This is a genomic window from Flavobacterium pectinovorum, assembly GCF_006438875.1.
Lineage (GTDB): Bacteria > Bacteroidota > Bacteroidia > Flavobacteriales > Flavobacteriaceae > Flavobacterium > Flavobacterium pectinovorum_A.
This window is the reverse complement of record NZ_RCZH01000014.1, coordinates 115,343-171,216: the sequence shown is the minus strand read 5'-3', so window position 1 is coordinate 171,216 and position 55,874 is coordinate 115,343. Positions and strand designations below refer to the sequence as shown.

The 55,874-nt window shown below is 35.1% G+C and carries 39 protein-coding genes (1 of these 39 cut by a window edge); 12 read left to right on the top strand and 27 right to left on the bottom strand.

The annotated features are described in order from the left end of the window. On the bottom strand, positions 1 to 9,797 hold a 9,797-nt coding region (locus tag EAH81_RS19835; RefSeq protein WP_140510445.1), incomplete at its 3' end, for a hypothetical protein. 400 nt (positions 9,798 to 10,197) lie between these two features. On the opposite strand from EAH81_RS19835, the gene EAH81_RS19830 reads away from it, so the two are divergent. From EAH81_RS19830 to EAH81_RS19805, 6 genes are all read left to right on the top strand, one after another. Beyond that, positions 10,198 to 11,550 (top strand): stage 0 sporulation family protein, encoded by a 1,353-nt coding sequence (locus tag EAH81_RS19830; protein WP_140510443.1) that lies wholly within the window; start codon positions 10,198 to 10,200, stop codon positions 11,548 to 11,550. Next, positions 11,534 to 12,013: a gliding motility lipoprotein GldH gene (locus tag EAH81_RS19825; protein ID WP_140510440.1), complete on the top strand. Its 480-nt coding sequence runs from the start codon at positions 11,534 to 11,536 to the stop codon at positions 12,011 to 12,013. Before EAH81_RS19830 ends, EAH81_RS19825 begins: the two co-directional genes overlap by 17 nt. 10 nt (positions 12,014 to 12,023) lie before the next feature. Beyond that, entirely contained in the window at positions 12,024 to 14,330 is a 2,307-nt protein-coding gene (locus EAH81_RS19820) for a penicillin-binding protein 1A (protein WP_140510437.1), read from the top strand. 533 nt (positions 14,331 to 14,863) lie between these two features. After that, positions 14,864 to 15,565, top strand: coding sequence for a CoA transferase subunit A (locus EAH81_RS19815; protein ID WP_140510435.1), 702 nt, complete (start codon positions 14,864 to 14,866; stop codon positions 15,563 to 15,565). Between the two features lie 748 nt (positions 15,566 to 16,313). After that, positions 16,314 to 16,970 carry a 3-oxoacid CoA-transferase subunit B gene (locus EAH81_RS19810; RefSeq protein WP_140510433.1) on the top strand — a complete coding sequence of 219 codons (657 nt, stop codon included), beginning with the start codon at positions 16,314 to 16,316 and terminating at the stop codon, positions 16,968 to 16,970. Between the two features lie 369 nt (positions 16,971 to 17,339). Beyond that, complete coding sequence (locus EAH81_RS19805) at positions 17,340 to 20,123, top strand: M4 family metallopeptidase (RefSeq protein ID WP_140510431.1); 2,784 nt, start codon at positions 17,340 to 17,342, stop codon at positions 20,121 to 20,123. Between the two features lie 267 nt (positions 20,124 to 20,390). Here EAH81_RS19805 and EAH81_RS19800 read toward each other — a convergent pair whose 3' ends face one another. Then, positions 20,391 to 23,045 carry a TonB-dependent receptor gene (locus EAH81_RS19800; protein WP_140510428.1) on the bottom strand — a complete coding sequence of 885 codons (2,655 nt, stop codon included), beginning with the start codon at positions 23,043 to 23,045 and terminating at the stop codon, positions 20,391 to 20,393. A gap of 215 nt (positions 23,046 to 23,260) precedes the next feature. Between EAH81_RS19800 and EAH81_RS19795 the strand changes: the two genes are divergently transcribed. Continuing rightward, the gene (locus EAH81_RS19795) at positions 23,261 to 24,148 is read left to right on the top strand and encodes an S-adenosyl-l-methionine hydroxide adenosyltransferase family protein (RefSeq protein ID WP_140510425.1); all 888 of its coding nucleotides are present in this window, start codon (positions 23,261 to 23,263) and stop codon (positions 24,146 to 24,148) included. Positions 24,149 to 24,248: 100 nt separating this feature from the next. Here the strand turns inward: EAH81_RS19795 and EAH81_RS19790 are convergent, their stop codons facing one another. After that, positions 24,249 to 24,776, bottom strand: a complete 528-nt coding sequence (locus EAH81_RS19790) for a DUF6646 family protein (RefSeq protein WP_140510423.1) — start codon at positions 24,774 to 24,776, stop codon at positions 24,249 to 24,251. A 49-nt stretch (positions 24,777 to 24,825) separates the two neighbouring features. Next, positions 24,826 to 25,560 carry a metallophosphoesterase family protein gene (locus tag EAH81_RS19785; RefSeq protein ID WP_140510420.1) on the bottom strand — a complete coding sequence of 245 codons (735 nt, stop codon included), beginning with the start codon at positions 25,558 to 25,560 and terminating at the stop codon, positions 24,826 to 24,828. Positions 25,561 to 25,700: 140 nt separating this feature from the next. Between EAH81_RS19785 and dinB the strand changes: the two genes are divergently transcribed. Further along, the gene (dinB, locus tag EAH81_RS19780) at positions 25,701 to 26,783 is read left to right on the top strand and encodes a DNA polymerase IV (protein WP_140510417.1); all 1,083 of its coding nucleotides are present in this window, start codon (positions 25,701 to 25,703) and stop codon (positions 26,781 to 26,783) included. Between the two features lie 97 nt (positions 26,784 to 26,880). Continuing rightward, positions 26,881 to 27,375, top strand: coding sequence for a PAS domain-containing protein (locus tag EAH81_RS19775; protein ID WP_140510415.1), 495 nt, complete (start codon positions 26,881 to 26,883; stop codon positions 27,373 to 27,375). 136 nt (positions 27,376 to 27,511) lie between these two features. Here EAH81_RS19775 and EAH81_RS19770 read toward each other — a convergent pair whose 3' ends face one another. The 11 genes from EAH81_RS19770 to EAH81_RS19720 all read right to left on the bottom strand — a co-directional run bounded on the left by EAH81_RS19770 (position 27,512) and on the right by EAH81_RS19720 (position 39,750). Continuing rightward, positions 27,512 to 29,116 (bottom strand): fumarate hydratase, encoded by a 1,605-nt coding sequence (locus EAH81_RS19770; RefSeq protein WP_140510412.1) that lies wholly within the window; start codon positions 29,114 to 29,116, stop codon positions 27,512 to 27,514. Between the two features lie 71 nt (positions 29,117 to 29,187). After that, the gene (locus EAH81_RS19765) at positions 29,188 to 29,919 is read right to left on the bottom strand and encodes a hypothetical protein (protein WP_140510410.1); all 732 of its coding nucleotides are present in this window, start codon (positions 29,917 to 29,919) and stop codon (positions 29,188 to 29,190) included. A gap of 402 nt (positions 29,920 to 30,321) precedes the next feature. After that, positions 30,322 to 30,603 (bottom strand): IS200/IS605 family transposase, encoded by a 282-nt coding sequence (gene tnpA / locus EAH81_RS27885; protein WP_241676600.1) that lies wholly within the window; start codon positions 30,601 to 30,603, stop codon positions 30,322 to 30,324. A 270-nt stretch (positions 30,604 to 30,873) separates the two neighbouring features. After that, positions 30,874 to 32,313 carry a nucleoside recognition domain-containing protein gene (locus tag EAH81_RS19755; RefSeq protein ID WP_140510408.1) on the bottom strand — a complete coding sequence of 480 codons (1,440 nt, stop codon included), beginning with the start codon at positions 32,311 to 32,313 and terminating at the stop codon, positions 30,874 to 30,876. A 325-nt stretch (positions 32,314 to 32,638) separates the two neighbouring features. After that, entirely contained in the window at positions 32,639 to 33,712 is a 1,074-nt protein-coding gene (locus EAH81_RS19750; protein ID WP_140510405.1) for a winged helix DNA-binding domain-containing protein, read from the bottom strand. 86 nt (positions 33,713 to 33,798) lie between these two features. Beyond that, positions 33,799 to 34,512, bottom strand: a complete 714-nt coding sequence (locus tag EAH81_RS19745) for a 3'-5' exonuclease (protein WP_140510403.1) — start codon at positions 34,510 to 34,512, stop codon at positions 33,799 to 33,801. Between the two features lie 200 nt (positions 34,513 to 34,712). Next, a complete protein-coding gene (locus tag EAH81_RS19740; protein WP_140510400.1) occupies positions 34,713 to 35,189 on the bottom strand; it encodes a methylated-DNA--[protein]-cysteine S-methyltransferase in 477 nt (158 codons plus the stop codon). Between the two features lie 86 nt (positions 35,190 to 35,275). Then, entirely contained in the window at positions 35,276 to 37,165 is a 1,890-nt protein-coding gene (locus tag EAH81_RS19735) for a DUF2207 domain-containing protein (protein WP_140510398.1), read from the bottom strand. 204 nt (positions 37,166 to 37,369) lie between these two features. Then, positions 37,370 to 38,188, bottom strand: coding sequence for an NAD(P)H-binding protein (locus EAH81_RS19730; protein ID WP_140510396.1), 819 nt, complete (start codon positions 38,186 to 38,188; stop codon positions 37,370 to 37,372). Between the two features lie 225 nt (positions 38,189 to 38,413). Next, positions 38,414 to 38,863 carry a GNAT family N-acetyltransferase gene (locus tag EAH81_RS19725; protein ID WP_140510393.1) on the bottom strand — a complete coding sequence of 150 codons (450 nt, stop codon included), beginning with the start codon at positions 38,861 to 38,863 and terminating at the stop codon, positions 38,414 to 38,416. Next, complete coding sequence (locus tag EAH81_RS19720) at positions 38,848 to 39,750, bottom strand: LysR family transcriptional regulator (RefSeq protein WP_140510391.1); 903 nt, start codon at positions 39,748 to 39,750, stop codon at positions 38,848 to 38,850. The genes EAH81_RS19725 and EAH81_RS19720 overlap by 16 nt, the downstream gene beginning before the upstream one ends. A 145-nt stretch (positions 39,751 to 39,895) precedes the next feature. Between EAH81_RS19720 and EAH81_RS19715 the strand changes: the two genes are divergently transcribed. Then, the gene (locus tag EAH81_RS19715; RefSeq protein WP_140510389.1) at positions 39,896 to 40,291 is read left to right on the top strand and encodes a rhodanese-like domain-containing protein; all 396 of its coding nucleotides are present in this window, start codon (positions 39,896 to 39,898) and stop codon (positions 40,289 to 40,291) included. A 180-nt stretch (positions 40,292 to 40,471) separates the two neighbouring features. Here EAH81_RS19715 and EAH81_RS19710 read toward each other — a convergent pair whose 3' ends face one another. Genes EAH81_RS19710 through EAH81_RS19695 form a run of 4 tightly spaced genes read right to left on the bottom strand, consistent with a single transcriptional unit; the run spans position 40,472 to position 45,182 of the window. Further along, a complete protein-coding gene (locus EAH81_RS19710) occupies positions 40,472 to 40,891 on the bottom strand; it encodes an SRPBCC family protein (RefSeq protein WP_140510387.1) in 420 nt (139 codons plus the stop codon). 11 nt (positions 40,892 to 40,902) lie between these two features. Further along, positions 40,903 to 43,296: a M28 family peptidase gene (locus EAH81_RS19705; protein ID WP_140510385.1), complete on the bottom strand. Its 2,394-nt coding sequence runs from the start codon at positions 43,294 to 43,296 to the stop codon at positions 40,903 to 40,905. 12 nt (positions 43,297 to 43,308) lie between these two features. Continuing rightward, positions 43,309 to 43,656, bottom strand: a complete 348-nt coding sequence (locus EAH81_RS19700; protein ID WP_140510383.1) for a hypothetical protein — start codon at positions 43,654 to 43,656, stop codon at positions 43,309 to 43,311. Further along, the gene (locus tag EAH81_RS19695; RefSeq protein WP_140510381.1) at positions 43,653 to 45,182 is read right to left on the bottom strand and encodes a bifunctional GNAT family N-acetyltransferase/carbon-nitrogen hydrolase family protein; all 1,530 of its coding nucleotides are present in this window, start codon (positions 45,180 to 45,182) and stop codon (positions 43,653 to 43,655) included. Before EAH81_RS19695 ends, EAH81_RS19700 begins: the two co-directional genes overlap by 4 nt. 174 nt (positions 45,183 to 45,356) lie before the next feature. Here EAH81_RS19695 and EAH81_RS19690 point away from each other — a divergent pair, with 174 nt between their 5' ends. Continuing rightward, a complete protein-coding gene (locus tag EAH81_RS19690) occupies positions 45,357 to 45,689 on the top strand; it encodes a single-stranded DNA-binding protein (RefSeq protein WP_140510379.1) in 333 nt (110 codons plus the stop codon). A 64-nt stretch (positions 45,690 to 45,753) separates the two neighbouring features. On the opposite strand, the gene EAH81_RS19685 is transcribed toward EAH81_RS19690, so the two are convergent. The 3 genes from EAH81_RS19685 to EAH81_RS19670 form a co-directional block, all read right to left on the bottom strand. Next, positions 45,754 to 46,446: a DUF2461 domain-containing protein gene (locus EAH81_RS19685; RefSeq protein ID WP_140510377.1), complete on the bottom strand. Its 693-nt coding sequence runs from the start codon at positions 46,444 to 46,446 to the stop codon at positions 45,754 to 45,756. 356 nt (positions 46,447 to 46,802) lie between these two features. Further along, positions 46,803 to 47,321 carry a ferritin gene (locus tag EAH81_RS19675; protein ID WP_140510375.1) on the bottom strand — a complete coding sequence of 173 codons (519 nt, stop codon included), beginning with the start codon at positions 47,319 to 47,321 and terminating at the stop codon, positions 46,803 to 46,805. 92 nt (positions 47,322 to 47,413) lie between these two features. Then, on the bottom strand, positions 47,414 to 48,862 hold the full coding sequence (locus EAH81_RS19670) for a hypothetical protein (protein ID WP_140510374.1): 1,449 nt from the start codon (positions 48,860 to 48,862) through the stop codon (positions 47,414 to 47,416). Between the two features lie 257 nt (positions 48,863 to 49,119). On the opposite strand from EAH81_RS19670, the gene EAH81_RS19665 reads away from it, so the two are divergent. Next, entirely contained in the window at positions 49,120 to 49,950 is an 831-nt protein-coding gene (locus tag EAH81_RS19665; protein ID WP_140510372.1) for a hypothetical protein, read from the top strand. Positions 49,951 to 50,746: 796 nt separating this feature from the next. Here the strand turns inward: EAH81_RS19665 and EAH81_RS19660 are convergent. The 5 genes from EAH81_RS19660 to EAH81_RS19640 form a co-directional block, all read right to left on the bottom strand. Continuing rightward, positions 50,747 to 51,880 carry an OmpA family protein gene (locus EAH81_RS19660; RefSeq protein ID WP_140510370.1) on the bottom strand — a complete coding sequence of 378 codons (1,134 nt, stop codon included), beginning with the start codon at positions 51,878 to 51,880 and terminating at the stop codon, positions 50,747 to 50,749. A 102-nt stretch (positions 51,881 to 51,982) separates the two neighbouring features. Further along, a complete protein-coding gene (locus tag EAH81_RS19655; protein ID WP_140510368.1) occupies positions 51,983 to 52,612 on the bottom strand; it encodes a chloramphenicol acetyltransferase in 630 nt (209 codons plus the stop codon). Next, positions 52,612 to 53,319 (bottom strand): HAD family hydrolase, encoded by a 708-nt coding sequence (locus EAH81_RS19650; protein ID WP_140510366.1) that lies wholly within the window; start codon positions 53,317 to 53,319, stop codon positions 52,612 to 52,614. The genes EAH81_RS19655 and EAH81_RS19650 overlap by 1 nt, the downstream gene beginning before the upstream one ends. Positions 53,320 to 54,045: 726 nt before the next feature. After that, on the bottom strand, positions 54,046 to 54,933 hold the full coding sequence (locus tag EAH81_RS19645) for a DMT family transporter (RefSeq protein ID WP_140510364.1): 888 nt from the start codon (positions 54,931 to 54,933) through the stop codon (positions 54,046 to 54,048). Positions 54,934 to 54,939: 6 nt separating this feature from the next. Next, a protein-coding gene (locus tag EAH81_RS19640; RefSeq protein WP_140510362.1) for a hypothetical protein crosses the window boundary here: on the bottom strand, positions 54,940 to 55,874 show its 3' portion. 571 nt of this gene lie beyond the right edge of the window; only the last 935 of its 1,506 coding nucleotides appear in the window; its start codon lies beyond the right edge, outside the window; its stop codon occupies positions 54,940 to 54,942.

The window sequence follows — 55,874 nt, the reverse complement described above, 5'->3', positions numbered from 1 at the left end:
GTACATCCGTCTTTTTCAAGAGTGATTGAGGCAGATTCAGAATATTCAATTCCGTTTGCAGCCCAGGTATATTTCTCACCAAAACAGATATTTTCTATAGTTACAACCTCTTCCGGTTTAGTCCCAACAGTCAGTTTTAATACCTGATCCGGGGTACATCCGTCTTTTTCAAGATTGATTGAGGCAGACTCAGAATATTCAATTCCGTTTGCAGCCCAGGTATATTTTTCACCAAAACAGATATTTTCTATAGTTACAACCTCTTCCGGTTTAGTTCCAACAGTCAGTTTCAATACCTGATCCGGGGTACATCCGTCTTTTTCAAGAGTGATTGAGGCAGATTCAGAATATTCAATTCCGTTTGCAGCCCAGGTATATTTCTCACCAAAACAGATATTTTCTATAGTTACAACCTCTTCCGGTTTAGTCCCAACAGTCAGTTTTAATACCTGATCCGGGGTACATCCGTCTTTTTCAAGATTGATTGAGGCAGACTCAGAATATTCAATTCCGTTTGCAGCCCAGGTATATTTTTCACCAGAGCAGATATTTTCTATAGTTACAACCTCTTCCGGTTTAGTTCCAACAGTCAGTTTCAATACCTGATCCGGGGTACATCCGTCTTTTTCAAGAGTGATTGAGGCAGATTCAGAATATTCAATTCCGTTTGCAGCCCAGGTATATTTCTCACCAAAGCAGATATTTTCTATAGTTACAACCTCTTCCGGTTTAGTCCCAACAGTCAGTTTTAATACCTGATCCGGGGTACATCCGTCCTTTCCAAGATTGATTGAGGCAGACTCAGAATATTCGATCCCGTTTACCGCCCAGGTATATTTCTCACCAAAACAGATATTTTCTATAGTTACAACCTCTTGCGGTTTAGTTCCAACAGTCAGTTTCAATACCTGATCCGGGGTACATCCGTCCTTTTCAAGAGTGATTGAGGCAGACTCAGAATATTCAATTCCGTTTGCAGCCCAGGTATATTTCTCACCAAAACAGATATTTTCTATAGTTACAACCTCTTGCGGTTTAGTCCCAACAGTCAGTTTTAATACCTGATCCGGGGTACATCCGTCCTTTTCAAGAGTGATTGAGGCAGACTCAGAATATTCAATTCCGTTTGCAGCCCAGGTATATTTCTCACCAAAACAGATATTTTCTATAGTTACAACCTCTTGCGGTTTAGTCCCAACAGTCAGTTTTAATACCTGATCCGGGGTACATCCGTCTTTTTCAAGAGTGATTGAGGCAGACTCAGAATATTCAATTCCGTTTGCAGCCCAGGTATATTTCTCACCAAAGCAGATATTTTCTATAGTTACAACCTCTTCCGGTTTTGGGCTCACAGTTACAGCCACTGGTTCAATAACAAAACAATTTGGCGCAATAGTACTTTTTATATAATAAGTTCCGCTTGTTGTTACGGCAGTTGGTGTTGTTAAATTTTGGGTAGCGGCTTCATCAGTAAAATAAGTTAATGCCCCTATTCCTATACTGCCGCTTGTTATAACTGCTGTTGTTATATCAACTGTGGCGAGGGCGCAGACTGTTGGCGGATTATTAACTTGTAGTTCCTGTTTTTTAATTGTGCTAACAGATAATCCAGTTGGGCAGCCTTCCTGGCAATTAGCTAATGCCGGAGGTTGAAGATAACTGTCATCATCGCTATTAATTATTTTGTAAGTGCCTGCATCCGATACTTTAACAGGAGCAGATGATACTTTAACTTCAACTCCGTCAACATATACCATACCAATGGTCTCTATCTTGTCTACACCTGTTAAATCACAATCTGCCCTTACCCTTACAACTATCGCAGGCTGTCTCATCCAGCCTAGATTCCATATATATGGAAAATCTAAATTCCCAAGGGAACTGAATGTAAATGTATTAGGATAAACATAGATATCAGAGGATATTAGTGTTGTATGAGCTGGTAGTTTCACAGAACCCGTTACGTTTTTAAGCGTTACATGATTAGGATCTATGTTGGCCATTTCCAACATAAAAGTTAATGTTTCGCCAGATTCCACTATTCCATTCTTATTGGCGTCTACTACACTAAGCCAGGCTGTAATTTGTGGCCCGGTTACGGTAACCGCAGTGGTGGCAGTATTGGTACATGAAGATGCATTTGAGAACGCATAAGTAACAGTATAGGTGTTAAGCTTGCTTTCTGAAAGATTAATAATCCCCGTTGTTGCATTAATACTTAATCCGGCTGGTATTGCAGAATATGTTCCGCCAGCCTGACCTGTGCGTGTTATTTCAGCAGTACCAACATTAGTATAAGACGATGCCGGATATGAAATAGCTGCTGTTGGAGCCGAAGGTGCCGCATTAATAGTAACATTTTGTCCTGCAGAAATGCAGCCCGTTAAAATTTCTTTTACGGTTACAGAATGATTTCCTGTGGATATGATGGAAAATACGGGCGATGATTGATAAGTTCCCCCATCTATAGCGTATTGATAGCCTGCACCTACTGGAGCAGTTACCGTAATACTTCCTGTTACAACAACGCAGGTTGTAGGGTCAGTTTTTGTAAATGTAGGTTTTTGGGGTGCAGACGGTGCTGCATTAATCGCAACGTTTGCAGGTATTGGAATACAACCCGAAACTGTTTCTTTTGCTGTTATTGTATGATTTCCCGAAGCAACTCCTTCAAATAAAACTTCCGATTGGTAAGCCCCGTTATCAAGAGCGTAAACATAATTTGCCCCTAAAGGCGCAGTTACGGTAATGCTTCCTGTTGCAACGGCGCAGGTTGTAGGGTCAGTTTTTGTAAAAGTTACCGTTGACAATGGATTTACCGTTACAACCACTGGTTTAATAACAAAACATTTTGGCGTAATAGTACTTTTTATGTAATAAGTTCCGCTTGTTGCTACTGCTTTTGGAGTTGTTAAAGTGACAGTGCCAAGAGCATCAGTAAAATAAGTTAATGATCCTATTCCTGTACTGCTGCTTGTTATCGCTGCTGCAGTTATATCAACTGTGGCTGGCGCGCAGATTGCTGTTGGATTATTAACTTGTAGGTCCTGTGCTTTAATTGCGCTAACGGGTAACCCTGTTGGGCAGCCTCCAGGACAATTAACTAATGCCGGAGGTTGAATATATAGATTACTTCCACCAGCATTTATATATTTGGCTGTATCTGTTAGATTAATCGGGGGGGCTGATACTTTAACTTCTACGCCATTAACAAAAACAATTCCAACGGTTTCAATTCTATCAACTCCTGTTAAATCACAATCAGCTATAAAATCTATGCTCATTGCTGCTTGTCTTTGATAACTTAAATCCCATAAATATGGAAAAGAAAGATATTCAGGATTACTAAATGAATGCGTATTAGGATAAAGGAAAATGTCAGTAGCAGATACAAGGGTTGTATTATTTGGTAATTTGACAGAGCCTTTAACATTTTCAAGTGTTACATGATTAGGGTCCATGTTAGCCATTTCAAATAGAAAATTAATTCTTTCGCCAGGTTCTATTATTCCATTGCCATTGCCGTCTCTTACACTAAGCCAGGCTGTAATTTGTGGTCCGGTTACGGTAACCGCAGTGGTGGCAGTATTGGTACATGAAGATGCATTGGAGAACGCATAAGTAACAGTATAAGTGTTAAGCAGACTTTCTGAAAGATCAATAATGCCCGTTGTTGCATTAATACTTAATCCGGCTGGTGTTGCAGAATATGTTCCGCCAGTCTGACCTGTTTGTGTTATTGCAGCAGTACCAACATTAGTATAAGAAGATGCCGGGTATGAAATAGCTGCTGTTGGTGCCGAAGGTGCTGCATTGATCGTAACATTTTGTCCCGCAGAAATACAGCCCGTTGAAATTTCTTTTACGGTTACAGAATGACCTCCTTTGGATACGATGGAAAATACGGGTGACGATTGATAAGTTCCTCCATCTATAGCATATTGATAGTTGGTACCTATAGGGGCTGTTACGGTAATACTTCCCGTTAAAATTGCACAAGTTATTGGATCTGCTTTTGTACACGTTGGAGCTTCAGGGGCAGCTAATTGCGACCCGTTTTTAAATTGTGCTGAAGCTAATGAAGTACAATTGGCATCTTTTGAAGTTACATCGTATAGAGTTCCAACAGTCATGCTGTTAATAAGTCCTTGAGTATCGACACCAGGTCCTGTAGGACTAAATGTATAAGTATTGCCAGAAATATAATTGCTGATAGTGCTTGTTCCTGCTTTTGAGCAGGTAGATGCTGTTGAAACAATTACCGGAACATCAGGATTGGCATTTACGGTAATAGTTACGCTGTTACTGCTTTCGTCGCTGCAATTATTGCTCGCTTTGTATTGCAGTGTTTTGCCATTGTCAGCTGTTGTTACTACTGTTGTAGGGGTAAATATTGTACCATCTAAGTACCAGTTCTTAGTCTTTAATGGTGTACCAATAGTGATTTCTGGTGCTGTCAAGTTTAAAGTGCTTCCGGAACATACCGCTGCTGGTTTTGCAATTGTTAATTTTGGGTTTATATTTACAGGAAAACTTGATGGACAACCTGTTGGCGAAGTACAGTTTTCCAGATCTGGCGGAATACAGTAACTTTTAGTAGCGTCTCCATTTAAAGCGATCCATTCTGCTGTTGGATTTGAGGATAAAACAGGGACTGACATTTTTACCTGTACCCCATTAATATACACTCGTCCAATAACATCAATTTTACTTACATCAGTCAGGTTACAATCTGCATTTGCACTAATTGCAACATAAGGCCCTCCTTCCTTAGTGACCATGTCCCAGTAATAAGGTATTTCTGTAAAAAATGAATCAAAAAATGAAACTCTATTAGGGGTCTGGCCATTTGTACCAAAGGCCGGAGTAGTATGAACAGGTAAGTCAATTGAGCCGCTAACATTTAATAGGGGTGCATGGTTTGGGTCTATGTTAGCTACATAAAGCTTAAATTTTAGCTTTTCGCCCGGTTCAATTAATCCGTTTCTATTATCATCCTCCATCATAATCCAGGCTGATAGTGGTATAGAACTAACTGTAATAGTACCGGTTAAACTAACAGTTGTACTGCCAGTAGTAGTGACAGTAAAATCAAATATGCCTTCTGTAGTCGGGGTGCCGCTTATAGTAAATATACCAGCATTGAATACACCGGTAACTCCTGCCGGAAGACCGGTTACCGTTACTCCGGATGCATTTGTAGTATAAACGATATTTGTAATTGCATTTTTTATAAATATATTTTGCGTTGCATTAGCAGACGTTAAAGTAATTGTGTTGGCAGGTTTTACCGTTATTTTTCCTGTTGCAGCAATGTTTCCACAGCCTCCTGTTATGGGAATGCTGTAATCATAATCTCCTGCAATTGTAGGTGTACCATGAATTGTAATTGTATTAGCTGCCCAGCTTGCCGTTATTCCCGCAGGTAATCCGGTTGCTGCTCCAATATCAATACCGGTAGCTTTCGTAGTTGTATGGGTAATTGCTGGCAGGACCGTATTGACATATTCACTAGGGGCAGACGAAGCTGCTCCGGCAGTATTGTTTTCAAGAATTGTAAAGATTGCAGGAACTCTTGTGGTACAACCTGTTGCATCTCCTGCATAAAAAGTCGTAGCACCAGGTTGGTTTACAATACCAGAATTTGGTGTTTCAACAGGATTCAAATAAGGTCCCCAACCAATAGGGTCACCACCGGTAGCCGATGTGTACCATAAATTTAAAGGCGTTAAATAAAACCCTCCTCCTTCAGGAGGTGTAAGTGTCCAGGTATAACCTGTAGAATAATTGGGGTCATTGTATGCATTAATAATTGACACCAACGTGTATAGTGTTCCTACTTCCAGATGAGCTGTTAAAGTAGGGTTCTTTGCACCTATAAAACCGAAGTCATCATCACCCGTTATCCATGTTCCGTCTCCGGGACATGTACCCAGGACATAATTGCCTTTGTAAAGATAACCGGCTCTAAAATACATATTTGCACCAGTCATTTGTAAACTGTAGGTGCCAGTTACATTTACAGAAAATGTAATTGTTTTATAACTGCCATAAGTATCTGGATAAAACTTACATGTTGGTAGATTGTTCTCTATCGGAGTAGGCATTAATGATTTAAGATCTGTAGCGACATTCCATCGATCTGCAAATACGGTTACGGGTGCCGGAATTATTCCAGAGCCGGTAACAGCACTTAATAAACCAGTTTCTCCCATACAAATAGTTGCATTTGTTGTCGTTCTGGTTTCAGATTGAGAAGTTACCGTTATTTTTCCTGTTGCAGCAGCACTTCCACAACCACCGGTTAGTGGGATGCTGTAATTATAAATTCCTGCTGCTGTTGGCGTACCGCTAATGGTAATTGTATTAGAGTTCCAGCTAGCTGTAACACCGGGAGGTAATTTTGTTGCTCCCGTAGTATTAATACCGGTTGCTCCCGCAGTAGTATGGGTAATATTTTGTATAGGCATGCCTGCGCAAACCACAGGCTCTGTAGATGCTGTAAATGCTTTGCTGGCAGCAGTTACGTTTAAAGGGACGTCTTCATTAATTGTCACATTTGAACACGACGCATTATAAATATCTTTTATACTTATAATAATAAGTTTAGTATCATTGGTAACAACCTCAGATATACTATTAAAACCTTCATCATCTAGTTCTATTGTTTGGTTAATACCATCTATACTATAGGTTATTTTACCGTATGAAGGTCCTTGAAAATTGAAGGTAGCTACAGATCCGGAACAAATTGCCACCGGATTTAAAGAAACTTTGACCGCAGGCTGTTTATTAATTTGTATGGTTGCAAATTTTCCGTTTTCCAGCTGTTCATTAGCAACATCCTTTACTCTTTTAAGCGTATAGATAAAGGTTCCTACATTCATAGGAACATCAATATTAATACTATTTTCTGTTATTCCGGTAGTTGCAGTTAAATCCGGACCACCATTTATTGAATAGGTGAAGGTATAAGGTGTTTGACCGTTATTTGCAGTAAAAGTAACTTTTGGTGTTGTCTGATTCATACAAACTGATATCGTCCCGGTGATGTTGGCTGTCAATATTGTATTGACAGTTATTGTTCCTGTTGCGGTTGTATTTCCACAAACTCCTGTTAATGGAATCGTGTAATTATAAACACCTGCTGCTGTAGGAGTACCGCTAATCGTAATATTGTTCGATGATAAAGCAACAGCAACCCCGGGAGGCAGATTTATGGGAGTGCCAATACTTGCCACACCTGTTGTAGTGTGGGTAATATTTGGTATTTTTTCATTAACATTTACTGTAGGTCTTGATGATGCTTGACCTACAGTATTATTAGCAACAATTTCAAATACTAGAGGAGTTCTAACAGAACCGGGTTTTTCATTGCTTACATAATAGGTAGCGGATTGTGCACTCTTATTATCTCTTATTACTGAGCCTGTCACTCCTACAGGGTTAAAAGTATCACCCCAGCCTATAGGATTACCACCGGTTGGTGATGTGTACCAATAATTTAAAGTATTTAAAAGGAATTGCCCTCCAGTTGGCGGTGTAATGGTCCAGGTATAATCCCCAACATAAGTTCCTGAGTTAGTTGCCCATAAGGTTGATATTAAGGTGTAAGTAACTCCTGCATTAAAATAAGCTGTCAATCTTGGTTCTGCGAACCTTCCATCGGTATCATCGTCCCCTATTATCCAAGTACCTCCTCCGGAACAGTTGCCAGGAGTAAAGCCTCCTGTATATATATAAGCAGCACCATCATAAGCGTCTGTATCCTTCATTTTAAGGACATAAGTTCCAGATACACTTACGGTAAAGGTACTAGCAGTATAATTTCTTATACTAGTTGCGCTAAATTTACATGCGGTTGAATTTTTCATAGATTGTTCTACCGTATATGCTTTTGGATCTGTATCAGAATTCCAATGCCCCGTAAATGTTGTTGTCGCAATTGAAGGATTTGGCTCTGTTGTTAAAAAACCAGTGCCTCCTACACATATAGTGGTTCCCGTATTGGCATTTGCAGTGAGACGGGAGAAGCTGGTAAAGCCTTTGTCAGCCAATTTTGTTGTTTGGTTTGTATCGTTTGTACTGGAAGTCACTTTTGCGAACAGAGTCCCTTCAGCAGGTATAACAGTAACCTTTACCGAAGGAGCTGGAGCTACTTCTACTAATATTTCTGAATTACCGGAACATTTAAGACCATTGTTATTGGCAATATCAATACCAGTAGCGGCATAGCGAACCCTATACTTAGTATCTGTTGTTAAGATCGGCGTAACATATTTTTTGTTGGTTTCATTAGGTATGTCCTTCCAGTCTGTTCCGTTATAGCTTTGCCATTGAAAGTGATAATCAGGCAAATCAGCTATAGTAAGAGTGGTTGACGTGCTTTTGCATATTTTTTTAGAATTTTCTCCCGTATCAATTTTCAACTCCGGTACACAAATACTAAATACCACATCATCAAATCCAATATCATTACCAGCATTTTGAGGCTGTATATTAGATACTCGCATGATGACGCTGCTTAACCCTGCTGGTACCGTAAATGACATGGACAATTCGTTCCAAAGAAGTTTTTTTGTTGCACTAGGGGCTAATTCTTGTGAATTAAAGGATTGTAAAACGGCTTTTGTTGTTGGATGTAATAATTCAATTTTTACTTTAGGTCTAATCCAGGCAGGATTTGTGGCTAAATTGGCAGCTTGTATAGAAAAATTACATTCAATGCCGGAACATAAATTACTGTATGCTCTTTCATAGTAAATTCCTGGAGTAGCAGAAGCATCAAAAATTAACATATAACCGCCATTTCCGGTATGGTCAGTGTCATCTGCCCATCCTGCAACACCTGCAAAAAATGGGTTTTTAACGCGGCCGTATTTTCCCGGACCCATAGTCGATGTCGAGTAAGTGTAGTTTGTTGTTGCCGTAATACCATCTAAGGGATCTCCCCAGTTAGCGGTTCCGGTACCCATATCGTCTTTTTCAATTATACTTAGGGTTCCTGCACATGGTTTGGGGGCTTCTGTAAACGATATGTCGTCAAGCGCAAAATCATTACCGTTATCACCTGCCTGAAGATTTGTAATCGTAATTATTGCATCGCCTGTTGTTGATCCGCTGTTCCATTCTGCATAAAACTGAGTCCAGGCAGCTACTCCATTGGGACTTATATTATCACCTTGTTTTTGATTGTTTATAGTAAAACTTAAAATAGCAGGAGCGCTTGATGTACAGGATGCTAAATAGGCCGAAAACAAATATTTGGTATTTGGCTTAATGCCACTAACTTTTTGAGACCAAACAACTACGTTGGCTGCTGTCGAGCCATTTACAACCATCATTTTTCCTGTGCCGGTTGTATGGTCAACCATACTTGCAAAAGCATTATGAACTAATTTAGGATCAGTTGCAATACCATAGCTGCCGGTTGCATATATTAAAGTAGCACCTGTTCCGCTTTTGTAATTGTGATTACTGGTAAAACCAACATTTCCCTGTTCAAAATCCCCATTAGTGATTAAGTTATCATAAAGCGACACAGATGTTGATGCAGATTTGTCAGAACTTTTAGAAACAGGAATTAAATCCGGTACTGAGGTTGTTGTATCATTTGATGAGGAAGAAGCTGATAAAGAGGAAGTCCCTGCTATATCTAAAAAATGATGAATTTTTGTAGTTAATGCGTCGTTGTGAAACGTAGTAAAGGTTATTTCAGGACATAATCGTGCAAATACAATTGTTGAACTATACGTTAAAAATAAACAGAATAGGAGTTTAGTAATTTTTTTTTTCATAGAGAAATGCGCTTTAGATGATATGCCTGCTTTTATAAATTATATTTTGAAAAGTTGTTGCCAGTACTGAGCAAGAGAAATTTCTTTTTTATTTATGAATGAATCCAAATACAATGGTGTTATTTTGGAGGTTTTTCAAAACATGATTTTTAGTCCTGATTTTTGGGTACAAAAATCTCTAGTTTTGAACAAACGTTTTACTTGTATCTGTCAAAAGAGTAACATAATAAGGCAACTTAATACAGATAAACAAAGCGCTTTTAGATTAAAAATGAACGGTTTAGCCATTTAACACCCCTTTAGCTTTAATCGTTAAAAAGCAAACTAAAAAAAATACTATCTTTACCGATCAAACGTTTATGAACTTAAGTTGCTTTTTTGCAACACTACATATATAATTATGGCATGTACAAGTTGTTCAACCTCAGATGGTGGCGCACCAAAAGGTTGTAAAAATAATGGGACTTGCGGCACCGATAGCTGCAATAAGTTGACGGTTTTTGACTGGCTTTCGAACATGAGTCCGTCTAATGGAGAGGCAATTTTTGATTGCGTTGAGGTACGTTTTAAAAACGGACGTAAGGAATTTTTTAGAAATTCAGAAAAATTAACGTTAAGTATTGGTGATATTGTAGCAACTGTTGCATCACCGGGACACGATATTGGGATTGTAACTTTGACAGGAGAATTGGTAAAAATTCAAATGAAGAAAAAAGGGGTCAATCACGAAAGTAACGAAGTGCCAAAAATCTACCGTAAAGCATCTCAAAAAGATATTGATATTTGGTCTGTAGCGCGTGATCGTGAAGAACCAATGAAAGTTCGTGCGCGTGAATTGGCAATTTCTCATAAATTAGAAATGAAAATCTCAGATATTGAATTTCAGGGAGACGGATCAAAAGCTACTTTTTACTACACCGCAAATGACAGGGTAGATTTTAGACTTTTGATTAAAGATTTTGCAAAAGAATTCAGCACAAGAGTAGAGATGAAACAAGTTGGTTTCCGTCAGGAAGCAGCTCGTTTAGGCGGAATTGGTTCTTGCGGACGTGAACTTTGCTGTTCAACCTGGCTTACAGATTTTAGAAGTGTAAATACATCGGCGGCACGTTATCAACAACTTTCGCTGAATCCACAAAAATTAGCAGGACAATGCGGAAAATTAAAGTGTTGCTTGAACTACGAGCTTGACACTTACATGGATGCCTTGAAAGATTTTCCAGATTACGATACTAAATTAGTAACCGAAAAAGGGGATGCAATCTGCCAAAAACAAGATATTTTTAAAGGATTGATGTGGTTTGCTTACACAAATAATTTTGCAAACTGGCATGTTTTGAAAATTGATCAGGTAAAAGAAATTATTGCCGAAAACAAGTTGAAAAATAAGGTTTCGTCATTAGAAGATTTTGCTATTGAGATTGTTTCGGAGCCTGAAAAAGATTTTAATAATGCAATGGGTCAGGAAAGTTTAACGCGTTTTGATCAGCCAAAAAGAAAGAAGAAACCAAATCGTAAGCGCAAACCAGATGGTGAAAATGCGATTGTGGCCACTCCGGCTAAACCTCAACAGGCAAATAACAATAAGCCACCAGTTGTAGGAAGTCCGAATCAAAATAAACCCAAACAGAATAAACCCAATAACAACAAACAAAACAATCCGAATAAAGAAAAAGGAAATAATCCGAATGACAATAAGCCAGCGGAGCCAAGAAAACCTATAATTATTACTAAAAATGAGAATAAAAAATAGCGGAATTCTTCTTTTGGCAGCAATACTTTTTTTTTCTTGTGATAAAAAAAGAGTTTTTGATCAATACAAATCTGTCGGCAGCGAATGGCACAAAGACAGCGTTGTAACCTTTGATTTGCCAGTTTTAGATTCTACCAAAAAATACAATTTGTTTGTAAATTTAAGAGACAATAACAATTATCCTTTTAATAATTTGTTTTTGATTGTTGCTATTGAAACACCAAGTGGTTTCACCAAAGTAGATACTTTAGAATATCAAATGGCAAATCCGGACGGAACCTTACTAGGAAACGGTTTTACTGATATTAAAGAAAGTAAACTGTTTTACAAAGAAGATGTAAAGTTTAGAGGAAAATACAAAGTACACATCAAACAAGCCGTTAGAGAATCAGGAAAAATTCCTGGAGTTCAGGCTTTAGAGGGTATTACAGACGTTGGTTTTAGAATAGAACAAAAAGATTAGAAAAATAGTTATGGCTGCTAAAAAAAACAATCAATCAAATAGTGTTAAAGATATTAATTACTATAAAAAGAAGTTCTGGAGAATCTTTGCCTACACGTTGTTAGGTATTCTGGCTTTCTTTTTATTTGCCTCTTGGGGATTATTTGGTTCAATGCCTTCTTTTGAAGATTTAGAAAATCCGGATTCCAATTTGGCTACTGAAATTATTTCGTCAGACGGAGTAGTTATTGGTAAGTATTTCAAAACCAACAGATCACAGCTTAAATACTCAGATTTACCAAAAAGTCTGGTAGAAGCTTTGGTTGCCACCGAAGATGCTCGTTTTTATGAACATTCAGGAATCGACGGGCGCGGAACCTTAAGAGCTGTTTTTAGTTTAGGAACCAATGGTGGAGCGAGTACATTATCGCAACAATTAGCAAAACAATTATTTCACGGAGAAGGATCTAAATTTCTTCCTTTCAGGATAGTACAGAAAATAAAAGAGTGGATAATTGCTATTCGTCTGGAAAGACAATATACCAAAAACGAAATTCTGGCAATGTATTGCAATGTTTATGATTTCGGAAACTATTCAGTTGGAGTAAGTTCAGCGGCACAAACCTATTTTTCTAAAGATCCAAAAGATTTAACAATGGATGAATCGGCTATTTTAGTCGGAATGTTCAAAAACTCTGGTTTATACAATCCGGTTCGTAATGCGGAAGGAGTAAAAAATCGTCGTAATGTAGTGCTTTCTCAAATGGAAAAAGCAAAGATGATTACAGAATCTGAAAAGTTGAGATTACAAGCTCTGCCAATTACTTTAAAATTCAAATTAGAAAGTCACCGCGAAGGTACGGCTACTTATTTCAGAGAATATCTACGTGATTACATGAAAAAATGGGTTTCTGAGAATAAAAAGCCAGACGGTTCAGATTATGATATCTACAAAGATGGATTGAAAATTTACACCACAATCGATTCAAGAATGCAATTGCATGCCGAAGAAGCAGTTTCTGAGCACATGAAAAATTTACAGCAACAATTTTTCATCGAACAGAAAAACAATAAAAATGCACCTTTCGTAAATATCACTCAGGCAGAAACAGAAAAACTTCTGATGCAAGCCATGAAAAACTCAACACGTTGGGCAATTATGAAAGATCTGGATAAAAGCGAAGATGATATCATTGCTTCCTTCAAGGTAAAAACAAAAATGCGCATATTTACCTGGAAAGGGGAGCGTGATACTACAATGACCCCAATGGATTCTATCCGTTATTTCAAACACTTTTTGCAATCAGGTTTAATGGCGATGGAACCACAAACAGGAAACATTAAAGCATGGGTTGGTGGAATCAATTACAAATATTTCCAATATGATCACGTGGGGCAAGGAGCGAGACAAGTAGGTTCTACCTTTAAACCGTTTGTTTACGCGACAGCTATTGAGCAATTGAATATGTCTCCTTGTGATTCAATCCTTGATGGACCATTTATGATTCACAAAGGGCGTCATAATGTTACCGCAGACTGGGAACCAAGAAACTCTGATAACAGATACCGCGGAATGGTAACTTTAAAGCAAGGTCTTGCAAATTCGATTAATACCGTTTCTGCAAAATTAATAGACCGCGTTGGCCCGGAAGCTGTTGTAGAGTTGACACATAAATTAGGGGTTAAAACCGAAATTCCTGCTCAGCCTTCTATCGCTTTAGGAGCCGTTGATATTACAGTTGAAGACATGGTTGCTGCTTACAGTACATTTGCCAATCAGGGAGTTTATGTAAAACCACAATTTTTAAGCCGTATCGAAAACAAAAGCGGCGAGGTTATTTACGAGCCTATTCCGGAATCTCATGATGTTTTGAATAAAGATATTGCTTTTGCAGTAATCAAATTATTAGAAGGAGTTACAGAAACCGGTTCTGGTGCACGTTTACGTACAGAAGGTGGAGGAAGTGGAGATAATCGCTGGACAGGATATCCATATATGTTTAGAAATCCAATTGCGGGTAAAACAGGAACAACACAAAACCAGTCTGATGGTTGGTTTATGGGAATGGTTCCAAACTTAGTAACCGGAGTTTGGGTTGGATGTGAAGATCGTTCAGCACGTTTCAAAAGTTTAACCTACGGACAAGGAGCTACGGCTGCATTGCCAATTTGGGGTTATTTCATGAAACTTTGTTACGCAGATCCGGGACTTCAGGTTTCTAAATCAGAATTCGAAAGACCTGCAAACCTTTCTATAAAAGTAGATTGTTACAGCAGACCTGCAGTAGTAAAAGATACAACACAAACAGAACAAAATACAGACGAATTCGAACTGTAGTTTTTTAGCCACAGTTTTCAGTCACAGTTGCTTTTTGCAAAATAATAATAATAATAATTAAAAATATCCTTTTGTGCTTTCTGAATTTTCGGAAGATACAAAAGGATTTTTTTTTGAATTTTATAAAAGATTTTCATCGGAACAAAACATATTGTAGGATGTCCTGAGGCTTCGGGCAATGTCATTAAGTTAAGCTTTTAAAAAATAAAATTATTGCAGATCAAATCCGTTTTAATCCGCGTTTTTACGAAGTAAATCTGTTTTATCCGCGTCAAAATTAGACGCTGATTTTACTGATTCGCTAAAGCGAAAACGCTGATAAAACGGATTTTTCTAATTACTTTGTTGATTAAATTGTTAAGTAATTTGATAGATTCCCTCTTAACTTAATGTCAGAATCCGCGAATAAGAGCTTTACCACGAATCAATTCAAATGAATCATTGCTCTGATTTTTTATTTTTACGAAATCGTTATAATTTAATCTAAAAATCTTATTTTTATCAAAAATATACAGTAATAAAGACCCTTTGTTATGATTACAAAAAAAGTAAATAACGTTCAGGACGCCATAGAAGGAATTAAAAGCGGAATGACCATCATGTTTGGAGGTTTCGGTTTATGCGGAATTCCGGAGAATACTATTGCAGCATTAGTAAATACTTCAATTTCAGATCTAACTTGTATTTCAAATAATGCGGGAGTAGATGATTTTGGCTTAGGATTGCTTTTGCAGAAGAAACAAGTCAAAAAGATGATTTCGTCTTATGTGGGCGAGAATGCCGAGTTCGAACGTCAGATGCTGTCAGGCGAACTTGAAGTCGAATTAACACCACAAGGAACGTTAGCTGAACGTTGTCGTGCAGCACAAGCCGGAATTCCAGCTTTCTTCACGCCGGCAGGATTTGGAACCGAAGTTGCCGAAGGAAAAGAAGTTCGTGAATTCAACGGAAAAATGCATATCATGGAACAAGCTTTTAAAGCCGAATTTGCGATTGTAAAAGCATGGAAAGGTGACGAAGCCGGAAATTTGATTTTTAAAGGCACAGCAAGGAATTTTAATGCTTGTATGGCCGGTGCCGCAAAAATTACCATAGCAGAAGTTGAAGAACTGGTTCCGGTTGGAACATTAGATCCAAATCAAATTCATATTCCCGGAATTATGGTACAGCGGATCTTTCAAGGAGAAAAATTTGAAAAGAGAATTGAACAGCGAACAGTGAGACAGAGAGTTTAATTGGATAATTGCGATAATTTGTCGATTAGATAATTCTTTTGGATTGCGTAATTGAATTAGATAATGAGTCAATTTGATAATTAGACAATTGTTATGTTGTACACGGCATATTATCTAGTTGGTATTTACGAAATTAGATCATCAGAAAAAAAAACGCAACTATATTGCGTTAAAACTTTTGTTTTAAATGTAAAGTGTTTTAGTTCAATAAGTTAATTTTATTTATTTAAAGGAATTAATTATATAAGCTTAAAATGGATTACAACAGCTTTTTTATAGATAATTTAATTTTTTATGATTTGATAATTAAGTGATTACGGTAAATTATATAAAGCAAAGCATTATCAAATTTTCTAATTAACACATTTTCTAATTAATCAAAACAAACAAGAACCTTAAAAAAAGCGGGACTTCCTGAAAATACTGAACTGGCACATAGAACTGGGATTTCAGGTACAAATGATGCTAATTTGAGAGTTGCAATGAACGATATTGGAATTATAAAACTCCCAAATGGAAAGCATTTCATTTTATCAGTGTTTTTAAAAAAATATCACAGAAAATCAAGAAGATACAGAGAAAATAATTGCAGATATAACAAGAGCAACCTGGGATTATTTCACGAGAAAATAATTAGATAATTAGTCAATTTGATAATGAGATAATTGATATAGATTGTGCAAATGAAAGCATTATCTAATTATCTAATTTCCAAATTGGCACATTAATAAATTGACACATTGAATTTATGTTAACAAAAGAAGATATTGCAAAACGAATTGCAAAAGAAGTAAAAGACCGCTATTTTGTCAATCTTGGAATTGGTATTCCAACTTTGGTTGCAAATTACGTCAGAGAAGATATCGCAGTAGAATTTCAAAGCGAAAACGGTGTTCTCGGTATGGGACCATTTCCTTTGGCGGGAGAAGAAGATGCTGATATTATCAATGCAGGAAAACAAACAATTACGACATTGCCGGGAGCGAGTTTCTTTGATTCCGCTTTTAGTTTTGGCATGATCCGCAGTCAAAAAGTTGATTTAACGATTCTGGGTGCGATGGAAGTTTCAGAAAACGGTGATATCGCCAATTGGAAGATTCCGGGGAAAATGGTAAAAGGAATGGGAGGCGCAATGGATTTAGTGGCTTCTGCCGAAAACATTATCGTTGCCATGATGCATGTGAATAAAGCCGGTGAATCAAAAATATTAAAAAAGTGTACTTTGCCATTAACCGGCGTAGGATGCGTAAAAAAGGTTGTAACCGAGCTTGCAGTTCTGGAAGTGACCGAAAAGGGTTTTAAGCTCTTAGAACGTGCGCCAGGTGTTTCTGTCGAACACATCATTGCATCAACTGAAGCTGAATTAATAATTGAAGGAGATATTCCGGAAATGGATATCAGATAAATTCTTACTTTTTGTCTGAGAACGCATGAGGGCTGGCTTTTAAAAGGCTGGCCCTTTTTTTGTAGGAATATTTTAAAAATTTATAAAATGCTTTTTCCCAGTAAAATTAGCATCTCAGCAGTTTTCATCGTCGTAATTGACTATCAATCAATAGAATAATTATTTTTTGGCTCATCTTTTTGTGAATTCTTCATGCTTTGTTAAATAAATGTGAATTTTATGTAAAATATGTTGTATTTTATCGATTAAAGGTAAAAAATACCGTTTATCTAACATAAATAAAATACTTTTATCTCAAAATAAAGTATTTACTTACATTAAATATTTTGTTTGTAATCCATTTAACCAAACTAAAATACCACATTTATTATGGAAAGAAAATTACCAAAAATTATGGCCGGAACCGTTGTTATTCTTACATTTTCGCTATCCGGATTTGCTCAGAATACCGACAAAAGAGTAGCTCAGAAAAGTGTCTCAGAAAATGGACAGCCGAGTTTAATCACATTTAGTGAAAAATCCAGTTACAAGGAAACAGATTATAATACTGTTTTTAAGGAACAACTGGGTTTAAAAGCAACCCAGTCTTTTTCGAAAGTTAGAAAAGAATCGGACAAAGAAGGTTTTACGCATGAAAAGTTTCAATTGTATGAACAAGGAATCAAAGTTGAATTTGCCAATTACACCATACACTCCAAAGGTGGAAAAGTAGTTTCGATGAACGGAGAGTTTTATGCGATCGAAAACGCCAAAACAACTCCTAAATTGTCAAGTCAGGCCGCTTTTGACAGAGCAGTTGCTCACATAGGAGCAAAACAGTATTTATGGGAAACTCCTGCAGATGCTGCCGTAATGGATTACCAAAAGCCAAAAGGGGAACTGGTTTTGCTTCCTGCAATGGATGAACAGGGCAAAGAAAGAAAAAGTGATAAAGTACGTTTAGCTTATAAGTTTGATATATATGCTACAAAACCATTGAGTCGCGGTGATCTTTATATTGATGCCCAAACGGGAGAAGCGTTATTTTATAATGCAACAATAAAACACCTTGGTGAAAATAGTCATGGCAGATTAATTTCGGCTGCAGCCAAAGTGCAAAACAATGCTCCAAATTCTAAAGTAGCGATTGTTGCGGCAAATGCAGCGACGCGTTATAGCGGAACCCAAACTATTCAGACAACATTAAGCGGATCTTCGTATATTTTATCTGATGGTACTCGCGGAAATGGAGTTCAAACCTATAATTCAGCAAAAACTGCAACGTATCCAACAACAAACTTTACTGATGCGGATAATAACTGGACAGCTGCCGAGTATAATAACACCAACAAAGACAATGGAGCACTTGATGCACATTGGGGTGCCGAAATGACTTATGATTATTGGTCAGCCGTACACGGAAGAAATAGTTACGACAATGCCGGAGCAAAAATCAAAAGTTATGTGCACTATAATTTAGTGGCTGCAGGATATCCGGATAACAATAACGCATTCTGGAACGGAAGTGTTATGACTTATGGTGACGGAACCGGAACCGGAGGATTTGATATCTTAACGGCAATGGATGTTGCAGGGCACGAAATTGGTCATGCCGTTTGTACTTACACGGCAAATTTAGCATATCAAAAAGAATCCGGAGCAATGAACGAAGGTTTCTCTGATATTTGGGGAGCTTGTATCGAATATCGTGCAGCGCCAACAAAATCGACCTGGTTAGTAGGTGAAGATATCGAAAGAAGAAGCGGACATCTTGCTTTGCGTTCGATGAGTGATCCAAATTCTGAAGGACAACCGGATACTTACGGAGGAACTTATTGGGTAAACGTAAACTGTACACCAACAAATAATAACGACCAATGTGGCGTTCACACTAACTCAGGTGTGTTAAATCACTGGTTTTACATCTTGTCTGTAGGTAAAACAGGAACAAATGATATTGGAAATGCTTATAACGTAACTGGAATCACGATTGATAAAGCAGCACTAATAGCTTTCCGTTTAGAAGATGTGTATTTGACTTCTAACTCTACTTATGCAAATGCAAGAACTTCCGGAATACAATCGGCTATTGATTTGTACGGAGCAGGTTCTGCTGAAGTTATCGCAACAACAAATGCATTTTATGCTGTAGGTATTGGGGCTGCATATTCAGGATCAACAGACACAGTTGCTCCAAGCGCTCCAACAGCTCTTGCTGCAGCGGGAACAACAGGAACCACAACCAATTTGACATGGACAGCTTCTACAGATAATGTAGCCGTAACTGGATATGATATTTATCAGGGAGCAACTCTAAAAGGTTCTTCTGCAACAACAAGTTATACTGTAACTGGATTGACAGCTTTAACAGCTTATACTTTTACTGTAAAAGCTAAAGATGCTGCAGGAAATGTTTCAGCAGCAAGTAATGCTGTAAATGTTACGACAACTGCTGCTTCAGTAGCGTATTGTACCTCAAAAGGGAATAGCGCGACGGACGAAAGAATTGGAAAAGTTGTTTTTGGAACAATCAGTAAAACTTCTACAGCAACAACTGGATATGAAGATTTTACTGCTACTTCTACAAATGCAACAAGAGGAACTGCTTATACGATAACAATTACACCAACATGGACTTCATCTGTTTATAGCGAAGGATATGCCGTTTTTATCGATTACAATCAAGATGGTGATTTTGCAGATTCAGGCGAAACAGTTTGGACAAAAGCTGCATCAACAACAACTCCGGTAACGGGAACAATCACAATTCCGTCAACGGCAGTTCTTGGAACAACGAGAGTTAGAGTTTCGATGAAATATAACGGAATCCCAACGTCTTGTGAATCTTTTTCTTATGGTCAAGTAGAAGATTATTCTATAAACATAGCTGCTTCAGGAGCAATTACAACTCCGGAAATCACTGCAGGATTAGTTGAAACAGTTGAAACTTCAAGTTTTGCTTTATATCCAAATCCGGTTGAAGGCGAATTGAACGTTTCTTTTGCAAACAGTGAAGGTTATACTTTTAGAATTATAAACACATTAGGTCAACAACTTAGCGTAGGACAACTTTCTGGAAATCTAGTTGATGTAAGCAACTTGAGCACCGGAATTTATATCATCGAATTAAATAAAGGTGATAAAAGAATCGTGAAGAAATTCGTGAAGAAATAGTTTTCAGTTGCAGTTTTCAGTTTGATCTTGAAAACCAGAACTGAAATCTTAAATTGAATTAGTAAAAGTAAAGCCTCGCAAATTGCGAGGCTTTTTTTATTAGGTTCTGGCTGAAATTAATTTCGTAAAGACGCTAAGTCGCAAAGTTTTAAACATACTGTTTGTCATAAATGACATAAAATGAGGAGATAAACTTTGCGACTCTGCGACTTTGCGAGACTAAAAAAGAATAAACTTTGCGACTTAGCGCCTTTGCGGCAAAAAACGTTACAAGCTAAAACTCATACGCCCAAAGTAATAAGCTCCCGTAGTTCCCATTTGTACCGGCGCATATTTAAACACCCCGTAGTAACTGTTTTCGTAGATTTGTTTGTCCGGGAAAATATCAAATAAGTTGTTTGCTCCCAGAGCAATCTGAACTTTTGGAGTGATTTTGTAAGCCACAGTCAAATCTGTAACCACCTTTCCGTTGTGTTTTTGGATGCCTCCAAAAGGAAAACCATCACGAATAACTTCTCCAAAATAAGTATTCCTCAATAAGAAATTCCATTTTGTCAAACTATAATTCACAGCAAAAGTTCCTTTGTGTTTAGGCGTATTCGTTTCGATCAAACTTCTTTCCTGAGGCCCGTAGTACACATCTTCCTGACCAATAAATAATGGCGGAATATTATTTAATTGATCATCAACTTTGTTGTCGTTGTAATTATACAATAACGACAGATTCATTTTCCCGGGACCAACATTCATATCATAATCAATAACAACATCAACGCCATTTGTAGTTGTGTTGATGGCGTTGGTAAAGAAACGACCCGTTTGAGCACCATATTGCGCAAACAAATCACGAAGCGCAGGAACAGGATCTCCATAAGCATCGTTTCCTAAGTTTCCGGTTAAGATAATTCTGTTATCAATTCTAATGTGATAATAATCAGCTGTAATGTGTAGTTTTTTTGTTGGAGAATAAACAATTCCAAAACTATAGTTTCTGGAAGTTTCTTCTTTTAATTTCGGAATTCCAAGTTCTTTCGCTACCTGGCTATCATTTCTAAAAATACCAGAATTCAGAAGCTGTCCATCTACAACATCAGTTGCGATATTGTTGAAGAACTGTTGGTGTAAGGAAGGTGCTCTAAAACCAGTACTAATGGCTCCGCGAACAAAAAGATTATCTAAGATTTTATATCTGGCAGATAATTTTCCGTTAATAGTATTTCCAAAATCAGTGAAATCTTCATAACGACCAGCAACTCCAATTAATAATTTCTCTGTAACATCTGCCTCAACATCAGCATAAACGCCAACGCTGTTTCTGTTTTCATTTACAGCATTCAAAGGAGAAAATCCTGGAAACGATTGTGCTCCGCCATCAATATAAGAAGCTTCTTCACCGGGAACAATTTTGTATTTTTCGAAGCGATATTCACCTCCAAAAGCAACATTCAAACCATTAAAAACACTTTTGTATAATCTTGTAATATCAGCATTTACAGTATTTTGTAAAAAAGAGTGATTTCCAGCCTTAAAATCGGTCGGACTATTATCGCCTAAAGAAACATTGTTTGTATTCGATACTTCATAGATAAATTTGTTTTCTCCGATAGTATTACTCACATCCAGTTTCCATTCTCCAAATTTAAATTTAAAACCAACAGAAGAAGAAAGATCCGTTACAACAGAATTTAATTCCGGTTGAAATCCAAAAGGAAAAATTGAAGCGACAACATTCTCTGTTTCGCTTGGTAAACGTCTAAAACCGTAACCGGTTCCGTTTCTGTGGCTCACGCCTCCAAAAGCATAAAACTCGATTTGGTCGTTTAACGGAATACAAGTATTGAAAAATGCCTGAATATTTTTGATTTTAGCATCACCAATCTGAAAATTGAAATCATCACGTTTCAATCCGTTTTGCGCTAATAAATTATCATCAATTTGGCGAGATTGAGCAGGATTATCGGCAAAATCATAAGCAAAAAAGTTGCCTTCTGCAGATTGATCAAAGATAATCAGGTTATTGTTTTGAGAACGATTGGTTTTTTCGCGGTTATTGAATTCTCCGGTTAAGTTGATAAAACCACCTTTATTGCCAATTTTTGCTCCGTAGTTTAAATTCACGTTCGTAGTTTGACCATCATCTCGAGACGTTGAGCCATAAGTTGCATTTACTTCAAGACCGGCATTGTCTTTTAAAACCAAATTGATTACACCCGCAATCGCATCAGAACCATATTGTGCCGCAGCACCATCGCGCAAAACCTCAATACGTTTGATTGACGAAGCCGGAATTGCACTTAAATCTGTACCAACAGAACCGTTTCCAACTGTATTTTGGTAATTTACCAATGAAGTAGTATGTCTTCTTTTTCCGTTAACCAAAACCAAAACCTGATCAGGGCCTAAACCTCTCAAAGAAGCCGGATCGATATGTTCTGTTCCATCAGATGAAGATTGTCTGTTGGAGTTAAAAGACGGAATCATATACGTCAGGATATCATTTGTCGTAGTCTGTGGCGTTATATTTCTGATTTTTGCCAAATTCACAACATCAACAGGAACAGCAGTTTCAAGTTTGCTTTTATTAGGATTTCTGCTTCCAACAACCACAATTTCGTCAAGACTATTATTTTCCAGCGCCAATTGAACATCTACAAAATGATCTTTTGCCACGAATTCTTTAGTTTGATAGCCAAATAGCGATATGACAAGTGTTGGATTATTTGTTGAAGATGTTATAGTAAATTTCCCTAAATCATCACTTGTTGCGTTAATGTGAGTTCCTTTGATAAGCACAGTTGCAAATTCTAACGGATTCCCGTTTTCATTTGTAATCGTTCCTTTGATCTCATGGTTTTGTGCAAAAAACAAAGTACTCGATAAAGTAATAATTGCTGTTATTACGATTTTTAATTTTTTTCTCATTGATAAAATTTGGTTTTGGATGATATTATAAATATTCTACAATCTAAATAGTGAAAAGAGGTATTTGTCTACTAATTAGATAGATTAAAGAATAAAATGCAAATGTAATTGTAAATAATCAAAATTGATTTATAAAACTGTATTATTTATAAGTTCAACGTGTCAATTTTCAAGTTTAATGAAATATCTTTGCGTAAAATTTAAAAAGAAAAAAAATGAAATTACGATTATTACTTTTTTTGTGTGCTATTACATTTAACGGATTTTCGCAAAATAACGTATTGGTTTTTCAATCAGATTTTGGTTTGAAAGATGGAGCAGTATCTGCTATGAAAGGGGTTGCAATGGGAGTTTCAACCGATTTGAAAATATTTGATGTAACACATGAAATCCCGGCATTTAATATTTGGGAAGCTGCATATCGTTTGTCTCAAACAGCTCAATATTATCCTGCAGGAACTGTTTTTGTTTCGGTTTGTGATCCGGGAGTAGGAACTTCAAGACATTCAGTTGTTCTATTGACCAAATCAGGACATTATTTTGTAACTCCGGATAACGGAACTTTAACCTTAATCGCAGAACAATTAGGGATTCAGGAAGTTCGTGAAATTGATGAAGTAAAAAACCGTCGTCAGAATTCAAATGAATCATATACATTTCATGGTCGTGATGTTTACGCTTTTACCGGAGCCCGTTTAGCATCAAAAACAATTACTTTTGAAGAAGTTGGACCAAAATTGCCAAATGAAGTTGTAAAAATCGAATACCAAAAACCGGTTTTCGAAAAAGGAATTATCAAAGGCGGAATTCCAATTTTAGACATTCAATACGGAAACGTGTGGACAAATGTTGATAAAAAGACATTTGCAAATTTAGATTTGAAAGCCGGAGACCTGGTTAAAATCCAAATTTTCAACGGAACTAAAAAAGTATACGACGGAAAATTAAAACTGGTACACACCTTCGGAGAAGTTCCGGTTGGTACTGATGTTTGCTACTTTAACAGCCTTTTGAATTTCTCATTGGCAGTAAATCAAGGCAGTTTCTCTGAAAAATATAAAATATACAGTGGAGCAGATTGGAGTATTTTGCTTAGCAAATAGTTTACTACTTTGAATGTAAAAATAAAAAACCGCCCAATTAGGCGGTTTTTGTTATATATAAACTTTGTGGCTTCGTGCCTTTGTGGCAAGAAACCTTTTTTTACAAATTAAAAGAAGCTCCTAGACTGAAAGTAGTCTGGTTATTCAAATGATCAAATACACCATCATTATTACCATATTTTGCGATTGGGAATCCAATTTCTGTGAAAACACCAAATCCTTCAGTAAAGAAATAACGACCACCAACGTGACCACCAAAATTATGTAATCCTAAACTTAAACCTGGATAAACGTCTAGTTGGTCAACCCCAATAACGCTGCTTAAATTTGCATTAATTCTTGCTTTAGCATCAAAACGGTCACTAAAATCCGGTTTTTGGTCATAATATGGAGTTGGGTTATTGTGATAGAAACCATTAAAATTATCAACGCCTAATAAATAATTAGCAACAAAACCAAAAGAGAAATTTTCCCCTAAACCAAAATCAACTGATCCCTGAATTCCTGAACCACCGTCTTGAAGATTAGCGCCGACATTAACTTTAATATCTCCTTTTCCTTTAAAAGCTTGTTGTGCTTGTGTAATTCCAAATGATACCAAAAACAAAAGTGTGATGATCTTTTTCATAAACTTAAATATTAATAATTTTTAAAGTGCAAAAATAGTTTTTTACGGACTAATTCCTACCTTTTTCGTCAAAATACAATTCGCTTAAAGGATCGCTTTGCCAGAATTCCTTGGTTTCAACGTTCATTATTGTCAGCGGACCTTTAAAAGCCGCACCTGTATCGACATTCCAAACATTGGCTTTTTGTACCGGAACTGTTTCACCAATTCTGGTTACGGGAGTATGTCCAATAAAGATTTCTTTGTATAACGTGAAACGTTTAGGATAAAACATATCGCCTTCTTTCAGGTTTGGGTCTAAAGAAAGTGCCGTTTCCCAAAGGGTTCTGTCCCAGAAAAATAGCTTAGGAAAATATTCGTATGTGATACCATTTACGTTTGTAAAACCGGCATGAATATACAATCGGTTGTCAGTGTCCAGATAGTAATCTTCCAGTGATTCTAAAAACGCAATATGAATTTTGATTGTTTCGGCACTTACTTTTTCGTAAGCCGTTACAGTTGCTTCACCACCGTGTTTATACCAGGAAGTTTCGTCAATTTCTTCGGTTTCATTTCTAAACCACGACAATAATAAATCATCATGATTTCCTTTAATGCAAATACAATTCTGTTTGCTTTTTAAGTCAATTAGGTAATCAATTACTTGTGGCGACTGGCTCCATCCATCCACATAATCGCCTAAAAATATAAGAGTATCTTCAGTAGTAATTTGGGCTCTTTTCATCACTTGCTCAAGTGCGAGTAATCCACCGTGTATGTCGCCTATAACAAATGTTCGCATTTTATTTTATTTCGTGTAGAAGTACAAAAATAAAGAAAATGATTTGTTTGAGATCATTAAGTTGAGAATCTTTAAAATTTGATACTATTTATAACTATATCGACGTTCTTTTTATTGCTTTTACTGCTTAAATTTGCATAATGTCAGATGCGCCTACATATCGAAAAATTATCCACATTGACATGGATGCTTTTTATGCTTCGGTAGAGCAGATGGATAATCCGGCTTTACGCGGAAAACCTGTTGCTGTTGGTGGTTCAGAGAATAGAGGAGTAGTTTCGGCAGCTAGTTACGAAGCGCGAAAATTTGGTGTTCGAAGTGCTATAAGTGGTGTTTTGGCAAAAAAGTATTGTCCCGAAATTATTTTTGTCCGTCCAAGATTTGATCGCTACAAAGAGATTTCGAATAAAATTCATGCAATCTTTCACGATTATACAGATTTGGTTGAGCCACTTTCGCTTGACGAGGCATATCTTGATGTAACACAAAATAAAAAAGGAAATCCAAGTGCGAGTTTATTGGCGCAGGAAATCAGAATGCGAATTTTGAATGAAGTCGGAATTTCTGCTTCGGCTGGAATTTCAATTAATAAATTTGTTGCTAAAATTGCCAGCGACATCAACAAACCAAACGGACAAAAAACGGTAAACCCAGATGAAGTTGAAGCTTTTCTGGAAGAATTGCCCATCAGAAAATTTTATGGCGTTGGAAAAGTGACCACCGAAAAAATGTACCAATTAGGAATTTTTACAGGAACGGATCTTAAAAGTAAAACAGAGGAATTTCTCGAAAAGCATTTCGGAAAATCGGGAACTTTTTATTATAAAGTTGTTCGCGGAATTCATAATAGCGAAGTAAAATCAGACCGTATTACCAAATCTGTCGCGGCGGAACATACTTTTGACGTGAATTTATCTTCGGAAATTTTTATGCTGGAGCAACTCGATAAAATTGCCACTTCATTAGAAAGACGTTTAAAAAAACATAATATATCCGGAAAAACAGTAACGCTTAAAATTAAATACAGCGATTTTACGCAACAAACAAGAAGTAAGACATTGCCTTATTTTATTTTAGATAAAAGTCTGATTCTCGAAACAGTAGAAGAATTACTGTATCAGGAGCGAATGAGAGATTCTGTCCGATTGCTCGGAATTTCTTTAAGCAATTTAAATACCGAAGAAAAGAAAGCTGTTGTTGTACAGCTTAAATTTGCCTTTTGATTCGATTAATCTATCGTTAAATCGCAATTTTTATTATTTTGTGACGAATTTTCTTTCTATCTTTGAAAGAAGCGTTATCTAACATGAATCATTTATAATGAAAGCCAATAAATTTGAAGAAGTTTCCAATCGACATTCACTGCCTATTATGGCATGGGAATTTCATTGTGAATATTTGAAAGAATTGAAAGCCGGTTTGACTGATTTAAAGAAAATGAAAAAGATTTCGGAGCAATTTGCCTGGAATGACGTTAATTTGGATATTAAAGACAGGATTCAGGATGAAGTTGTCTTAGTGACCGATTTGGATCTGAAAATTATTTTTGCTTCAAATAAGATCAAAAGAATGACAGGTTATAAAGAAGAAGAAGTTCTGGGTAAAACACCAAGAATGTTTCAGGGACCAACAAGTTGTAAAACTGTTATCGAAGAAATGAGAGAAGCAATTAAGTTGCAGATCCCGTTTGAAAAAACAATTCAGAATTATAGAAAAGACGGAAGAATCTATAAATGTATAATTAATGCTTCTCCGGTTTTTAATCTAAAAGGTAAAATAACACATTTTATAGCTTTCGAAAAAGAAGTTGCATAAGGTTTGACTGTAACGTTTTTGCCACGAAGACGCAAAGTCGCAAAGATAATTTAATATAAGAAGCAAAAAAACCGTCCATCTGGACGGTTTTTGTATGAAAACTTGTGTCTTAGTGTCTTTGTGGCTAACTCCGATCCTATAAATTTTCAAAGAAATCATTGCCTTTATCGTCAGTAATAATAAAAGCAGGGAAATCTTTAACGGTGATTTTTCTAACAGCTTCCATTCCTAATTCTTCAAAATCAACAACTTCAACTTTTAAAATATTATCCTGAGCAAGAATTGCTGCAGGGCCACCAATTGAACCCAAGTAGAATCCGCCATATTTATGACAGGCATCCGTAACTTGTTTGGTACGATTTCCTTTTGCAAGCATAATCATACTTCCGCCATGTTTCTGGAATTCATCTACATAAACATCCATACGTCCTGCAGTTGTTGGTCCAAAACTTCCTGAAGCCATTCCTTCGGGAGTTTTTGCAGGTCCGGCGTAATACACAGGATGATTTTTAAAATATTCCGGCATTGGTTTTCCGGCTTCCAGTAATTCCATGATTTTTGCGTGAGCAATATCACGGGCAACAATTACGGTTCCGTTTAATTTTAAACGAGTTTTAATTGGATATTGACTCAATTTAGCCAAAATATCAGCCATTGGCATATCCAGGTCAATTTCGACAGGAGCTTCTAGATGTGGAGCAGTTTCCGGTAAAAATTGTTTTGGATTAACTTCTAATTGCTCAACGAAGATTCCGTCTTTAGTGATTTTTCCTTTGATGTTTCTATCAGCAGAACAAGAAACTCCCAGTCCAACCGGACAAGAAGCTGCGTGACGAGGCAAACGAATTACACGAACATCATGTGTGAAATATTTCCCTCCAAATTGAGCACCAATCGCACTTTCCTGACAGATTTTCTGAACTTTTGCTTCCCATTCTATATCGCGAAAAGCCTGACCAGCCATATTTCCTGAAGTAGGCAAATGATCATAATATCCGGCAGAAGCCTTTTTAACCGCACTTAGATTCGCTTCCGCAGAAGTTCCTCCAATTACTAAAGCCAAGTGATAAGGCGGACAAGCTGAAGTTCCTAAATCTTTGATTTTTGCACGAACAAAAGCATCCATAGATTTTTCGTTCAATAAAGACTTCGTTTGTTGGTATAAGTATGTTTTATTAGCAGATCCACCACCTTTTGCCATGAACAGAAACTCATATGAAGTTCCTTTTTTTGCATAAATATCAATTTGCGCCGGAAGATTAGAACCTGAATTCTTTTCTTCAAACATCGAAATCGGAACAATTTGTGAGTAACGCAGATTACGTTTTTGGTAGGTATTGAAAATTCCTCTGCTCAACCATTCAGCGTCATCAACACCTGTAAAGATGCTTTCTCCTTTTTTGGCCATTACAATTGCAGTTCCGGTATCCTGGCAGCTTGGCAATTGACCTTCGGCAGCAACAGAAGCATTTTGAAGTAAGTTATAAGCAACAAAACGATCATTGTCCGTAGCTTCAGGATCGTCAAGAATTTTACGTAGTTTTTGCAAATGTGTCGTTCTTAACATGAACGAAACATCTGTTAAGGCTTCTTCTGCCAATAATTCTAGTGCTTTTGGGTCAACGGTCAAAACTTCGCGTTCTCCAAACTGCTCAACTTTTACAAAATCAGAAGTAATTTTGCGGTACTGCGTATCATCCTTTAAAATAGGATAAGGGTCTTGGTATATAAAATCAATCATTGCTTTGTTTTTTACAAAGTTAGAAATTATTTACCTAAGAAAGAATTTGAATAAGCGCTGTTTTTATGTGTTTATTTCTGATTGTGAAAAGCATCAAAACTCATTTTTTTCTCGAAATAAGTTTTGTCTTTTGCCGAAAGAAGTTCCTTTTTGTAGCTATTTCCGCTTAAGCGAAAAACTATCGAATCAGAATGAGTAACCGTTCCCATATTTTCATCGTTATCATCCGGTTCAAACGAAACAGTTTTGCAATAAAAAGACTCGGGATTGGCTTTCGCCGAAGGATTTTCGAATTCGACCCAGCTTCCCCAACCACTATCTGTCATAGAATCCCATTGATGAACGAGCTGCAAATCATTAGTTTTTAAATAATACAAATAGTTACTTTGCATATAACCGCAAGCAGGATATCCAAAACTAATCTGAACAAACGAAGAGTTTTTGGCTGTAGCCGAAGTCAATCCGTAAGAAGCTCCCCATTCTGATCCTTTTTCAATTCCTTTAATTGTAATTTTAGAAGAAGCAGTTTTGGTTTTATTCTGATAAAAATCAAGTTGATATTTTGCTGTTACAATACTGTCTTTATCTGCTTTTTGACCCACAAGATTTGCCAGAATATAACTGTTTGCAGCACTTTCTTCGCCTTCTGTAATTGATATTGTGTCGGTCTTTAAGAATTTTTCCGGAACAGCAACTACGGTTTTGGTTTTATTTTCTGGTGTTATACTTGTTATTTGTGATTCTGATTTTGGTTTTTGACAACCCATTAAAATGCATAGAATAAAGAGGTATTGTGGTTTCATTACGGTGTGGTATTTATAAATTCATTTTGTATTAAACTGGACTAAAGTCCAGCTCTACAATATAATTTGTTCCTTCGGAACTTCGAAAAATGGATTTTGGCTTATGAATGTTTTTATTTTGATCAAAAATATAATTTGTTTTTTCCACAACTCCAAAAAAGAGCCATCGGCTCGAACCATATTGTAGGGCTGGACTTCAGTCCAGTTTATGTAAAGATTGGTTATATTAAATTTTCAAATACAAATCTTTTATCAAATTCAACATTGTATTTATTTAAAAAAGACGAATATTCATCTTTGAAATTTTGTTTTTTATGATGTGCTTCTTGATTAGCAATGTATTTATATACGGCATCAATGTGGGATTTACTATAGGAGAAAACACCATAACCTTCCTGCCATTCAAATTTGCATTTTGTTAATTGATTGATCATTTATAAACCTTGAAGATTTTCCTTTTACAACTTTCATTAAATCTGAAATAGAAATTGTTGGTTTAAGGCCTAAAAGACAATGAATATGATCTTCTGTTCCATTTACTATAATGGTTTTACAACCTGTTTCATTTATTAAATTTCCAATTACACTTAGTATTTTAGATTTACATTCATCTGTGATAAGTGCCTCTCTGTATATTACTGCAAAAATTGCTTGAATGTAAACCTGATGAAATGTATTTGACATTTGATATGTATTATTTTAAACGATTATTTCGTTTTACAATAATACAAAATATTCTTACAAAATATTGAATTTGTTCTTACGTTTAAACCGGATTAATGCAGAAGTTTCGGGACGGCCCTACAATATGATTCGTTCCTCCGGAACTTTAATAAATTGTCTTCAAATGATATATGCTTTTTTTCGTTTTTTACAAAATTTCAAAATAAAGAGCCAACGGCTCGATTTATATTATAGGGCTGGACTTCAGTCCAGTTTAAATTATGTAATGATTTAAAAAAACCACGTAGCCACAAAAATTGCCGTAATTACACAAATTACATCCACCAAAAGCATCGTCCCCAAAGCATAACGCGTATTCTTTATATTAACAGAACCAAAATAAACAGCAATTACATAAAAAGTGCTTTCGGCACTACATTGAAAAATGCTGCTCAATCTTCCCGTTAAGGAATCAGCACCAAAAGTATTCATCGAGTCAATTAAAAATCCACGTGATCCAGCCGAACTAAAAGGTCTGAGCATTGCTACGGGTAACGCATCCGTAATTTGTTTGTTAACTCCCATATTTGAGAAAACAAAAGCAATTCCATCACTTATGATTTCGAATAAACCACTGTTTCTGAATAGAGAAATAGCAACTAACATTCCTAAAACGTAAGGGAAAATGGTAACTCCCGTTTTAACACCATTATTTGCTCCAACTACGAAAGCATCAAAAACGGTCGTGTTTGCGTCTGTAAATTTCTTTTCATGTATGAAAGAGAAAATTAATGTCGAACCGATAATTCCAACTAAGATTAATCCGGAAAGGTTAGCTGTGAAATAGTTTTTTCCAATTAAGTCCAAATGGTTTACATACATCAACAAACCAACAATGGCGGCGATTAATACCATTAAGGCGATAACAAGTGAAGCACTTTTGAAATTGATTTTTTGTTTGATTCCAACAATTAGGAAAGCCGCAATTGTACCAATAAAAGAAGTTATAATACACGGAAGCATAACATCTGCTGGATTACTTGCATTTGCAGCAGCGCGATAACCAATAATCGAAGTTGCGATTAAAGTCAGACCAGAAGCATGAAGACACATAAACATAATTTGCGCATCACTGGCTTTGTCTTTGTCGGGATTTATTTCCTGTAAACTTTCCATTGCTTTTAAACCAAACGGCGTTGCAGCTGAATCTAATCCTAAGAAATTTGCAGCAAAATTTAAGGTCATATAGGAGATCGAAGGATGGTTTTTAGGAATACTTGGAAACACTTTTACAAAAACCGGACTTAGTGCTTTAGCCAGTTTTCCCGAAACTCCGGAGATGATTAAAAGCTCCATCAATCCGCAGAAAAATGCCAAATAGGCCATAAGTGGCAAAATCAAATCCATCAATGTGGTTTTGCAGGTAGGCAATAAACCGTCTGATTTTTGAACACCGCTATAAATTTTTACGGTTTTGTTTTTATAAACGTAAGTTGTATCAGGATTTAGCGTATCACGATTGATAATCATCGTTTGATCCGGTGCTTTTTTGATACTGTCTTTGATAAAAGCAGGAAGTTGTTCAGCATATTTTTCAGAAACCAGAATAGGATCGTCTTTTTTTCCATTCAAAACATAATCAATGGTATAAGTATTGGCAGTAAACAAGCTGATTATAATAAAGATAATCGACGAAATAAAAATAGTTAACCAAAATCTACTTAATACCATAGCGCTGTTTTTTTTGTAAATGTAATTATTTAGCAATAAAATGCATAAAGAATTTAATGCCGAAACGAGAAGTATTTGATTGAAATTGTAATTTTTCAGCCATCGAATTAAATTATGTCGATTCTACTTTAACAAATACTCATAACCGTGTTATTAATATAACGCCCCGATGGGGCTTGAAAATCAATCATCTATTCTTATGCTATAAATATTGCACTCCTAACGGAGTTTTCTTAAGCCATGGAAGGGCGTTATATTTATAGAAACGTTGTATATTGTTTCTAACAGCTCCATTGGAGCGATATACAAGGATTCGGGAATTAATTTATTCGATAACAATTTTTGTCTCCAGATAGTTTTCAAAAGCTTTAATCCCTTCAAACAGAATTTCTTTTTTATGACTTTCGGTTTCATGAAAAAATTGCGTTTCTATTTTGGCATGATCTTTTTTAATCGTTTTTTTCCAGGTTCCAATAACTTTTCCGTTTTCGAGAATAATGGGTTTAAAGATTCCATTATTGGTAAAAGCTTTAGATTGATGTTCCAAAAGAATAGAAGCTTCACGGGTTTTATAAGAAATTAAAATCTCATCAAAAGCTGGAAGAAAATGTACGCTTTCGCGGAAATTGTAATCTGTAGAAATATCATTTCCAAACCAATATTTCTGGTTTTCAATCTCAACAGAATTCAATTGCAACTCTATTGCATTAATAGCCAATTTGCAGGTAGTTGGAGGAAAACCGGACCACCACGAGAAATCTAATAACGTTGCGGGACCATGACTTTCAAAATATCGGAGGGCTAATTTAGCCAAACCTTCTTCTTTTGTTAGTTTGCTTTTGGGCTTAGAAACTCTTTCCTCGAGTAGGGCATAAGTGATTTGTTTACCTTTCATTTTACCATTACAAACCAAACCATCCAATTCGGCATTCATCATAATTGCAGCGCTTAAAAAATCATCGTTGGAACTTTTTTTAATGTTGAGTTCCTGCATGATTTCCTCCCGAGTCAAATGATTGTTTCCGGAAAGTAGTTTTTCGATTTGTGCACTAGCCTCATTTAGTTTTTTGGCATCATAACCGTATTTTTTGGCAGCAGAAGTGGTAAAGCGTTTGACTTGTGGAGCCGAAAGATCCAGCATCCAATAAATATCATCGGCAGCAACAAAATGCCAGGTTGGTCTTAGAATATGAGTTCTGATTATTTTGGCTGAGTTTATAGCTTCTTCAATCTCTTTTTCAGAAGAATCACAACGAGAACCAATCGCCCATTTTGCCATTGCATAATCCTGTGCCTGCATCGCGCCCAAATGCTGCACAATTTCTTGTGGCAAACATTGCGTTGTTTTATAAAGCTTTTGCGAAGCCAGTCTGTAATGTGAGATTTCCTGATGTGTCATTTTCTAAAACATTATTTTAACCATATAAGTTATATAAGTTCATTTTAGCTTTGTTCCTTAGTTCCTCTGAACCTTTGTACCTTTAGTTAAACATGAATAATTTCATCATCAATTAAAAGATCTTCACGACGTAAGCGCAGGAAAACCTGTGCTACGGCGATAGTATCTTTTTCGCAATAGGTTATAATTCTATCGATATCTTTTTCAACATAATAAACGTGACCAACCTGACTTCCGTCGATATCGCCTTTTGGCGATGGAACCCCAAGAATCTTAGTCAGTAATTTTAAAGATGTAAAGTGCTTATAATCGCCAAACTTCCATAATTCTAAAGTATCCAAATGCGGAATTTCCCAAGGTTTTTTTCCAAATAGATTCAGTTTGTCCGGAATAGCAATTTGGTTAATAATCATTCTTCTTGCAATAAACGGAATATCAAATTCCTTCGCATTGTGTCCGCATAAAAGATGTTGCGGTTGACTAAAATGATTGTTCAGTAAATTATTAAAGTCTTTTAAAATCTTCTTTTCATCGCCAAAGAACGATGTCACACGAAAATTTCTGACATCGCCTTTAATTGTGAAATATCCGACCGAGATACAAATGATTTTTCCAAATTCGGCCCAAATTCCGGCACGATCATAAAATTCTTCCGGAGTAAAATCGTCTTTCCTTTGATATTGCGTTTTATGGTCCCAAAGCGATTGCATTTCCGCGTCAAGCGAATTGAAGTTTTCTTCTTCAGGAACGGTTTCTATATCCAGAAACAGAATGTTGTTGAGATTTAATTTTTCGATCATAATTTTTTACCACGAATTGCACGGATTAGCACTAATTCTTTGTGTAGATAAATGTACACAAATTCACTTTAAAATAAGAAATTACTTATAAATTAAAAAGAAGGATCTTTTGTCACGAATTTCACTAATTTTCGCTAATTCCTAGTTTGTTAGCAACTAATTTTAATTTGTGTTAATTAGTGAAATTCGTGGCAAAAAAACTAAAACAAACTTTGTTGCGTTGTTGGGTTCTCATGTTCAAGCAACCATTTTTTGCGTGGCAAACCTCCGGCATAACCCGTTAAAGAACCATTTGTGCCAATTACACGATGACATGGAACGACAATCCAAAGTGGATTTTTGCCATTTGCCGATGCTACGGCGCGAATTGCTTTTATATCACCCAGTTTTTTAGTCTGATCCATGTAGCTTATCGTTTTTCCGTATGGAATTTCTAATAGTGATTTCCATACTTTCTGTTGAAAATCGGTTCCTTTTGGATTTAGTTTGAAATTGAAATCGGTTCTTTTTTTATCAAAATATTCCTGAAGCTGGAAAACGGCTTCTTTCAAAACATCCGGAATCTCCTTCGAAACTTCATTTATTCCAACATCAGAAACAGAAATTACAGAAACACCATCTTCATCTCCAATGATTTTGGTGATTCCTAAAGGCGAATTGATATAAGCTATTTCCATAGTTTTAGTTATAGCCACAAAGTTCGCAAAGATTTTTGTTTTAAACTATATAAATGATGTAAGTAAATTGAAGTTTTGTTTCAATTCTACCAGCCACCGCCTCCACCGCCACCGCCTCCGCCACCGGAGCTTCCACCACCAGAACTTCCGCTGCTGGAAGAACTCGAAGATGAAGTATAAGAATCATAAAAGTGGGTTATGTTTTGATACGAAAAACCAACAGAACCATCGCTTGTTTTGATCCAGTTACTGGTATAGTTCAAACTTTTTAAGGCATCGGCGAATTTTAGATTCCATTCTTCTTCTATTCCCAATGCAAAGGCGTACGGTAAATTTTCTTCGTAAGCGCCTATAATATTGGTACTTTGTTCTACAGGATAATTAAGTAATTGCTGTTTGAATTTTTCAATTTGAACTTTTGTAATAATTCCCAGTTGAGTATAAGAATTAATCAGGCTTAGGAATACTGCAAACCCTGTTAGTATTAAAAATATAACCAATGCATTTAGAGCCGAATAGTTTTTGTCGACATTTATGGCGAAAAAAGAAGCATAAGTAAAAACGGCTGTAAAAATCGCTATAACAATACACGGAATTGCTACAGCTGGCTGTCTTTTCATGAATGATCGTATAATTACGATAATCAGGATTGCAGTAAGATTAAGAGTTGTAAAACCAACAATAACAAAGATCAAAGCTGTACCCGCTGTTAAATAAGTGTACCCGGCAATTGCTGCAATTGTAATTAGTGTTCCTATCAAAATTTGTTTGAGATTGCTTAAAAAGTAATCTTTTAAATTGTGCTGATTCTTAAGTGATTTTTCAAGTACTGTTTCGGCTTGACTAAAAGTGGTGTAGGATTTAGAATTGATGGCAAAAGTGTCACTTTCCTTAAATAATACATCTAAAACCGCATTTTCTTCCTGCGGTACATTTGTCGTCTTTGAGCCTTTTACCAGATAATACTCGAATTCGTCTCTCCAGGTTTGAAATCCGTTACCGGTAATTTCTATTGCACCTTTGATCGAAAGACTAATTATTGCTACCAAAAGTGTTTTGGAATCAGAATATCTCTCTTTTATATATTGCAGTGAAGTAGGCGTATAACGCTTTTTTATATCAATGAATTGATTGCTTTCATTTGAAACTAAAGGATCTTCTCCATACCTTTTCCATGAAAAATAATAAAAAAGTAAGCAAATTGAAACGGCTAGAAATGCTAAAAGTAATTTTTGTGCAGAGAGAAATTCCTCTATTTTATAATGTGGCAAAAAGAACGGTTGATGAATAATTCCTTTTGGAAATCCTACCGCTACAGTAAAACCTTCTTCTTTTTTTAGATTTTTCGAAGTAAAATAAACTGAATTTCCACCAATTTTTGAATTACAGTCACTTTCTTTTGATCCTAAAACGCCAGTATAACAATGAGTTTGTAATGCCGATGTTCCGCTTGGTAAAATTACTTTTGCAGAGACATTTTCGATATCAAATTGCCAATAGTTTCCAGTTACATTCCAATAAACCTCGTCAAAATTGTCATAAGAATGTATTTGAGCTTCAACTTCGTAAATCAGTTTGTACGTGTAAGTTCCTTCGCTTAGAGAAATATCTTTATCGCCGATATAGATCTTGAAATTTTCGCCATCTACATCTATGTGATAAGGTTCTTTAATCCAGTCTTTTGTAACATCCAAAACTGTATAAAAATTATTTCTGGAAACCTTCGAAGAATAGTTTTTCATCGGAAGTTGACGAAAGATACCGTGATCTATTTCTTGTTGTGCGGCATAAACTGTAATCGTTTCGGTAACAACAATGTTTCCGTTTTCCTTAACCAGAATATCAGCGTGAAATTGTTTTATTCTTTCCGTACGTTCCTTTTCTTCTGTAATTGTTGAATCAGTTTGACCAAAACAATGCGTTAACGAAAGTAATAAAAAGCTGAAAGTAAATATAAACCTGAAATGTCTTACCATGAAAAAAGTTATTTTGCGAAGTGAAAATAAGGATTTTCTTTTTAAACCATATAAGTTATATAAGTGAATTTAAGTTTTATCTTTTTAACGCAAAGTTCGCAAAGGTTTTTCGCAAAGTCTGCAAAGTTTGTTTTTATTGCATTTTAGGTTAGAGATCACAAAGCTTTCCGGTTTGATTTTATGAACTTATATAACTTATATGGTTTAATAAGCGTCTAGTTTAAATTGAAAGCTTAACATGTTTTCTATTTTTGCACTTGAAATAGTCTTTTTGATATTCGATTTTTTAGAACTGAATTTCGGTAAAACTAAGTTTCGTTCTTTTGCTTCTTGCGTATAATATTCCTGTCGACTTGGATGAAAAGGCGCTACGGCATTAAAAACTTCATTCCATTTTGATTGATTAATGATTTCTTCAATGATTGTGATGCAATCATTTTGATGAATTAAATTTATTGGTGCATCCGGATTTTCAAGGTTTTCTTTTCCTGCAAGAAATTTTACGGGATGACGGTCTTCTCCAATTAATCCGCCGAAACGTAAAATTGTAGTTTCAAAGTTTTTATTTTTTAGAAGAATCGCTTCCGTTAAAAGCAATTGTTTGCCGCTTTCCGTTTCAGGATTCGGAATTGTATCTTCTGTAATTAATTCGTTTTCATTGCCATAAACTGCAGTTGAACTTACAAAAAGCACTTTTTTTATGGTGGATTTTTCTATAAACGGAATTAGATTTTGAATTTTTTCTACGAAACCCTTTCGGGATGAATCGTCGTTATTTCCTCTTAATTTAGGTGGAATATCAATAATTAGGATTTCGCTTTTAGCTAAAAAAGAATTTATATTTTTAGAAACACTTTCGCTTTCAAGCTTCACCAAAAACGGATTTATACCAGCGTTTTCAAGAATAGAAAGCTTATTTTCAGAAGTCGTAGATCCGTTTACTGAATAACGCTTTTTGGCGATTAAGCTTTTCGCTAAAGGTAAACCCAGCCATCCGCAGCCTAAAATACTTATTTGTGTCATTTTTTATTTTGAAGGTTCAAAGGTACAGAGGTTCAGAGTTACAAAGATTTAAAACTATGTGTTTTTCTTTGCGATTTAGCGCCTTTGGGAGATTATTTTTAAGTTTTTTTGTCTTAAAGAAGAGAATTTGCACGCAAAGAGTCGCAAAGACGCTAAGTTTAAAACCTGGAAAAAAAAACTTTGCGACTTCGCGCCTTTGCGAGATTAAATTTTGCGCACTTTGTATTATAAATCCAAAAAGAAACAGATTTTCTCTTTTCCTTTTGCACCAATTCTATTGTAGAATTTAATCGCTCTTTCGTTAAATTGAGGCGTTCGCCATTGCATGTTGACGCAATTTTTCTCCTTTCCAATTTCTTTTAGTTTATTGATTAAAGCTTCGCCAATTCCAAAATTTCTGGCATGATCTTCTAAATATAAACAATCCATATATAAAAAATCGCCGGCGCTCCAGGTCGAAAAATCAAAAGTATAAGAAACGTAACCTACAATTGTCTCTTTTGTGGCAACCACTAAACAATGTAGTTTTGGCTGTTCGCCAAATAAAGCTTTTTTTAATCCTTCTTCTTTTCCTTCGGGAGAATAATCCGCTTTTTCGTATTCAGCATGTTTTTGGCATAAAACAACCAATTTGGGTAAATCTGATACTTCGCAGTTTCTTATTGTATATTCCATTGCAAATTAATTTCGTTTTGTAAAAAGGTGATAAAATGATGGAAATAATCCGGGTATTGCTCGTTTTCTCTAATGGCGATAAAGTGCTTTCTTTTTAAGCCATTTTTGCCAATTTTAATCGCTTTTATGGGATTGTTTTTCAAATGTGGCAACAATGCCCATTTTGCCATAGACATTACACCCATATCGGCTTTAACCATTTCAAGAGACGCTTCGGTCAACGGAAGTGGAGTGATCTTTTTGGGCGTTACTTTGGCTGGAGCCAAAATAAATTGATGAATCGTCACGGTTTCCATCGGAAGGGAATGAATCAGTAAATGTTCGTTGATAAAATCCTCGGCAACGACATATTTTTTATCTGCCCAAGCGTGGTTTTCAGAAACTGCCATAACCACTTCATCCTGAAAAAGCTCAATATATTTGATGTTATTGTCTTTGATCTGATCGCTGATGATCGCAATATCGATTGTGTTTTCTAATAATTTTTGTAATGGAATATGAGTAGCTTCGGTTACTATTTTCAACTCAACATTTGGGTACAAATTATGAAATTGTTTTAAAACCGGCGGAAGCCAATGATAACTTGAATAACATTCTGTACTTATTCTGATTTCGCCATGTTCGCCATAAACCATTTGTTTGATTTGCGATTGGGTCTGAGCCAGTTTATCCAGAATTTCATTGGCAAGATCATAGATTTTTTCTCCTGCTTTCGTCAAAACCAGTTTTTTGTTTGTTCTCAGGAAAATAGGAGTTCCCAATTGATATTCGGCTTCTTTAAGTTGATGACTCAAAGCCGATTGTGTCAAATGCAATTTGTCAATTGCTTTGGTAATGCTTCCTTCTTCGACAATTGCTTTTATTAATTTTAAATGACGGATTTCCATTTTTGAGGATTTGTATACAAAGTAACGAAATTTAGGAATGGCTTTTCTATGAAAAAAAGTAATCAAAGTGATGAATTCTTTTCGTTTTTATCGAAAGGTGCGTTGGACTACTTTTGAATTAACGAAATCATTAAAACTAAAAAAAATGGAAGCACAAATTAAACATTATGAGAATAAACTAGCCTTCGAAATGGATCCGTCTGATTTGTTTGATGCTTTGAATAATGGAGAAAAAGTAATTGTTATCGATGCCAGAAAAGCGTTTGGGTTTGAAGCAGAACATATCCCAACGGCGATAAACATTCCTCATCGCCAAATGACGATTGAAAGCACAAAACACTTAGACAAAGAGATTTTGTATGTCACTTATTGCGATGGAATTGGTTGTAATGCTTCGACAAAAGGCGCTTTGAATATGGCGAAACTTGGTTTTAAAGTAAAAGAATTAATTGGCGGAATAGAGTGGTGGAAGTTTGATGGTTATGCCACCGAAGGAACAAACGGTGTAAAAGCAGGTTTGAAGATTGAATGTGCTTGTTAATTTTCTAGGTACAAAGGTTCAAAGAATCAAAGGTTCAAAGGTTCAAAGGTACAAAGGTTCAAAGAATCAAAGAATCAAAGGTTCCAAGGTATTCTGAAAAACAAAAAGCACTATGAAAATAGTACTTTTTTAAACCTTTGTACTCTGTACCTTTGAACCTTTGATTCTTTGAACCTAATTTTAAGATTCGATTAAAGCTTTCAGACCTTGAAGAATTGGGTTTTCATCGCCTTGGGGTTCTTCCTGAACAGCGTCGGGACGATTGTCTTCCTGAATGATTTCTAGTTTTACTTTCTGATTTTCTTCAAATAGAATGTAACTCATTATAAAATAATTCTCCGGTTTATCTTCTAGTTCCGGTCTCGGGAAAAACAAAGAATACTTGATTTTCTGATTCTGAATGATTTCTAAAACGGTTCCCCATTGCTCAAAAACCTGACCTTCCCATTCATTTCTAAATCGGATCTCGTTATCAACTTTCCAGTCTGTAATTAAGTCACTTCCGTATTGCCATTGTTTGACTAATTCTGGTTGTGTCAATGCATTCCAAACTTTTTCTATTGGAGCATTGAGGTAGATTGTAGAAATATTTGTTGCCATAATAAATGTTTTTATTGTGGTTTTGCAAGAGGTTTTAAACTGTCTTTTACAATAACGGTGCTATCTTTTACTACTGTTGCAACGGGTATGGTTGCTATTGGCGCTATATATTTTTTTATTTTTTGCTGAATTAATACGGCATCATTTAAAACAAAAGGTGTTGGCATCATCCAGTCGCTTCTTGGTTTGACCTTAAGCAACGGATTTGTCATTAGATCAAAAGAACTTTCGATTAAATCCATATCAAAAACGGACGATTTGTTAAGGTAGAAGTCCATTACAAGCGGTTCATTGCCTACAACATAATAGGATAAAAGGCGCATTCCTTCTCGTTCTAACTCATTTCCTTTTTGTCCTAAAGTTGAAACGCCATTTGCCTTAAAATTATAAAATATCATTTTAGGATTGGCATAAATATCGTATCGATTTACTTTTCGGTTTGGTGTAATTTTTATTTTCAGATACCTGTTATTTCCAACAACGCTGTCTTGTAAAAATGCGATTGTTGGTTTTGGTATTTCTACAACAGGCGCAATGGCACTATAAGTAAAACCTGAACTGTATTTGCTGGAAAGAGGGAGATTGTTTAAACCTGGTGCTTTTTGATTTTTTTCTCCTAAATAAGATTTTGTCCAATCGTCTAAGTTCACATCATATGTTGTCCAGATTGCAGAGTTTGTGTTGGCATTATAAACGTATAACAAACTGTTTGATTTTGCCTGTCCGTGTTCATAACCGGAATGATATCCTGCATAGACAAAGAAACCAATTGATGTGGCGAAGAAAATCATTATCCAGGCACCTTTTTTAGCAAAAGATCCAAATATAGGAAGTAATAATCCAAATAGTAATACGGTTAGAATGGCACTTCCGTAAAGAATTTTCAAACCTAAACCAATAGGAAACATTAAAATAAAAGGCGCTACGATTGATAAAGCCGGAATAGAGAATAATAAATTTAAACCTAAACTATAATGTTGTGTCAATACAAAAATTCCAAATAATAGTATTCCAAAGTAAACAGGAATAATCAGGAAACCTGCTCCGGTTAAACTGTTGGCAAGAAATCCATTGATTACTATCCAAAGCAGTAAAGGAGCAACAAAATGGTTCATTGTAACTTTAGTTTCTGAGAAATGATGGTAGAATGCAAAACAAATCGCAATACTAAGTGTCACAAATGCCCCTATGTAAGCGTGACCGTTATAGGTAAATCCGTTAAGAAGGTCAGAATATTGAGGATAGATTTGTAATATTATTTTCCATCCTAAAAAAGTAACTAATCCTGAAATTATTATAGATCCCAACAACGGAAGAAAGCCTCTGAAGATTTCTCGGAATGTAATAACACGTTTTGCTTTTCCGATAAAAATAAAAAGTATTAATAAACCTAAAGCAATAACAGTCATAGGAAATACCCATGAAAATGGATAATTTATGAATGAAAATGGTGCGCTAAAGTAAACATCATCTTCGGTTGAATTCGTAGCGTTTAAGTCTGTGTTGGCGAAGTATTTTAGCAAAGGCATCAGGTAAGTTCCCTGATGTGCCAATGTTGTTTTACTTAAATGCTGAATATCATCTTGTTGTGTATGGTAATTATAATGTCCGTCTATAAAGGCAAAATTGAATCCCTGAATGTTTCCTTGTTCTCTAAAAACGGTTAAATCAGTATCATTGGGGAGCATTTTATAAATGCTGTACATCAAAGAGTTTGAAACGGGGTAAGCCGTTTTTGCTTTTGAAAATTCTCTAACAAGAGCTTCGTTTCCTTTATTGGTTTCCATCAGCATATAACTTGGTCCAGAAGAACCTCTGGCTTCAAAGTTGATCACCAATCCAACGTCTTTTGCCCAAGGATGTTGATTTACAAAAAGTGCTGCACCATTCAGACCCAATTCTTCTGCATCCGAAAAAAGAATGATAATATCGTTTTTATGTGGCTGTTTGGAATATAAAAAAGCACGAACGCCTTCAAGTATTGTTGCAACGCCAGATGCATCGTCACTTGCACCTTTAGAAAAAGAATGTGGCGCACTATCATAATGTGAAAGCAATAAAAGGGCCTTTGAGTTATTGGTTCCTTTTATACGGGCCAGTATATTTTTGGATTTTACCAGAAGTCCTTTGTCATTAAGAGTAAAACCTTCCTGAACGCTTGTTTCTAATCCAATTCGGTTAAGTTCCAGTTTGAGATAATTGGCAACTAATTCATGATTTGTCGAACCTACATAATGAGGTTTTTGTGCAATAATCTCGACTTGATTTAATGCTCTTTCAGTAGAAAAATCGGCAAGTGCTTCGTCATTTTTAGAAATATACTGCGGCATCATCGTAACATAAATGATCCCTAGAATTACTAAAATGCCTGCGATGCCTAGAATTGAGGTCTGGTTTTTTTTCATGATTGATACGTACTAAATTTCTTTTTTAACGAGCATAAAATAATCATTGTCCAAAGAGCGATATCCCTGATCATACAAGAAATAGTAGGTGTTTCCTGTTTTTGTTTGTAAAACATTCGTAAAAAAGTCGAAGTCGAAACCTTTGGTTATCATTTTATCCCTTGTTGCTTTAGATTTTCCATCTGTATTTAGTTCGGACAAAATACGGTAATTTTTTCGTAATTTGTTGTTTACATTACGCATGAAATTAGTACTATCTTTATTTATTTTATTGTTGTAGGCATTACGGCAACTGTCTGAACAGAATTTTTTGTCTTCTCTGCCTACTAGTTTCTCGGAGCATTCCAGGCAAGTCTTCATGATTCTATTTTTTTAATTTCATATAAATCAGTTCTTCGGTCCTTTAATATTCGTACACTTCCATGTTCATGAAGTTGTTTAAGCAGGTTCAAATCAACATCAACAATCAAGGTCATTTCAGTATTTGGAGTTGCTTCGGCTTTTATACCATTACTTGGAAAAGCAAAATCAGAAGGCGTAAAAACAGAAGCTTGTGCATATTGAATGTCCATATTATTCACTTTTGGCAAGTTCCCTACACATCCTGCAATGGCAACATAACACTCATTTTCTATTGCCCGAGCCTGCGAACAATGTTTTACACGTGTATAAGCATTTTGTGTATCAGTCAAAAACGGAACAAATAAAATATTCATTCCTTCATTTGCCAAAATCCTTGAAAGCTCCGGAAATTCAACATCATAACAAATTAAGATTCCAATTTTACCACAATCCGTATCAAAAGTTTTAAACTCAGATCCGCCTTTCATTCCCCAATGTTGTACTTCGTTTGGTGTTACGTGAATTTTGGTATACATTTCTGAAGTTCCGTCCCGTTTACATAAAAAACCAACATTGTATAAAAAACCATTTTCCAGATAAGGCATACTTCCTGTGATAATATTGATGTTGTAAGAGATGGAAAATTCCTGAAAACGCTTTCTGATTGGTTCAGAATATCTGGCAAGTTCCCGAATTGCTTCTGCTTCTGATAAATGATTATAATCAGCCATTAAAGGCGCAATAAAAAGCTCGGGAAATAAAGCAAAATCGCTTCCATAACCAGAAACTACATCGATAAAAAATTCTGCCTGCTCAAAAAACTCTTCCAAATTATTCAATTGACGCATTTGCCATTGAACTAAACCCAATCTGATTACACTTTTTTCGAGATTAATTAATTTAGGACTTTCGTCATAATAAACATTATTCCATTCTAAGAGAACAGCAAATTCTTTTGATTCTTCGTCGCCTTCCAGATAGTTTTTGATAATTCTCAATACGTGAAAATCATTGCTTAACTGAAAAGAAAGCACCGGATCGTGTAATTCTTTATGTTTTACTTTTTCGATATAGTTTTTTGGAGTCAGCTTTTTGGCATATTGCCCATAATTCGGAATTCTACCGGCAAAGACAATTGCTTTTAGATTAAGTTGTTCGCAAAGTTCCTTTCTGGCATCGTATAAACGACGCCCCAATCGTAAACCACGGTAATTGGGATGTATAAAAACATCGATTCCGTATAGAATCTCTGCGTCTTTATTATGTGTAGAGAAAGTATAATCTCCAAGGATTTGTTTGTAGTTGTGTTTTTTGTCGACCATTTTTTCATCGACAATAAGCGATAATGCTGATCCAACTACTTTTCCGTCTGCGAGAATAACGAGCTGGCCTTCGGGGAAAATTGAAAGTAATCTTTTGATATCTGCCTCTTTCCAGTAAGAGTCCGCCATTTCAGGATATGATTCAATCATTGAGTCTTTCAATTGTTTGTAATCATCAAATTCTAAATTTCGTAACTCAACCTTGTTTATTTTAGTCTGCATATCGTAAGATTTATCTCAAATATACGAAATTATTTCCACTTACAAACGCTTACAAATAATTACAACCGAAAGTAAATAGTTGATAACCGAATAATTATTGGGCTTCAGCGCATCTTTGCCTTGTTGAATTTGATAAACGAATTCTCTTATACGAACATTTAAATATTATACGCCATGAACGGAATGAAAAACAGAGTACAATTGATTGGAAACGTAGGAAACGATCCAGAAATCAAAACATTAGAAAACGGAAGTAAATTAGCGCATCTTAATATCGCAACAACCGAAAGATATAAAAATGATAAAGGCGAAAAAGTCGAGCAAACCGAATGGCATCGTGTTACGGCTTGGGGGAAAACGGCCGAAATTATCGAAAAATATGTCGAAAAGGGAAAAGAAGTTGGGATTGAAGGAAAGCTAATTCACAGAAGTTATGATGACAAAAACGGTGAAAAAAGATATATTACCGAAGTTGTTGTCAGCGAAATCTTGCTGCTCAGTAAATAGTGTTTATTAAAATTTGATATTCAAACCCGACAAGTTCAAAACTGTCGGGTTTATTGTTTTAAGATTATAAAACAGAAGCACCGTTTATATCTGTTGTTAGGATTTCGCTCATATAGTCAAAAAAAGGTCTCATGTTTTTGAAGGTTTCTAAAGCCTGTTCTAGAAAAAGATCGCTTAAGACTTCGGCATCTGTAAAACGCCTGATTACTAAAAACTGTTTGTACCGAAGTAATTCAATTGCTTTGTGATCTGAATCATAACCTTTTGGTGAAGTTTTTAGTTGTTCGCCTTGTAAGTTTCCAAAATTGCTGACAAAAGATTTTGACTGCAATATTTTTTGCATTGGTTCGTCATCGTGAGCAAATTCGGCTCTTATTCGTTTTAAATCTGCAGTATTTGGTCCCCAGAATCCACCGGCAACAAAAGTATTTCCTTTTTCAATATGAAAATAATAACCTCCGCGTCTTTCTTTTGTGGCTCTGGTATAACTGCCGCCCCAAAAGCTTTTAAAAGGAGTTTTATCTTTAGAAAAACGAATATCACGATATATTCTGTAAACACTTTTTTTGCCCGAAGCTGTTTCTAAAACATCAGTTTTAGAAAGCTCCTCAAGCAAAGCACCTGCAAAAGTTTCAATATGATTTAATTCGTTTAGATAATTTTGTTTATTGGCATCAAACCAAGGCTTGTTATTGTTAGTTTTGAGTTCAGTCAAAAAATCAAGACTTGATTTAGGGATAGTAATATTGTTTTTCATAGTAGAAATTTTGAATTTTTTTAAAATCAAAGTGGGGCTAAGCATAAAAAAACCCACCAAATGTTATGGTGGGTTTATTATATATAAATTTAAGCTGTTTTTTTGAATAAATCAAACATAGGACAACGTGAACAACGTTTTTTTTCACTTTTTTTGTATTTCTCACAACAAGAAGATTTACAGTTTTCCAACTTCTTAATGTTCTCAAGGATAGCTTTATTCTTCTTTTTCTTTTTATCCTTTTTCTTGTCCTTGTCTTTTTCTTTCTTGCCCAATTTTCCTCTGTATTATAAAAACAGTGGCAAATATAAAAGAAAAATGTTATTTTTATATATTCTAAATAAACTTTAACTTTTTTATTTAGGATTGATTGCAATTGAGCTTGTAACCGTTAATTGCTGAATATCACGATCAAACAAGTAAAGTCCGCCTTTGTCATCTCCAATTAAGTTGATTTTATCTAAAATTGATTTAGCAGTCGCTTCTTCCTCGATTTGTTCCGCCACGTACCATTGTAAGAAATTATGAGTTGCATAATCTTTTTCCTCAAAAGTGATGTGAACCAACTCGTTGATAGATTCTGAAACAAAAATTTCATGGTTATAAAGCGCTTCAAACATTTCTTTAAATGTAGAATAGGATGTTTTAGGCGATTTTAGATCGGTAATCTGAGCGTGACCTCCGCGCTCGTTTACATACTTTACTAATTTTAGCATGTGTGCGCGTTCTTCGTCTGATTGTGTGTACATAAACTGAGCAATTCCCTCTAATCCGTGTACTTCAGCCCAACAAGCCATAGAAAGGTAGGTTTGCGAAGATTCTGCCTCTATACGGATTTGTTTGTTTAATGCTGCTTCTATATTTTTTGATAACATAATTGTGTCTTTTTTGTAAAGTTAGAAAAAATAATTCAAACCACTTTTTGAAACATGGAAAACATGGGCATTTGGATTAATTCTCAATAAAATTAAGGCTTATCAAATCGGAATGATTTTGAAAAAACAGCTTTGTCTATTAAAGGATTTGTTGTTTCATCAGGAATAAATCCGTCAGTAAATTTGCGCATTACAAATTGTTTTGCAGCGGAATCATAGTAACTCAAAATAGAAAAATTGTCAAGAGTTAGTATGTTTTGCAGCTTTATTTTTTTGTTTGTATCCAAATAATAAAAAATATTATCATTGGCAAATGGTTCTTGTCTTTGCTGTATAAATTCGGAATTTGAATTTAATATACTTTCAAAATAAGCCGTTTGGTTTTGACCGTATTGTGATAAATTTATTTGAAAAGGCTGGACATCATCATAAAAACTGTAGTAGGGTCTATCTTGTTGTGTTATTCCTCCAATGGTTATATAAGCATTTTGGCTGTTCTTGAAAACGGATATACCAAAATCCAATGCCGACAAATATTTTAAAAACGTACTTGTCTTTTTTATTTCTTTTGGTTTTTGATCTTCAATTTGAAGTAACAAAGGGGAGTTTTTAAATTTAATGGTATCATTTTTCGAAACCTTTACATTCTTAATCGTTTCACCAGTATTATAATCTTTAATGTCTAACTGAAGTTCCTCCGGGTTGGTATTGATTTGGTAAAGTCTATCATCAAGAAAAAATGAATTACTTAGTTTTCTTGACGTTTCAGTCATCGATTGCGGAAAGTTTTTTTCCTTTATTTCATAGGTTTCCAGATTGACATCGAATATTTGTGTTTTTGCCGGATTTTGATCAAATGTCAAAATAAGGCGATTATCAAGCATATAGACTTTACTTTTTTTAATGCTTCTCGAAAGAGGATTATAATCTCCAACTTCAATTTTTTCGATAGGATTATCTCTAATAAACTGATTGAAAGTTATAGGTTGTGTGTTTCTATTTTGAAAAGTAAACGTAGAAAAATCAAGTGGCTTTTCTTCAACAGCTTCATCTTTAAATTGATAAAGTGTTAAAGTCTGTTCGGCACTGTCTTTAGAGAGAATATAAAAGATATTATTCTTTTGAAATGTAGCTATGAAATATTGTTTTGAGTACGGAAAGCTAAATTTCAAAGGTTTAATAGCCTTGTTTGTCATGTCGTATTTAATGAGGACAATACTTTTGAAATCTTCTGTTGACCAATAGAGAGTTGGGTTTTGATCTTCGTCAAAACTATATCCAATTATTAATTTGTCTTCTATATTCGTGCGCGAAGTTCTTAATTCATTTGTTAAAAATAATACCTTGTTGTATTGTAAAATGGTAAGATTTTTATCATCTGCAATAAAAGCAAATACATTATGAGTCTTTGAATTTTCGACATTTAAGATCTGACTATACTCTCCTGAATTTCTTAGATTTATGGGATAAGAATTTAATACTGTCTGGCTCAATAGAGTTGATCCGCAGATCAATAACAGTAATAATAGTAGTTTTTTCATAAATTTTCAAACAACAAAAATCATTCCAGTTTAATAGCTGTATTTATGATTTTTAATTTCGATTTTACTTAACAATATTAAATATTTAAAGGTAGATGATTTATAGCTACTAAATTATATATAACAAATATTTAATAAGTTTTATGTTTATTTTAATTGTGAAATACATGAAAAATAGTCGTATTCTTCTATTTATATGACTTTTTGGGGAAAGCTATAAATGCTTAATTAAGTTAGTTTCGTAAAAAAATTAAGACATGAAAAAATTACTTTATTTATTTAGCGCTACTTTATTAGCACTTGCTTCTTGTACTAACGATTACGATGGTTCTTGTGTCAAGAAGAATGATGTAAATCCAATTAAGAACGATACAATTTCGCCACCAAAAACGGATTCGATTCCTATTGTAATTATGGAGCCTTTTTTATTGAAAAAACTGGTTCATACTTATACAAATGGAGAAGTTTCAACATTGGAATTATCATATAAAGATAACAAAATATTGTCAGACAGAGATGGATCTAATACTACATTGTATACTTACACAGGAGATGTAATTACGAAAATTGAGAAAGCGGATCTTTCAGGAGATGTTTATCTTACAAAAGAATATGTTTATGCAAATGGAAAAGTAGATTATATTTTAAGTAATGAATTTGGAAATTACTATAAAACAAAGTATCATTATAATAGCGATGGAAGTGTATTTTATTATAAATTAAATAGTGACAGTTTGGGAACTGATGGACAAGATACAGGTATTAGCGGAAGATATACTTTTTCTGAGGGTAACTTGATCACTGACCAATTTTACAATGGTAGTTATGAATCATTGATTACTTTTGAATATGATTCAAAAAACAATCCAAGACTTAATATTTTAGGCTTTAATTTATTAATAGATACTAATGAGATGTCTTCTTCTAATAATATAATTAAAAGAATTGGTGATGTGGAGGACTCAGGTACTATAATGACAACAATTTTTAGCCATGAATACAATGAAAATGGCTATCCTGTAAAGACAACCCAGACATTGCAAATTGGACATGTAATTACTAAAGAAACATCTACATATAGTTACTAAATTTATATAAAGGTTATTGTTGTTGGTTTTATAGCGTTTATAAAGATTGCAAACTATTGTTTGAAGTTCTGTAAATACCTTAAAACACAATGATTATTTATTATAAACAGAATAAGATGATGGTTAAACGGAACTGATTTTATCTCATCCTGAAATTGATATGTATTTATTGATAAAAATAATTAATTAATTATAAAAGTAGCCGCCTCAATATAAAACTTGAAGCGGTTTTTTATTGGTGTGTATTTTGATGTCTTAATTTTAAGTGGAGGAAGAGAACATAATTCTATAATCCTTCCATCTGATAGATTTGTTTTAATTGGTTAATCCTTTTGATTTCAGTATTAAAACGCTCTGCTAGTAGATTTCCTTAAAGTTGCCTTTGATATGTTTGTTATTTTCTGAATCGATAATAATATGTGATCAACAGTAGTAGTGATATCTAGCGGAGCGCCAGTTCTATCTTGCGCAGAGAGTATACATTACCTCATAATAAGTAAGGAGCATCACTCTAAGTAGTAATCTTTTGGATGATCACTTGATTGTCTTTTTGCTGTAGGCTTTTAGAAGAGGCTGGATATTGGTTGATTTGCTAATCTAATCTGCCCTTTCGAACAAGATGTTTCTTTGGAATTTAAACATCAAACGAATGAGGAAAGTATTGTTTTGTAGGTTACAATATTTAAATATTACAATCAGGTGGACTAATTAAATATAAAAAATACTCATGAAAGAATAATATAAAAAAAACTGCTTCAGTTTTTGAAGCAGTTTCTTTTTTTTGTTTCACTGGTGATTATCTTATTGTAAAAGTAACTCTTCTTGCCAATCTTCTGGCTTCTTCAGAATCTTTTTGAATTGAAGTATCTGCACCTTGAGCAACTACATTTAATCTTGAAGATGAAATACCCGCTTTTTCAAGAATAGTTTTTACATTATTAGCTCTTGTATTTGATAGTTTTTCGTTGTATTCTGAGCTGCCAACCTGATCCGCATAGCCTAAAATGTCAAGATAGGCTGAAGGATTTTTTCTCAAATACGTCAAAACTACATCAATTGAAGCTGTTGAATTTTCGATAGGAGTAGCTTTATTAAAGTCAAAATAAACGCTGTAATATTTAGCATTGATCATTTCTTTTATAAGATCCTTGTCATTTACTACTGTAGTAGTAACCGGTTTTTCTATAATAATTTGTTTTTCCGGAATCTTGCTTACTAAAGCTTCAAGGTTTGCAATTTTATTTTCCAGAGGCGAAAGATCAACTTCTTGCGAAAGAACTACCCAGTCAGCATGTTTTGCGTTTTTGCCTAAGTAAACATTTAATCCTACAGTTCCATTAAAAAGTACTCCGTTAAAACCTCTTGATTCTACAGGACATCCACAATCAAAGGTATAATCTTGAGAGGCATTTATTATAGTTGTAAAATCACCGGTTAAAGCAAATCTATCAGATAATCTGATTTGACCCGTAATACCAGCAATGAAATTTCCCATTCTGTCTTTAACATGCAAATCTTTGTTTTCTAATTGAGCTAAACCAAAACCTGCATGGCCTAATAAACCAATTGTCTTAGTCCATGATTCAAAGTCCATGATTCTGCCTAAGTTTGCAACAGCTTGTAAGTCTGCTCTGTAATATTTTGAATCAAAGTCAATGGAATTATTTTTTCCGGTAAAACTGTTATATCCAAAATCTGCTTTTAAACCAAACTTGTTGTTAAACATGTACCTTACTCCTAAGTCACCTACCCAAAAGCTTGGTGTTGATGTAAAATAATTTTCCATCATAGGACTTTGAGGTTTGTTAACACCTCCACCTAATTCTATAGACCATTTGTTGTAGTTATCAGTACTTTTTTCTTTTTCTGTTTGTGCTTGCAGGTTTGTTAAGCCTAGCGAAAGCGCCAGAATAGTTACAATTTTTTTCATTGTTATGAGAGTTTAAATTTTCTCCAAACAAACAATTAATTGCAAGAAACACTATCCTTAATAAGACATAAGCACAACAGAATAAGGCAATAAACAGTTTTCTTACCTGTTCATTAATTCCTGTAGCGTATCAACAAATTGCCCTAAGTGTAAACCATCCATTAAACCATGATGAACATGGGCTGACATAGCGATTGTTCTTTTTCCGGTTTCTGAAGTGATCATTTTACCAAATGAGACTTTAGGACAACTATCTGGATAAGTAAAACTTCTGGCGTGTGAAAGCGAAGTAAAGTTTAACCACGGAATTGCCGAGAAGTGTATGACATTATCGTCATCAAACGATCTTGTAAAAAGTCCGGTTGTGTTTTGAATTCGTTCGATTTCTTTTAACGCATTTTGTTCGAAGATCTTAAAATCTGAATTGTATTCGATTAATGAAAATCCAAAAGTACCGTCTTCACGGCCAATTGTTGCCGAGGCATCAATTCGGTCATTAATATAAATTTTGTCTTTGGCAATTCGGTATCTAAAATTCTCGATTGAATTTACAGCAACAAGGGTTTTATGTAAGTAATAAATAAAGAAAGCAGCTTTGAGGTCTTTTGCCGTTTGATATGCTTTTGTGCAATCAATCTCGACAGTGGCTCCAAAAAAAGGTTCTTCCATTCTGTTGAAATGTGCAAAATGCTCTTTTCTATTCCAGTTTTCTAAATCTAAAAGTGTTTTCATTATAATAAGTTCTGAACGACTTCGGTAATTTTTTCGAATGAACTAAAATGTTCATGTTCTACTTTGTGACTAATTTTTTCGTGTTCCCAAGTAGTGTGAAACGGAATATGAACGGCATAACCTCCAATTTCTAAAACCGGCAAAACATCAGATTTTAAAGAATTTCCGATCATTAAAAATTCATGAGGCTGAATGTCTAAACGACCCAGTAGTTTCTGATAATCTATTTCTTGTTTGTCTGACATTACTTCGATATGATGAAAATAATGACCTAAACCAGAACGGTGCAATTTACTGTGTTGGTCTTTTAAGTCGCCTTTTGTGGCAACAACCAATTTATATTTTCCGTGTAGCGATTGCAATGTTTCTTCGATTCCGTCAAGAAGCTCGATAGGTTTCTCCAGTAATTCTTTTCCGTATTGAATGATTTTTTCAATCACCTCAATCGGAATTGTATTGTTCGAAATATTCATCGCCGCTTCAATCATCGAAAGAATGTATCCTTTGATTCCGTAACCATACAAAGGTAAATTCTCGATTTCGATCTTGAATAATTCCTGCGAAATTCCCTGATGCGAAAGATAATCTTCCATCAAAGCACAAAATTTGTGTTCGGTTTCCTGAAAGTAAGGTTCGTTGATAAACAAAGTATCATCAGCATCAAATGCGATTACTTTTAAATTGGGTATTTTGCTTTTATGTAACATAATAAAGATGTTGTTTTTTTAGTTTCAGGTTTTTTAGCCACGAATTACACGAATTATCTCGAATTTTTTTTTGCCACAGATTAGGATGATTAAAGGGATTATTTTAAATCTGCTCAATCTGCCAAATCTGCGAGAGAACTTTTTACCACAAATTTCACAAATTTCGACAAATTTTTTGCCTCAGATTAGATGATTAAAAAGATTAAATAAAAGAATCTGCGTTAATTTGCTTAAATCTGCAAAATCTGCGTGAAACTATTTTTTTCACCACAAATTCACGAATTATTTTAAAATGAATCTGCTCAATCTGCTCAATCTGCGAGAGAACTTTTCTACCACAAATTACACAAATTTTGACGAATTTTTTGTCTCAGATTAAATGATTAAAAAAGATTAAATAAAAGCATCTGCGTTAATTTGCTTAAATCTGCAAAATCTGCGTGAAACTATTTTTTCGCCACAAATTCACGAATTATTTTTAAAAGAATCTGCTCAATCTGCCAAATCTGCGAGAGAACTTTTTACCACAAATTACACAAATTTCGACAAATTTTTTGCCTCAGATTAGATGATTAAAAAGATTAAATAAAAGAATCTGCGTTAATTTACTTAAATCTGCAAAATCTGCGTGAAACTATTTTTTTGCCACAAATTTCACAAACTATTTTAAAATCAATCCGCGTAAATCCGTTTAAACCCGTGACATCTGCGTGCCATTTCTCAATCCTAATTCTTCGCAAACAAGTTCTTAAACGAGATTGTTTTATCATAAAACGTAATTCTAATTCCAAGAAGCAAAATGATTCCACCAAAAACCATTTGTAAAGTTATTTGTTCTTCCAAAAACAACCAAGCTAAAACAGATGTAATTACAGCCTGACTTAATAAACTTAGCGAAACTCTTGTTGCACGCATATGTTGTGTGGCATAACTGATAGAAAGCCACGCACACAATTGGCAAATTACAGCTTGCAAAATCAGTACTAACCAACCTGTATCTGAGAATCCGGTAAAAGGCTGATCTAAAAAGTAGCAAAGAATTCCTAAATAAATGCTCGATGCCAATAAACTAATCGTCATAAACGATAAAACATCGACATCTGAAAGTACCTTTTTGCTCACTAAAAGATAAATCGAATATAATATTCCGGACAAAACAGCAAACAGAAAAGCCTGATCAAAATTCAAATCCATAAAAAAGCTAAAACCGACCAAAGTAATCATCCCGAATAAAGAAACGACGGTTCCGATCCAGAAATTGGTTGCGGGTCTTACTTTCAAAAAGAAGAAAGAACCAATCCCAACCCAAAGCGGAGATAAGTTCGTCAACAACGAAGCCTGAGTCGCGCTTGAATCCTGAATGGCGATATTCCAAACGGCAACATCTGATGAGAATAAAATGCCGCAAAGTACCGCAAGAAGCAAGAATTTTGTCTTTGGCAGTTTGAAGCTTTTTGTGATAAGCATATATGGTAAAAGTAAAATCACCGCAAAAGTCATTCGATAAAAAGCCGAAATTAATCCAGGTGCTAATTTAAGTTTTATCAATATCGGGAATATCGAAATACAAAGTATTCCGCAGATTAAGGCTAGTCTTGGTTTGGTAATTTTCATTTGTGATTATTCTGAAAAACTAAAAATTTGATATTTTTTATTCTGATTGTTATAACTTCCTAAATACAAAGTGGTATTGAATTTAAAAACAATTAAATCTTTATATAGATCCCTGCCAAAAATAGAAACACCCTGACTAACGTCTTCGTTTTCTTCTAAAAATAATCTGGCTTTTTCAAATGCTGAGGTTTCAATTTTACTATCTAAATGATTAAAACTGGAGTCAAACAAACAGTTTGTATAAACAACATTCTTATCTTTATAAGAAATCAAATTTCCAATAGTGTAGCTTGATGAAAAACCAAAAGACATAGGAGCTCCACCAAAACCAGCTCCACCAAAACCACCGCCAACTCCAGCACCCATTCCCATTCTTGCACCTCCTCCTCCTGCACGTGCTATATCTTGAGAACTTCCAATTACCGTATAATATAAACCATTTAGCTTATAACATGATATTCCAGGATTAGAGTTGTTAATTTTTCGTATAAATTGTTTTGGTTTTTCGAGAACCTTTTTATTATGAATACTTTTTATTTCCTGAAAAACATCTGAGTTTTTAAATGTAATTTCTTCTTCTCTTGTAGCTATAAACCGATTAATTTTATTTCCATTTTGATCGCTCATAGTCAGAAATAAAACTTGGGGATTAGTTTTGATTTGAAGAATTTTATCATCTATTAAAAATGAATTCGACTTAAATGTAATAGATTCGTATGCTCCCTTTGCTACAGCCGGCTGCTGAATTGATTTTAAATCTCCAGTAAAATCATTCAGATTAATTTTTAAGATATCTGTTGAGAAAGTATTATTATCCATTGTAAAAATAATTTCGTCATTTTTGTATGTGTAAACTTTAAATCGTTTTGAGCTCAATGATAACGAAGGCGGACTGTCGGTGCTTATATTCTGAATGAAAATATCAGATGACTCTCCTGTTA

Excerpts from the sequence above, each read along its gene's own strand:
- EAH81_RS19765 (WP_140510410.1), bottom strand. The coding sequence starts at position 29,919 with ATGAAACCACAATACCTCTTTATTCTATGCATTTTAATGGGTTGTCAA.
- EAH81_RS19825 (WP_140510440.1), top strand. The coding sequence starts at position 11,534 with ATGAGAATAAAAAATAGCGGAATTCTTCTTTTGGCAGCAATACTTTTT.
- tnpA (WP_241676600.1), bottom strand. The coding sequence starts at position 30,603 with ATGTCAAATACATTTCATCAGGTTTACATTCAAGCAATTTTTGCAGTA.
- EAH81_RS19805 (WP_140510431.1), top strand. The coding sequence starts at position 17,340 with ATGGAAAGAAAATTACCAAAAATTATGGCCGGAACCGTTGTTATTCTT.
- dinB (WP_140510417.1), top strand. The coding sequence starts at position 25,701 with ATGTCAGATGCGCCTACATATCGAAAAATTATCCACATTGACATGGAT.
- EAH81_RS19755 (WP_140510408.1), bottom strand. The coding sequence starts at position 32,313 with ATGGTATTAAGTAGATTTTGGTTAACTATTTTTATTTCGTCGATTATC.
- EAH81_RS19785 (WP_140510420.1), bottom strand. The coding sequence starts at position 25,560 with ATGCGAACATTTGTTATAGGCGACATACACGGTGGATTACTCGCACTT.
- EAH81_RS19690 (WP_140510379.1), top strand. The coding sequence starts at position 45,357 with ATGAACGGAATGAAAAACAGAGTACAATTGATTGGAAACGTAGGAAAC.
- EAH81_RS19650 (WP_140510366.1), bottom strand. The coding sequence starts at position 53,319 with ATGTTACATAAAAGCAAAATACCCAATTTAAAAGTAATCGCATTTGAT.
- EAH81_RS19685 (WP_140510377.1), bottom strand. The coding sequence starts at position 46,446 with ATGAAAAACAATATTACTATCCCTAAATCAAGTCTTGATTTTTTGACT.
- EAH81_RS19725 (WP_140510393.1), bottom strand. The coding sequence starts at position 38,863 with ATGGAATATACAATAAGAAACTGCGAAGTATCAGATTTACCCAAATTG.
- EAH81_RS19705 (WP_140510385.1), bottom strand. The coding sequence starts at position 43,296 with ATGAAAAAAAACCAGACCTCAATTCTAGGCATCGCAGGCATTTTAGTA.
- EAH81_RS19800 (WP_140510428.1), bottom strand. The coding sequence starts at position 23,045 with ATGAGAAAAAAATTAAAAATCGTAATAACAGCAATTATTACTTTATCG.
- EAH81_RS19720 (WP_140510391.1), bottom strand. The coding sequence starts at position 39,750 with ATGGAAATCCGTCATTTAAAATTAATAAAAGCAATTGTCGAAGAAGGA.
- EAH81_RS19735 (WP_140510398.1), bottom strand. The coding sequence starts at position 37,165 with ATGGTAAGACATTTCAGGTTTATATTTACTTTCAGCTTTTTATTACTT.
- EAH81_RS19795 (WP_140510425.1), top strand. The coding sequence starts at position 23,261 with ATGAAATTACGATTATTACTTTTTTTGTGTGCTATTACATTTAACGGA.
- EAH81_RS19655 (WP_140510368.1), bottom strand. The coding sequence starts at position 52,612 with ATGAAAACACTTTTAGATTTAGAAAACTGGAATAGAAAAGAGCATTTT.
- EAH81_RS19665 (WP_140510372.1), top strand. The coding sequence starts at position 49,120 with ATGAAAAAATTACTTTATTTATTTAGCGCTACTTTATTAGCACTTGCT.
- EAH81_RS19810 (WP_140510433.1), top strand. The coding sequence starts at position 16,314 with ATGTTAACAAAAGAAGATATTGCAAAACGAATTGCAAAAGAAGTAAAA.
- EAH81_RS19675 (WP_140510375.1), bottom strand. The coding sequence starts at position 47,321 with ATGTTATCAAAAAATATAGAAGCAGCATTAAACAAACAAATCCGTATA.
- EAH81_RS19790 (WP_140510423.1), bottom strand. The coding sequence starts at position 24,776 with ATGAAAAAGATCATCACACTTTTGTTTTTGGTATCATTTGGAATTACA.
- EAH81_RS19670 (WP_140510374.1), bottom strand. The coding sequence starts at position 48,862 with ATGAAAAAACTACTATTATTACTGTTATTGATCTGCGGATCAACTCTA.
- EAH81_RS19695 (WP_140510381.1), bottom strand. The coding sequence starts at position 45,182 with ATGCAGACTAAAATAAACAAGGTTGAGTTACGAAATTTAGAATTTGAT.
- EAH81_RS19660 (WP_140510370.1), bottom strand. The coding sequence starts at position 51,880 with ATGAAAAAAATTGTAACTATTCTGGCGCTTTCGCTAGGCTTAACAAAC.
- EAH81_RS19710 (WP_140510387.1), bottom strand. The coding sequence starts at position 40,891 with ATGGCAACAAATATTTCTACAATCTACCTCAATGCTCCAATAGAAAAA.
- EAH81_RS19750 (WP_140510405.1), bottom strand. The coding sequence starts at position 33,712 with ATGACACATCAGGAAATCTCACATTACAGACTGGCTTCGCAAAAGCTT.
- EAH81_RS19700 (WP_140510383.1), bottom strand. The coding sequence starts at position 43,656 with ATGAAGACTTGCCTGGAATGCTCCGAGAAACTAGTAGGCAGAGAAGAC.
- EAH81_RS19745 (WP_140510403.1), bottom strand. The coding sequence starts at position 34,512 with ATGATCGAAAAATTAAATCTCAACAACATTCTGTTTCTGGATATAGAA.
- EAH81_RS19830 (WP_140510443.1), top strand. The coding sequence starts at position 10,198 with ATGGCATGTACAAGTTGTTCAACCTCAGATGGTGGCGCACCAAAAGGT.
- EAH81_RS19815 (WP_140510435.1), top strand. The coding sequence starts at position 14,864 with ATGATTACAAAAAAAGTAAATAACGTTCAGGACGCCATAGAAGGAATT.
- EAH81_RS19730 (WP_140510396.1), bottom strand. The coding sequence starts at position 38,188 with ATGACACAAATAAGTATTTTAGGCTGCGGATGGCTGGGTTTACCTTTA.
- EAH81_RS19740 (WP_140510400.1), bottom strand. The coding sequence starts at position 35,189 with ATGGAAATAGCTTATATCAATTCGCCTTTAGGAATCACCAAAATCATT.
- EAH81_RS19645 (WP_140510364.1), bottom strand. The coding sequence starts at position 54,933 with ATGAAAATTACCAAACCAAGACTAGCCTTAATCTGCGGAATACTTTGT.
- EAH81_RS19820 (WP_140510437.1), top strand. The coding sequence starts at position 12,024 with ATGGCTGCTAAAAAAAACAATCAATCAAATAGTGTTAAAGATATTAAT.
- EAH81_RS19715 (WP_140510389.1), top strand. The coding sequence starts at position 39,896 with ATGGAAGCACAAATTAAACATTATGAGAATAAACTAGCCTTCGAAATG.
- EAH81_RS19770 (WP_140510412.1), bottom strand. The coding sequence starts at position 29,116 with ATGATTGATTTTATATACCAAGACCCTTATCCTATTTTAAAGGATGAT.
- EAH81_RS19775 (WP_140510415.1), top strand. The coding sequence starts at position 26,881 with ATGAAAGCCAATAAATTTGAAGAAGTTTCCAATCGACATTCACTGCCT.